Genomic DNA, 57671 nt, shown 5'->3' with positions numbered 1-57671 from the left:
AACTCACTCGCTTTAAACTCAATACCCCAGTTACGATAACCTTTTTTCGCAGTTATCGTTAAATCGTTCAAGGGCTGTTGATAGTAAGTCGTATTTGCTACCGCGACCTTAATTGAGGATAAAGGCTCTACCGCACTACTCACATCAAATTCACTGTCAGGTAAACCGCCATACCATAATAGCCACTCGGCGATATCAAGCTCATCAACATTAACAACAATAGCATTGGCCGAATCACTTATCAGCAGTTCATCAGCATTACCAATCTGCACTAATGACTGAATAAGTTCTAGCTGTTCCTTCGCATAATTAACCTGTCCAGAAAAATACATCACATCACTGGCGGTTAATTGAATATTCGCTTGTTTATCATTACCAACCACAGAAATATCAGTTGGCCAATCCTGAGTTGCTCTTTTTGTTAATGGCATAGGTAAATCGAGCGTTAGGTTTTTTAAGTCACTCTGCACATCAAATTCATAGTTAAACCCTTGTTCAGGAAATACCATGTTTAATGAGCCTTTCCAGTCAACACCACCAGAGACATATTGCTGATATTGTGGCATTAACTGAGTCATAATATGACGACTTTGCCACTGACCAGCAAGTTCAACATTTACCTGATAATGAGCATTGTTCTGCCCACTACGAAAGCGAACATCAAGTGGTTCGCCGAGTAATTTTGCCGTTAACGGTGTCGATAACAAACCATCATCATCAAATGTGAAACTGCCGTTAACATCAGTCAAGGTCAAATCAAGCGCAGGCAAATACATACGGTCATTAACTAAGTCTATGTCCCCTTTTACCACCACCTGATCATCGTCGGTAAATGGAATAACAATATCTATTTTCCCATTAATATCACCTGAAACTTGGAGACTGTTTAACGCATGAGTCACTTCAGGTAACGGACTGGAATCAATAAGGGATTTGGCTTGCGCGCCCGTCGTCTTAAATTGCGCTTGAATACCAAGAGCTTTCACATCCCCTAAACGAGGCAATTGCAAGTCCACACGAGAGATAGCGACGTGATCAAAATTACCTTTTCGGGATGACATAAATAAATCATCGTTTTTAAATAATAACTCAAGCTCTAAGTCGGTTACGCTTGGCCATTGCGGATCAAAAGCAAACACAGCATCAACGACATTCAGCTTAGCTTGAAATATCCCATCGCCATTGCGATAAGGATAATTAGCAAATTCACCAAACCACAATAATTGGCCACTATCGGCATAACCTTGTTTTAATGCACCACGAAGATAATCAATTAATGCTTCACCCATATATTCGTTTGGATAGTAATAAAATGCTTTACTGGCATCACGTAATTTAAGATCGCCAGCAAGGCTTAAAAAAGCATTAGCGTTAGTGGGGATATCTAATAGAAATTGACTGTCGAGGACAAGCTCTGGCGTATCAAGGGTAACTTTATCGGCGATGATCTCAATACCACTGCCATGCTTGTTATCAACAACCTCTGTATTACTGTAACGACGCCAGATAAAGTCTGTCGAAAATTGATTCACCCGAATAGGATGCTCTAGGTACTGATTAAGATCTAATACCGCATCATTCATATCAATGCTGACCTTGCCAGTCTCTAAACTACCCGTTAGTGCAACATCGAGATTCTCAATACTAGGAAACCCCTGCCAACTTTGTAGCTGTAGACCATCAACCTTCAATTGATAACTTAGTTGAGTCCAGTCTTGCAGTGGTACTTTAACCTTAATATCATGGACTAAACCATGTGGATATAGTGTTTTAAGATCTTTAAACAAGGCTTCATCAACATGACGAGACAATGCCACAATCGGCGCTAACTTAGACAGTTCAAATTGATTTACAGCGGCAAATATCTCGCCCTGTTGTAGCCTCACTTGTATATCAAGTTGCGGCCACACAATACCATTGGTAACCAACGCCAGGTCATGACTATCTAATTGCCAACCAGAATCGGTTAATTCCCATTGTAAATAACCTCCCCAGATATTCAAACTTTGTTGTCGCGTTTCATTTTGCCAAGTGAAGGTTGAAGGCTGTAATTGTAATAACGCCGATGTCGGTTTGTTATTAACAATATCAATCCAACTTTCAAAGCTTAATACGCCTTGTTTTAAGCCCTCGCGTTTAAACAATACTTTTTCAAACCAATGTGACAAACTCATGTTATCAGCCTGAATATACACTTGACCACTAACATTGGTTAAATCGTTTTTGGCACTCGTCACATCGACCATAATGCGTAAATTATTATCGGCAACATCATCATTAATGTATGCCCAACCTTCACCACGGTGACGACGACCTTGATTTAACCAAGCAAATTCACGGATATGAATAACTTTTTCTTCACCCGCAGGCGTTAATATTCGTAAGTTACTGTTGGTTAATTCGAAGTTTTTGAGTTGACGAAAAAAAACATCCAGTAAGCGGGTTAATTCGGGGGTGCTAAGCTTAGTTTCTTGTTCCGCTGAGCGTTCGAAGGGAGAGACCGGAAGCTTGATCTGGACGCCATCTAAAATTAAATTATTGAGTAGTAATTTCCGCTCTAATAAGCTGTTCCAAAAATCAATGCTGATCTTGATACGCTCAACGTCAAAGTCATACGGCAATGACTCATCAAACTTGACGTCTAAGGTATTAATAATTAATACCGGGCCAAATTTATACCAGCCCGCATCAATACTTTCGACTTCAATATTTACCGATTGATCTGCCACCAACCAATCAATCACCCGATCATGATATTGATTCAGGTAGGGGAGACTCGCCCGTAACAGGCTAATTGAGACAGCAGAAAAAACAGCTAAGCAGGCGAAAGTATAGAGGCATGCTTTACCACACCTTCTTAGCCAATTGCGTTTCGCAGTCACGCTACATCATTACCACATCAAATTGTTCTTGCAAATATAGTGGTTCAGGTTTGATCTTGACCTGTTTACCCATAAACAATTCCAATTCAGCAATACTGTGTGACTCTTCTTTTTCAATGTACTCAGCAACGGCGACAGAGGCATAAACGCTAAACTGATCCGCATCATAAGCACGATTAACACGGGTTACTTCACGGAAGATCTCATAACATACCGTTTCAACTGTTTTCACCGAACCACGGCCATCACACGTTGGACAATCCGAACATAACACGTGTTCTAATGATTCGCGGGTACGTTTACGGGTCATTTCGACTAACCCTAACGCCGAGAAATCATGAGTATTAGTTTTGGCGCGATCATGACTTAATGCGGCCTCTAAACATTCCATCACCCGACGGCGATGCTCAGAACTTTGCATATCAATAAAATCGATAATGATAATGCCACCCAGATTACGTAATCTCAGTTGTCGGGCAATCGCTTGGGTTGATTCCACATTGGTATTAAAAATAGTATCTTCAAGATTACGATGTCCGACAAAAGCACCGGTATTAATATCAATCGTCGTCATCGCTTCCGTCTGATCAATAATTAAATAACCACCTGACTTTAAAGTTACTTTTCGCTCTAAAGCACGTTGCGATTCATTTTCAACATCGTACATTTCAAAAATAGGGCGTTCACCCGTATAGAGCTCTAACGCGCTGACTAACTCAGGTACATAGGATTCCGTGAATTCACATAACTCAGTATAAGCAAGACGAGAATCGACACGAATCTTATCCAATGGCGAACCAACAAAATCACGTATAATACGGAATGCTAATGACGGATCTTGATACAACATACTCGCAGTTGGATTACTTCTCTGACGCTGTAGCACTTTGGTCCATAAACGTTTTAAGTAAGCAATGTCTTGTTCGATTTCTTTATCACGTACGCCATCTGCTGCCGTACGAATGATATAACCACCCAATTCATCAACCTGGGCTTCGGTAACACGTTTTAAGCGACCGCGCTCTTCTTCACAATCAATACGTTGTGAGACTCCCACATGAGAACTGCCCGGCATAAAAACTAAATAGCGAGAGGGTAACGTAATATCGGTGGTGAGACGCGCACCTTTAGTACCCATCGGATCTTTCACCACTTGTACTGTGATATCCTGGCCTTGACGCACAAGCTGAGAAATATCTGCGACTTTAAAATGCTTTTTTTCACCCGCAGCAACACACTCTGTATGCGGGACAATATCTGACGCATGTAAAAATGCCGCCTTATCAAGACCAATATCAACAAATGCTGCTTGCATGCCCGGTAATACCCGACTCACTTTACCTTTATAGATATTTCCCACGATGCCACGTTTCGCTTCACGTTCTACATGTATTTCTTGTAATATGCCATTTTCAATCAAGGCAACACGCGTTTCGCTCGGGGTAACATTTACTAATAACTCTGTCGTTAGACCCATATTATTTAGCCCTTCATTACTTATTCTGTTCTGCCTTAAAGGCTTGAATTAACTGCTCTGTCTGCATTAATGGTAAGCCGACAACAGCACTATAGCTGCCGCTCATATGGCTAACAAATTTACCAGCAATACCTTGGATCGCATAACTACCCGCTTTATCAGTGGGTTCACCGGTGCACCAGTAATCATGCATTTCAGTGGCTGATATTTCTCGAAACTGTACCTGAGTAGTCACAACTTCAACCCAGAAACGGCTGGTATCGGCAAGTGCAACGGCGGTCATCACTTCATGTTCATGACCTGATAATAAACTCAACATACGTTTCGAATCTGCTTCATCAACTGGTTTTTCTAACACTTGTCCGGCATATACCACGATGGTATCGGCACCTAACACTACATATTCAGCAGTTGCGTGAGAGTATCCCTGCTCGGCGTTAGCATTTTCTAGAACCACAGTACCGGCTTGGGCTTTATCGCGTGCTAATCGAGCAACATAATCAGCAGCAAGTTCACCCGATTGTTGCTGCTCCTCAACCTCAACGGCTAACACCGAAAATTCGACACCAATTTGCGTCAGTAATTCGCGGCGACGCGGCGACTGTGATGCTAAGTACATATTTATCTGTTTCATCTTATTATCTTCTGCACGATTAAGCTATCTTATGCCCATTAACTAATAGCAAACTGACGGCGAATTTTACGTAAAATCAAGAATATCCATGGCCATATTAACATTGTGGTTAGGATTGACCATAAGTACATCGGTGTTATTGTTATATCAAAAAGTAATTTTTCAGCCCAAAATACGACCAGCTTGTTTAAGCCTGCTAAAAAACCCACAACTAATGCTTGTTGCCACAATGATAAATTACGGATCAAACGATGATTCATCACAATAATATAGATGACAATCGACAGCGCTAAAGAATGAATGCCGAGCGGCGCACCTAATAACAGGTCGAGCACTAATCCCGTGATCCAAGCATAACCAATATTGACGCGATACGGCAGAGCCATACACCAATAACCCAATACCAAAAACAGCCAATCAGGACGGAAGTTATTTAAAGGCTCAGGTACAGGTAATACCGTGAGTAATAACGCGATGATTAAGGTTAGAATTATTTTAAAACGACCGTTAGCATATGTCATAATGTCCCTTCCTTGTCAGCGTTTGTCGTCGATTCAACATTATTATTTTCAGTGCTATTGTCAGCCGTATTTTCTTCATCATCCCAAATAAGTAATACATAGCGGATCCGCTCTAATGCCACAATCGGTTTTGCTTCAACTTGCGCATAAGGTTGGCCCATTTGATAAGTAAAATCGGTAATTGTAGCAACGGGATAACCTTCAGGGAATACGCCACCAAGGCCAGAGGTGACTAGCACATCACCAACTTGAATATCGGTACTATGCGGAACATAAGGTAACGTAAGACTGTTTAATTCACCACTGCCATTGGCAATCGCACGAATGTCATTACGCTGTACTCGAACCGGAATGCCATGAGTAATATCAGTAATCAACAATACACGGCTGTATGTCGCAGATACATCGACAATTTGGCCAACAACACCTTGTTCGTTTAATATCGGTTGACCAATATAAATACCGTCTATCGCTCCCTTGTTAATCACCACTTGCAAGGAAAAAGGATCGGAATTAACGGTGATAATTTCAGCCACTAATTTACGCTGATCGGCATGAACAGGGGAGTTAAGTAAAGCACGCAGGCGTTTATTTTCTTCTTTCAAATGTTTAAATTCAAGCAACTGAACTTGTTGAATAAATAGTTTTTCTCGCTGCTCTTGAACTTGTTTCTTTAAATCTCGGCGAGTAACAACGGTATTGGATACACCTTTCAGCATTTCACTGGGTATATCGGCCGCATAGATGAGTGGTGATACCGCGGTATTTAAATAGACACGAACATTTGAAAATGAATCAAATTTAGAATCAAAAATAATTAATGAGAAAGAAGCGATAACCGCAAAGAATAAACGCAGTTGTAACGATGTTGAGGTAGCAAAAATAGGTTTCATTAAGTGGAGTTCTCAAAGGATGGCGCGCCCGCCACCCTATAGGATTATTGAATCAGGAGCTTAATCGTAATTGAAAAGATCACCACCGTGCATATCAATCATTTCTAATGCTGTACCGCCGCCACGAGCCACACAGGTTAGTGGATCTTCAGCGATAACAACAGGAATACCAGTTTCTTCAAGTAATAAACGGTCAAGGCCACGGATTAACGCGCCGCCACCCGTTAGCACCATGCCACGTTCGGCAATATCCGAAGCTAACTCTGGTGGAGACTGTTCTAACGCTGTCATTACAGCACTCACAACACCCGATAATGGTTCTTGTAATGCTTCTAGAATTTCAGTGCTGTTTAGGATGAAACTACGTGGTACACCTTCTGCAAGGTTACGACCACGCACTTCAATTTCAACAACTTCGTCGAGTGGGTATGCAGAACCAATTTCTTTCTTAATACGTTCAGCAGTAGCTTCACCAATTAAGCTACCATAGTTGCGACGCACATAACTGATGATTGCTTCATCCAGTTTGTCACCACCAATACGTACTGATGAAGAATAAACAACACCATTTAGTGAAATGATTGCCACTTCGGTAGTACCGCCACCTATATCAACAACCATAGAACCAGTTGCTTCAGAAACAGGTAAACCAGCACCAATCGCCGCCGCCATTGGCTCGTCGATTAAAAATACTTCACGTGCGCCGGCACCTTGTGCAGATTCACGGATAGCACGACGTTCTACTTGCGTTGAACCACAAGGTACACACACAAGAACACGCGGGCTAGGACGGAAAAAGTTATTATCATGCACTTGTTTAATAAAGTGTTGTAGCATTTTTTCTGTCACGAAAAAGTCTGCTATTACTCCGTCTTTCATTGGACGAATAGCGGCAATATTACCAGGTGTACGACCTAGCATCTGCTTTGCAGCTGTACCAACTGCGGCAACACTCTTATTTGCACCGCGCTCTTGGCGGATCGCAACAACTGAAGGCTCGTCAAGGACAATACCTTGACCTTTAACATAAATAAGGGTGTTTGCTGTTCCCAAGTCGATTGATAAATCGCTAGAGAATACGCCTCTTAACTTCTTAAACATGGCTATGGGCATTCCTAAAAGTAAAATGTTGCAGGATCGGTTAACTTTACCAATGCGCAATGAATGAGGCAAGTTTATCAGACTTTATGACCGACAAACCATTAATTTAACCTTCTTCGGTAAATAACTCGATCATTACCATAGAAAAAGCCAAATACGATGTTCGCAGAGGGTGATTGATCAAAACCAACATGACCATCTTCCCAGTTATATTTAAACCAATCATCAACGGTATAATCAAGTTTAACCTCACCATTTAGATTCGGCGCTGCAATGATTAGCCCTTGCGTTATACCGTTGATAAAATTTCCTTTTCCTGAAAGCGCTGGTAAATGTTCAGCTGCAGGTGGCACTCCGCCTAAAGAAATATTCGTTAGCATCGCATCTACGAAATCGAAGTCCGTTATAGAATCATCATTATTCTTAATGAAGTTTGCGCCATCGAAATATTCAAGTTGCATGGTTGTGGCAAAATCATTCGACATTGGTCCGTATCCATCAGCAACCGTCCAACGGCCATAGCGTAGTTCAGTCGCTTGTGGAGATAACTGGCGTGCCGTTGCTTGCGCCGCTGGAATATCTAAATCATTGAGAACAACACCATCTTTATCAGTAATGCTGATACCAAAAAGAGTATTCATCATAGGTCCATCAGGTCCAGCTGAATCTCGAGAAAAATAACCATAATCCGGCATATCACCAGGTATATAAGCACCATTGACCCAAGCCCCGCCATAATCCTTTAGACGATGAGATAAATCTAAGCCATCCGAGTTTGCAATAAAAATAACCTTCGCTTTATCATCGCCATTGTAGTTTTTTGTCACTGCACCCAGACTATTTTGTGCTTCGAGTTGATAATCAAATAATAGCTCAGGTTGATCCATGTAAGTTATACCAACACTCATAGACGCGAAGAAAACCCAAGCATCAGTCCAATCACTGCCGATACCCGGCTCGTATAGAGGGTTGATTACCTGACACCATTGTGAATGGTCCCATTCCGGTCTACATTGATAAATATTGCCATCTTTGGATAGCACTTTCGTTCCAGCTAAATAAGCTGTACTACTTTTAGGATAAACATAATCATAACGGCTTGAGTTATAACTCACTATATCTATATAGTTTTCAACACTTGATGATACCAAGGTAAAATGCGATGGAATAAAACGGCCTATCTCAGTACCATTAGAATTTACCGAAAGATTATCATCAACAGAAAACCTCATGCCATAGTAATCTGAGTCTTTCACATTTATCTGAATTGCACCTACTTCACTATAAGTCGAGTCAGCAAAGCGATAGACCCCTTTATCAAAGATTGGTAAGCCAGGCATTCCAACCCACGTTGCCGAGGTCGAAGTTAATAGCGTCTTATTTTTTGCATAACTAAATTTTCCTTCAAACAAGTCTGCTTTAGGCATAGAACGGGTTAACTTTATACGTAAGTTATCATTTGAATTAGGGACATAATTAGACGTAATGTTACCGTCTGCATTCAGCGATTGGATCTTAAATGTAAAAATTTCACCTGCTTTATGTACATGCTTTAATACATTGTTATCCTGCTCCGTCAGTTCTGTTCTTATATCACCATTATGACGCGTGGCTTTAATTTTAAATTTATAGGGTCTCACTGCAAACTGATTGCTTTGCCCTTTGATTGTTAAACCATCCAAATCATTACGATTATCATTGATCGTATAGCTGGCTATTAAATTTATTTTACCGGCATCTTGATACTGCGCACTATTAATCAGGGCGGCATTGTTACTAAATATTAAATTAACCGCGCTGTAATGGTTCTCTTCATTTCTGTTATTTTTACCGAGACTCACCGAATTAGTGACGAAGTTTAAAGGTGAGCAAGTATTTGGCTCTTGGCATTGAACACCCAGCTTAACCGGGATTATTTCATTATTTTTGAAAATGTTCTTACATTGGCCATTTTTATTATAAAAAGCATCCAGTTTAATTGGTTTAGAAAAGTTAACACCCGCCACTTGATTGGCAATATCGTCACTGCCATCAGCATTATCATAGCTAAAGAAAAAACCGGTATCAGCAAAGTTAATATCGCAGTTACTCGTACCATTACACTTATAAGATTTATTACCGATACCAGTCAATGACAGAGTTAAGTCACCAGAATCTAAGTAGCCTAAGTTAATATCTGTCGAGCCTATAAAAAGGCCGCTGGATTCCGATATAGAGCCAGATCCAAGCTTTGCATTACCGACCAAGGTGACACTTGTCGAACGCGTCGATTCAACACAGGCACTACCTGATTGGAAATTATTGGTACAGGCTTGAACGCTAACAACTGCAGGTTCACAGGTTAATGCGCGATCACTATAGGTTAATTTGTAGTGGTCAATAGTGGGAGGTGGTGTATCTGCTTCAAACTTAACGACAATATCATCCCAAGACATATCGTCATCATCACCGAATCGACTGACATCAATTTTAAGCTCATAAGTATTCTTACTTTTAACCTTTCGTCTGATACTCCAAATATAATCACCAGTTGTCGTCCCACTACGTAAATAACGTTGAGAAATAATCCCCCCAGTATTCTTATTTTTTAGCGTTAAGTGGACATTATTGTCGTAACGAACTAAATCACGGTAATTATAAATTATAATAGAATCTACCGAACCATCACGAAGCGGTTTGAATTCATATTTAACATTACCGCCTTCATCTTTATCTGGATACCAACGCCCCGCATATCCATCACGTGGATACTCATCGTTATCACCGATATGACGGCGTTGAATAAATGCAAAGCTTTCAGTTTTACTGTCTTTTGAGACTGTTTCTAACTTAATATCTTCAAATTCAAAATCATCATAATTATAGCCATAACTTCGACAGTCGTTATACCAGCCAATCGGAGTTTGCCCATTAAAACACTGACCTGCAATAGCAATTCGATAGTCACCTTTAGTTAAAGATACTGGCGACACAAAATGAGCGTGGCCATTATCAGCATGCTCCTTACCGTTTTTATCTACGTGAGAACGAGTGTTAACCACAACATTGCCACGACTATCCCAAATGACAAAATATAATCGACCTGACGTATTATCAATATCCTCAAGTTTAATTTTCTCTAAAAGGATATCTTCAGTTAAATTAAAATGAATCGGGTTAACAGGTGTTGGGTTGAACAGTGCGTCATTATAATAATCATTACCATCCGCTCTCAGCATATAAGTAGGCACTATACGACTAAAGTTATTATCACCAATGGCAATTTCACCCTGCAGTAAAATTTCTCCTTTATTCTGTTTAGCTTCAACCGAAAAAACAGTACCAGTAAATAATAAAAATACACACAGTAAAGACGTTAAATGTCTGCTAAGTAATTTAGTAATCTGAAACACATAATTTAAAATCATATCTTCACTTCCGCTTCAATATTATGCTCAGCAATAATTTTTCCACCATCACAAGTACCAGTGGAAATGAGATAAAACAAACTGCTGTTATTAACTGGAATTCTTTGGCACTTAATCGTAACACTGCAGTTTTCCAATCCAACTTCATTACTGATATCAAACTGTAAATTTGTCGCACCTGAAATAGATGTTAAAGCAGGAAAGTCCGCACATGATTGCTTATTTATCAATATTTGATAGATACCATAATCCATTGCACTTTCAGCCGCATAATAAGCTTTAGCGCTATACACTTCGTCCGCGACACTATCAGCGGTTGAGCTCAGGACACGACTTAAGGTTGCGGCTAATAAAGACATAACCACAATAATAAATAAGGCGATAACGAGCATACTACCTTGTTGTTGCTTGATACTTATCTGCATAGTGTTAACGTCACTGTTTTGTAGGGTATATCATTATGGAACATTGCTTATCACCAATTGATGATCGAATCGAAGTACACTGTCGTCGCGCAATTTAAAACCAAAATTAAGATTTAAAATTGCATGACTAAATTGACTGGCCGATGTTAAGTTCATCGAACTATCAACACTCAGATCATCAGCCATCAAGACTCGATTGTCTAAGGTGAAATTTTGTGCTGATAATGGCGCTTGATTTCGGAACAAACGCATTGAATCACCAATGGCGAGTAAGCAATATTGTACTTTGTTCTCGGCAATGAAATACCGTGAAACAGCAGAATCTCTGCTTAAATTACTGCCAAACGTTAAAGTTGCTTGGGTTGGGTTAGCACTAGGCACGGGGACATAATTTGTTATTTCCGCAACCGTACTCGAGGGCAATGAATAAAAATCATCAGCATTGGTGGTCAATACACTGACATATTGACCTCTAAAGTTATTTTCATTATTTTTACGTTCCCTCGTTCGACGGTCCATGATTAATGACATCTTAGACAGTCCGCTAACGTTACCAATATACAGCCCTGCGGCGGTAAAAGGCACAAAGTCGATGCAGGAATAATTACCTGTAGTATTAATTCTTAAACTAAACGCAACAGCAGAGTTAAGCTCTTTATCCAATCGGTTGAAGATAAATCGCGCATCGTTTAAACGTTCATTCTGATTAATCGATGTTTGATATAATACAACATTAGAACTGATAAAGCGGCTACTGAACATACCGATAATACCCAATAAAAGGATCACCATGGTTAATTCTATTAAGGTGAATCCTGCATGACTGCCTTGTGGTAATTTAAACCTAGCCATCAGTAGTTCCCTTTGAATGATGTTAATTCGATAGATTCATCATTAGGCATAAATATGGTCACTCGGATTCTTTTCGCTACGTAAATCCCCCCCGAAGTGAGATTCGGATCAAATTTATCTGCCGCGAACGACACGCAAATTTGCAAACCGTAACCAGGATACTCACTCGTAAAATAAGCCAATGCTGCACTTGGATCATAATTAGGACGATCGCCACAATAGATATTATAATCATCAACATCATTAAAATTGTTCGGTGTCGAGCGAACCTCACTGCCTTCAGTGCCTAGGTCAGTACTACAAAGCTTTACCTCATCACAACGAATAAAGCCAGCAGAGCTCACGATATTCTCATCATAATAACGGAGCAATACTTGATCCATGATGCGCTTGCCTAACGCCGTTGCTTTAATTTGATACATAGACGTGACGGTATTGTTGGCTTGCGGCAAGAAGATACCTGTGACAATCACTAACGAGATGGCTAACACCACCATACCGACCACAATTTCAATCAAGGTGAAACCGCGTTGATGTCGCGTTTTAGGTGGTCTTGGCATTGAATTAGTTTTCATGAATAAAACCTTGTGCTTCGATACGCAGTGATAACGTTTGCTCGCCAATAATCGAGATATTACAACCGCGATTACGGGTACTACAACCATTGGCAATACCGAATTCATCAAACTCAATAATGCCAGTATCTGCGGTATTCGTAACGCTGAAACCGACTTTAGTACTATTCGCCTCAGCTGTGTTCATGCCCAAATGTGGTGCTGAAAATGAAGTTGGTAATGCAGAACCACAATTCGTTGGAATACCAAAACGACTAGCGGTAATAACAACACGGTTACAAGCGTAAGGATTGGTTGTACGGTCACGTCGGCACTCCGCGCCACAGCTCATCGCTTGTTGTTGCACGGTTTTGAGTAATTGCTGTAGCTGGTCACGATACGTTTGTGTTTCAAAACCATCGTTACCGTTAAATTTAGGAACGGCAATAGCGGCTAGAATACCTGTAAGGATAATAATAATAACGAGTTCAATGAGGGTAAAGCCCGACTTCTTATACATATGCTATAGCACCTCATGGCTTAATGACTGTGGATGCTAAGTATTAGATCCCTTCCCATACTGAGTATTGATAGTATTATAAAATCAAGAGGTTTGCATTAATAACAGGTATTAATCAAGAGGTTGTTGGAAATAAAAAAGGCTTACTGAAGTAAGCCTTTTCCTTACTTTAAGACGTAGTTTATAATTTGATCGTGTTAGCACCACAAAGTTCACTAACAACTTTATAACGTGCTGTTGCTGTAGCTTCTACATAACTAACACAAGTATCTGTTGATGTTGATGCAGTACCATTCCAAAAAGTAATAGTATCACCTTGAGGATCTTGCGTCGTAGGTGTTTTTGATGAGAAACCGCTCACTTCAATAGATGCAGTGATACCGTCAGTTGATGCTTTAGGATAACCGTAAATAGTCTGAATAGTCGTACCAGCATCATTAATGCTCCCTGTGTCTTTACCTTCAACACCATCAATAGCCGCTTTAGAATAAACGATGTTAGCAGCGCTGTGTAGTGCAGACTCTACGCCTTTCATTGCAGATACTTTTGCATCATCTTGCAGGTTAAGAAATTTAGGCACAGCTGTCGCCGCTAAGATACCTAGTACAATAATTACGATCACTAATTCGATTAATGTAAAACCATTTTGTTTTTTCATATTTGAACTCCTGTTCATTTTGCTGATAAATTACATAGACATAAACATGACAACACGTCCATATAATTTACATTAATGTACGAAGCTGTATATTTTTTGATACTATGCCAAAAAAATAATATTTTCACTAGTTTTATTTAAGTTAATGTGGCGAAATCGTAATAGTTCGACTAAGCATGGTAATATTTAATGTCATCGTTGGGCATAAAAAAGCCTATAGAAACACCTCTGAATAAGAGCCGCAAGTTAACCTTGTACAACGCCCATCATGTCCCACATAGGAACAAAAATACCCAGAGCTAAAACCAATACCATGATGGCAACAATACCAATCAAGATTGGTTCAATCTTAGCGGTTAGCGATTGCAGTTCATAATCTACTTCACGTTCGTAAAACTGCGCGGCTTCTAATAACAAGTCATCCACTTGGCCTGTTTCATCACCAACCGAAATCATTTGTAAGATCAATGGGGTAAACATGCCGCTTTCAATCGCCGTGATAGTTAAACTCTTACCTTCTTCAATACCTGAGCGCATAGACAAGATACGTACTTCCATCCATGCGTTATCAACCGTTGATGCCACCAGTGAAAGACTATTGTTCAGTGGCACACCACCTTTAAGCATTAACGAAAAACTGCGCGCAAAACGTGATAGCAGGGTTTTTTCGATAACAGGCCCCACAATCGGGATGCGGATATAGAACAAGCCCCACTTCAATTTACCTTTGTCGGTTTTAATATAATATTTGAAGGCAAAAATACTGCCGATCACACCCACGATTAATAAGTGCCAATAATTCACAAAGAAAGCAGAAGATGCCAGTAAGGCACGTGTCGCCCACGGCAATTCGACGCCAAATTTACTAAACATATTGGCAAACGTGGGGATCACAAAAATATTTAAGACCACTAGCGCTGATACAATCGAAATTAATACAAACATCGGATAACGGATTGCACTACTAATACGACGTCGTGTATCCATTTCTAATTCAAGATAATTAGAAATTTGTAAAAATGAATCATCCAGGCGACCGGTATTTTCACCGACACGGACAATCGACACAAAAATAGACGCAAATACGTGTGGATGCGCATTCATCGCAGCCGACAATGTTGTCCCGTTATTTAAACGCGTCACGACATCATTGAGTACGTCTTTCAATTTAACGTGAGAACTCGATTCAGATAACCCTTTAATCGCACGGATCATAGGAATACCAGCGCGGGTTAAGGAATACATCTGACGCGCGAAAATAACCAGCTCTTCCAGCGGGACTTTCCGTGTAAACAGTTGGCTAAAATCAATATCTCGGCTGCCTGTCGATATATTAATTGACGTAGGCGTGATCCCTTTACGCATTAATGATTCAACAAGCACATCTTGATTTTGCGCTTCTTGATCTCCCGAAACGGCATTGCCTTGGATATCCCGGCCTTTATAACTAAAATTTGGCATTCGCTAACCTTAATAGTCCTATTTACTGACCACTACGGTCCTATTCACTGTCCACTACGGTTCTATTCACTGTCCACTACGGTCCAATGCCCGAACCACTTCAGCCAAGCGTAAAATCTTTTCAATATCACCGCGATCAACTTTATCTAACTCTCTAATATTTCCTGCAATATTGGCACCTAAGGTCTCAGACGTTAATACCTCACTGGTAATCATATGTTCAGTATTATATTCATCCTGACTGGCGTTATCGTCACTGCTTCTGTCATCGAGCGTAAGTTCATCTGCCAGTTTTAATACTTCCTCGATAGAGGTTAAACCTTGTTTCGCAAAATCCAGCGCCGACAGTACTAATGGTCGATAATATTTGGTTTTGCGTGCTTCGATAGCAAACTCATCAGGTGCGTCACGTCGCAGTGCATCGCACATTGCATCATTGAGTTCTAATAACTCAAATACACCGATTCGGCCACGATAACCCGTGTAGTTACAGCTTTGACAACCCATACTGCGATAAAAATGGGCGTTACCCAGTGGTTCTTTGGCTATTTTTTCTAAACAATATTGCTCACTACTAGCCAGTTCATGAGTACTTTTACATTGGCCACATAATTTACGTACTAACCTTTGTGCGACCACTGCGCGTAATGCAGCGCCAATTAAATAGCCTGGCGCGCCCATATCCATTAACCGTAATGCACAGGTAATCGCATCATTAGTATGTAATGTTGATAACACCATATGACCAGTTAATGCACCACGTAAACCAATTTCAGCCGTCTCTTTGTCACGCATTTCACCTACTAATAAAATATCAGGATCTTGACGTAAGCAAGTACGTAGAATATGGGCAAAATCCAAACCAATCTTAGGATTAACCTGTACTTGGCTGATCCGTGGTAAGCGGTATTCAACAGGATCTTCCACCGTAATAATCTTTTTACCAGGTTCGTTCAATTCACTTAAAGCGGCATATAACGTGGTTGTTTTACCGCTACCCGTAGGTCCAGTCACCAATACCATGCCATGAGGTCGACGGATCAAACTACGTAAACGTTTAATTAACTCTGTTGGCATCCCAGTATTTTCTAACTGGAAAACCCCCGCGTCTTGATTAAGTAAACGCATGACTACTGATTCACCATACTGCACAGGCATGGTTGACATCCGCACATCAATCGATTGATTACGAACGTTTAAATTAAAACGTCCATCTTGCGGTAAACGTTTTTCAGAAATATCCAAACTCGCCATTAATTTGAGACGTAATACCAATGCCGGTACGATCGCGACTTCATTAAGTATATTTTCTTGTAGCACACCATCAACACGTAAACGAATACGTAACGCTTTTTCATCCGGTTCAATGTGGATATCTGATGCCCCAATTTGCACCGCATCTTCAAATACTGAATTAAGAAACTTAACCACAGTAGCTTCGTTAGATGCATCATCTACATCACGAAATATATCGAATTCTTGTGTTGGTCTATGTTCATCTTCAAGTTGACCAGCAAACGCTTCAATATCTTTGGTTCGGCGATATAAACGGTCATAAGCGGGTAATAATTGGCTTTCTCTGACGATGGCAAAGTCTAACTGGTAAAGAAAAAGTAGATTTGATATCGCTTCAACGGCATAAAGGTCAGCTGGATCACTCAATGCTACCGTTAAATTATTATCTTCAGATTTAACGACTAAAGCACGATGACGACGCGCATGTACTTCCGGTAATTTCAATACCGTCTGCTGTGGGATATTTAATGCCGAAATATCTAAAAACGGAATATTTAACTGTTGGGATAAAAAGCTAAGCAGTTGCTCTTCAGTAATAAAATCTAAGTTGATCAGTGTCGAACCTAATTTTCCGCCACTACTACGTTGCTCTTTGAGTGCTAAACCAAGTTGCGCCTCACTGATAATGTTCTCACCAACAAGTAAATCACCCAATCGTTGTTTTAATTTCAATTGTGTCATTACTGTTTCTCCAACTGGGCAATACGCGCATTAATATAATTACGTGAAGAAGCAGATAGCTGCCCCATGTTTTGTGCGGAGTGATAAGCCGTTAATGCTAATCGGACTTGCTGCGCTTTGTCGGCAGAAATACCCAGTCCTAACCACCATTTAGCTCGGTTCGGTTCATAGTCGGTCAATTTCTTATACGCAATTAATGCTGTATCTAAATCATCTAGACTTTGTGCTAAACCAGCAAGCATGGCGTAATAATCGACATTACCGTCAACCTCGGGCATGTGAGGCTTAAGATAATAATAAGCTTGTTGTTTATTTTTATTCTTTAAATAAATACGCGCTAACATTAGGCGAAAGTTCGTGTATTCAGGCGACACACTTAAACCTTCTTGTAACAAAGTGACTGCCAATTGCGTACGTTCCTCACCGTATAAGATCGCGGCTAATTTTTCTCGAGACAAATCATGTTGCTTATCTAACATCAACACTTTGCTAAATAGCTGCTTGGCCCGTGCTTTATCACCAGCAAGTAATGCCGCTTCAGCTTGTTTTGCGTATAGCTGTGCTTGCTGCACTGGTGTGCGAGTAATCGCTTTAATTGAAATTGAACTCTCTTGCTCAGCCTTATCGTTAGATGAGGCCACAACACTTTTCATTTCAGAAATTAAAGGCTTTGCCTTTACGGGGATTAGCGCTTTAGGCTCAATGTAAACAGGCTTAGCAAGCGGTGTAACAGGCAAGGCCATTGGTTTCGCCGCACTCACTGTTACTGTCTTTACAACTGGGCTAGCGACGACCGACTTTTCAAGTAACTTACTCGCGACCACCTCTTTATTTACGTCGTAATGCTCTGCATTTACACGCACAACGGTCTTCACTGGTTCAGCTTGTATATGTACTTTTTCTGATATCACAGGTAATGCAGTCGCGTTTGCAACTGGAGCGACTAAAACTGTCATATTTTGTTTTTGGACAAATAGATAAGCAGCAAGTAACCCCATTATTACAATCGCGATAAGTAAGCAAATTATGACATTATTATTACGTGCTGGCGCAACAACAACGACAGCACCACGTTGGTCAGGTTGTATTTGTTGTTGCTGGGCACCTTTATCTAGCCCTTGTAGCATTTGATTAATAACACTCACAACATTGATTCTCCAAACCACCAAATAACTAATATCATCTCAATAACAAGAACACTGGCTAAGATCGGCAAACGTAAATTACGTTGCTGAATTGCACTTTCGGTGTCTTTAATGGCAAGTTTAACCAATTTTGCACTGACCTTACGAACGTTCAAACCATAACTTAACATTAAACACTTATGTGCTAACACATTGATTAATCTTGGTATACCACCACTTGCTTGGTGTAGCATGCGTAATGCGCGAGGTTCAAATAAAGGCGCACCACGATAGCCAGACACAGTAAGACGATGTTCAACATAACTCGCCGTTTCATTAATAAGTAACGGGCGAAGTTGGTACGAAAAGGTAATACGTTGGCGTAATTGACGTAAGTTATCTTGTTTTAATCGTGTATCTAACTCAGGTTGGCCAAACAACACAACTTGCATTAACTTCTTACTTTCAGTTTCTAAGTTACTGATTAAACGCAACGCTTCTAAGGTTTCATGAGGCAGCATTTGCGCTTCATCAATCAATAAGACGACTTGTTTTACTTCTGCCGAGAGTGCAATTAATTGATGGTTAAGCGCTTCTGTTAATTTGTGTTGATCTAAACTGGCATCAATACCGAGTTCACTCGCTACCGCGGTACGCATTTCATTGGGTGTTAAGTACGGATTAGGTAAATAGGCGATCACATAGTCGTCGCCTAGCTCATTGAGTAATTTACGACAGATAAGCGTCTTACCCGTGCCCACTTCACCAGTCACTTTGATAAAACCTTCGCCACTTGCAAGTGCCGTAGTCAGAACCTGTAATGCTTCAAAGTGTGGTACCAAGGGATGGTAAAACTGCGTATTTGGCGTCAGACCAAAAGGCACTTCCGTCAAACCAAAATGCGCGTTATACATTAACCTTTCTCATTTTTTTGTTCTGTTGGGTACCACTGTTCAAGTAATTCAGCTGAGCGTTCTAGCTCTAATCGCCATGTATTTTGGTCAATCACTACAGGCTTAATTAAAATAATTAATTCTGTTTTTTGTACTGATTGCGAACGGCGAGTAAACAATTCGCCTAACCAAGGAATATCACCTAAAAATGGTACTTTCGCTACTAAATCTTTATTAGCGGTTTTCATCAAACCACCGATAACAATAATTTCACCACTTTTCGCTTTTACAACGGTATCCGTTTCACGCACCTCACTTTTTGCCAATGGAAGTACAATTGGTTGACCGTCACCTGGCGAGATCGTTTTTGTCGAATCGCTTACTTCAATAATCGACGGGTGAACGTGTAATAACACACCGCCATCACTATCAATTTGCGGCGTTACATCTAGGGCGATACCAGAGAAAAAGGGGGTTATCTCAATATTTCTATCTATCCGATCATTGTCTGCTGATGTTGATGCCGTTGTGCTATAACCCGTCACAAAATATTCATCACTACCAACTTTAATCACAGCTTTCTGATTATTAAGCGCTGTAACACGTGGGCTAGATAAAACGTTCACATCACCTTGCGTCTTTAACAAACTAATTGCAGCACTAAAATCATTACCCGCCAACGTTAATACGCCAGCACCAGAAGCAATATCGGTAATATCGGAAGCATTAAAATCAAACGATGATTTAGTTTTAACACCCGCATTATTTATATTCCAATCAATGCCTTGTTCATAACCGTCATTTAATGTCACTTCCATCACCTTCACCTCAAGTAATACTTGACGCTGTAAATGTTCCTCGGCTTTATTTAAAAAATCTTTTATCTTACGAATATCTTTCGGGTAGCCATGTACGGTAACCAAGCCCGCTTGCGGACTAATCACAACTTGGGTATTTCGTTCATTTGCCGTTAGGCCCAGTAATGTATTTTCTAATTCAGTCCAGTAATCAGTGTCCGTTTGCGTCGATATATCGGTACCTTTACTCGTTGTTGACGACGATGAATTATCTGATGAATTATCATCGTTACCGTCTGACGAGCTACTGCCCGACGAGCCACCATCGGTTAGATAACCAGAACTGATAGAACTATTTGATGAACCATTACGTTTCATCAATAAGTAGTTCATTGGAATAATTTCAGTACGTATACCAGCCCCGTTTACGCGATAGGTATTACCTTGCCGTTGGATATCATAACCATACATATCCGAGACCTCATCCATCGTCTCAGCAATTGTCACATCATTTAGTACCACAGTGACACGGCCCGATACGTCTGGACTAACGATAAGATTATATTTAGTGTCCTTTAGCAGGGACCCAAAGAACTGACGTGCCGATACTGATTTAGCCGCAATGTCCATACGCGGTTCGATAACAGGTGTATTCAAACTGTCATTACCGTCGAATTCAGGTAACAGTTCAGCATTGACATCATCAGGTACCGTCCAAGCGTCTGATTGAGCGTCTGCACGATCAAGCTCTGCTTGGATTGATTCTTTAATGACTACAGGCTCAAGTGAACTACGAGTTGTTTGACAACCCGTTAAAAACACACCTAAAATAATAGCAAGATACAACTTGTTCATAATTAAATTTGAGCCCTAATGTTTAATTTCACTGCCAAATAATGACAATCTAAATTCTTTATCGTTACGTACAAAATACACAAAATCAGTGGTAACACGGCGTACTTTGAAGCCTGAAACCCAACTTCCCGCTTGTACTTCTTTGTCATTCATGATCGCAATATATGTCTGATCACGCATAAAAATGGCCTGTAAGGTTGGAATCGGTACTTTAGCCTTAGCTTGACGACGAATGACAGGCTCAACCGCCCCCCAAGGACCCGTTGGATCATCAAGTATATTACCGTTAATCACACCTTGTTCCGCTTGCGCGATACCAACACTCAATAGCATGAATATTGGCAGTAATAATTTAACCACGAATAAATTCCTTATTAACACTCAAGGTATAAATCTCCATCACGACCTGCGCGGTTGGGTAGTCTTGCATTTGATAATCAAAGACCTCCCAATAGAATTTCTTTGGTAGCTGTTCAATCTGCGTTAAATAGGCTTGAATATTAAAAAATGACCCCGTCATCGTTATACGTAAACCATGTCGATAAAGTAATACCTCCGACTCATCCGTGACGGTTATCGATGTTTGTGAATTAGCCAACGCCGCATCAATATTTTTAGATATTTCATCACTCTTAATGATGTTATCCACATTCAGATCTTGGCCGCTCGCACTCGAAAATGTAGGTTTGGTCTTCTCTTCGACCTTTTCAAGCGTGTTGTTATTACCGGTTAGCGTCGTCACAGGCAATGACTCAATCGATATCAATTTTACGTTATTAGCGCGGCTTAATACATCACCCAATACCAAAGCCATTTGATTTGAGTTAATTAAGTCGGCCGTTAAATCGGTTAATTTACCATTTGCCTTGTTAAATTCAGATTCAGCACGCGCAATACGTAACTGAACGACTTTATTTGGATCACTCGCTAATGCTTGCAATAATTCTGCTTTATCAAATTCATATTGTTGTTGCTGCTGCTGTAAAGAAGCCAGTTTTGACTGTGATTTTTGATTTTGTAAATAAACTGGTTCTAACCAAAAACTATAAATAAGATAAAAAATCGCGATCAACAGCGAGCCAACCAGCAATAAACGCTCACGCATTGATAATAAAGTAAACTTAGCTTTCATTGTCAGCCAATGTTGCTGCATCATTCACTAACCTCCACAACGAGTTGGTTAGTTAAAGTGAATGCGATCACATCATCACTATTTCGATTAATATTTAATAAGTTAAATTCTCGACCTTGTAATGATTTACCCTGTGAGAATTTACGGATCCAACGGGGTATCGCTTCATGCGTTCTTGCTATCCCCGTCAGCGTCATACGATCACCAGATAATCGTATTTGATTTAAACGAATATCTCTGTCGCGTTGTAGTGCTAAATCAGACATTAAAATAGCAAAACCACTAGATTGTACTAATGCTAAATTGGAGAGCTGCTCCAATAATTTATCACGGTATTGTAAACGTGTTTGTAACAGAGTTAATTGTTGGATTAACGCCGGATTTTGAACATGCAGTGATACTTGATTAGATAAATCAGCCACTTCAGCTTCTTGTTCGATCAATTGGTTTTTTGCCCATTTAACTTGCTGCTCTAATACAGCTTTGTCATTCTCAGCCATATAAGCAAGTGCTAACATCACCACTAGCGCACTAGTGATAGCGACCACCGCTTGCGTTAATGTTAAATATTCTTTTTTTGGCTTAAATGCCTGAGTATATAAATTTACGCGATTTTTCATCACAATATTTCCAAAGCGCCGCCAATGGCAGGTAAGAAACCAGTATCAATATTTTCACTAATATAGGCATGCTTTAATGAAATAACAGGAATAGTAAAATTAAGCTGTAAACGTGCAATTAGCGGCTCTAAACTAGTACTCGGCAATGCTAAATTAATGTCTTTCACTTCCGGTAATTTCAATTGGCTTACCGCAAAGTCAGCTGAGCGTTGAATCTCTAAGCTAAAGTTATCTAACAACGAAGTATCAAGCTGATCCTCTTTTAGATCGCGTAATCGAGAAAAACCACGTAAACGGCGCGAGAAATAAACCTGGTTATCGTGGATAATCGTCAAATTTACTTCTTGATAATCCTGTTGAGCAATTAACATTTGTGTACTTTTTCGATTCACATCAGCACTGGTATTAAATAGGTTCGCTGTCGCTAATTCCTCAATACCAATAGTAAGCAGCTCAAGTTTTGCTTGCTGTATTGCGGTAACAATCAATTCCACGAGACTTTTTGCACAATAGACGAGGTTAATCTTATTCTGATTGGGCACCGAAAAATAATCGAATACCACGGTACCAATAGACTCACTGATAAATTCTTTCGCAATGAAAGGCAATGTACTGGCAATTTCATCATCAGGGACACTTGGCTTATCAATTTGTAATAACTGATACAGTTGATTTGATAACACAACATGGCAAGTGGATGCCTGCAGGTTGTGTTTCGAAATCATGTTATTCAGTGTTTTAACAAGTTCAGAAACATCACTAAATGCACTTGAATCAAGTACTGATATCGCGTCATTACCTGTCGATAATGCACAGATATCGACACGCTGTTTAGCAATGAAAATACCCAGTTTTGTTGATATATTCTGTTTTTTTAACCAGGGTATACGCATAAAACTCTGTCGCACCTAAATAAATGAATAATGGCTTATAAATCAAACAATGACTATCATACTTTAATCGCCATTAAGTAGTAAGCAAAGTGTGATACTAGCACCATAATATCACACTTAAATAGCGAAAGTATCACACTGAAGTCCCTCGTCACTCATTCAATACACTGAGTTTATTACAAAAAAAACCTTGGGCACCATAAATGCCAAGTTTATTTAGTGCATCCCACTCACCTTTCGATTCCACACCAACCGCAATAACAATAGTAGCTAAATTAACAGTACCACCTAGGATACTGCGGATCGCCAGTTGATTAATTTGACGTTTATGTAAATCACGAACTAAACTGTGGTGAATTTTGATAACGTCGACATCTAATTTCTTAATATAGGACGAATCAACCACATCTTGACCAACCATATCCACAGCGATACAACAGCCCAGTGCTTTTAAATTTTTAACGGGCTCTAATAACATCTCTAAATTACGATTAATTTGATATTCATGTATTTCAAAATTCAGCATCGCGCGTAATCTCACCGGTAAGCGGATAATATCGAGGTAAACGGCGCGCATAAAACGTTTATCCAAATAACTCTGAATATCTAAGTTTATCCCACAAGAAATAGGCTCACCTTGCTCTAGATTCGAGATCGCTCGCTCTACGGTTAGCCGATCAATGCGTTTAAGTACACCACATTTTTCTGCCATTGGTAAAAAGACCCCCGCATGAACCCATTCATCATTCTCGTCTTTTAACCTTGGGTAAATTTCATAACCTAATACCTGCTTATTTTCCATGCCTAAAATGAGTTGTTGCTCATAATAGAATGCATTATTTTTGAAGGTTCGCTCAAACAGCCCACGCCATCTGACAGTGCCTTTCGCATGAACCGGTGTTTTCTCTTCTTGTTCATACAAGAACCAGCCAGAGCAACCTTGTAATATCGCAATCTTTAATGCCTGATCGACGCTTTCTAATACTTCTTCTGCGCGTTCAGCATAATTATAAATAGCGACACCAGTATAAAATAATTCATCACAATCCACAGGCGTGAATAAATTGACTCGTGTGAGTAATTTGTACAACTGCTTCATCACAATTTCAGATTCAGGGCCTGTGATCCGAGGCAATAAAATAATAAATTGATCGCCACGATAACGAGCAAGTACAGAGCCAGTAAAACGCTCCACAAACTGACTTAACAGTTCACTGACCGATTTAACCATTTCATCAACACTGGCCACACCATGGTTATAATTTAATTGCGATAACTCATAGAGTTCTATTTTTATAATCGTGCCAGCATTAACACCGGGATCGGATAACATTGCTTCTAATTGATTTAAAAAGAAATCACGGTTACCAATACCAGTTGAGGCATCAACAAACGCGTTAGTACGCATATAAGAATCAAAACGACTGCGCTCTTGCTTGGTATCTTCCAAGTCTGCAATTAGCTTATCAAACGCTCGGCTGGTTGCTTTTGGCCATTCAGATTCGGAGCCAACGGCCACTTTAATATGATCACCGTTGAGAATTTTATAACTGCGTGTAGAAAGTAATTCAGCACCATACATGCCTTTTTTAAGCAGTCGAATGGCAATGACTAAACCAAATAAAACAATGAGTAAACCCGTGCTCACTCCGGTAAATAATTCAGGCGGATATTCCATCGCATAATAGGGGGAAAGCATAATAACTTTCGCTTTAAAGTCACTATTCGCTTTTAATTCAAAATGATATTCTTTGAGAAAAGGAATAAAACCATCAGTCTCTGGCGATCGCCCATCAAAGTAGTAACTGACAATGCCATCTTTTTCGACGGTCAGCTTCAATACAGAATGCGCACGTAATAGCTCTGGTAGCCAGAATGCAAAACGAGGTTCACTGTCTTCCATCGCCAGTTGCTCGTCCATCACATCGATCAATTTTGAGATATTTTGCTTTTGGGTTTCAATCGCAAGACCACGTAAACTAACGCCACCACCCAACAATACCACACCAATAGATGACAGCACGCACACAATAATAAAACCAATCAGTTTGTTGGTAAATTTCATATATTCCTATACATCCCTATATCAGAATCTCATGATGAAACACAAATTATGTAACGACAATATAATGCCGATATAGTTAATTATTCTACTGCATTCTGCTTTTAATAACATATAAAAAACTAATCACGTGTTGCATTAACACAATAAAATGGCAAATAGGACAAAGTATATAAATAATTTTCGGGGGGGAAACATAACGACAAATAAAAAAAACCCCGAAAAATCGGGGCTTTATATATCTGTTTAAGCAATCAAGTAATGACTATGCTAGAACGGAATATCATCATCAAAGTCTGCAGACGGTTCGTTAAAACCTTGCTGCGGCGCTTGCTGTTGAGGCGCTGGAGCAGGAGCTTGCTGTTTAGGAGCATAGCTTTGCTGTTGCTGTTGCTGTGGTTGTTGTTGCTGTGGCTGTTGGTTATAACCGCCTTGTTGTTGTGGTGCCGCTGCTGGCTGTTGTGGCTGACCCCAACCAGCATTTTGGTTCTGCTGTTGCTGTGGCTGTTGGTTACTATTATTATAACCGCCGCCCTGCTGCTGCTGACCGCCTTGACGCGAACCAATCATTTGCATTACACCGTTAAAACCTTGTACTACAACTTCTGTTGTAAAACGATCTTGGCCATTTTGATCTTGCCATTTACGTGTTTGTAATGCGCCTTCAATATATACCTGAGATCCTTTACGTAAGTATTCACCCGCAATTTCAGCTAATTTACCGAATACCGCAACGCGGTGCCATTCAGTTTTTTCGCGCTGTTCACCAGTTTGCTTATCACGCCATGATTCACTTGTCGCAATCGTTAGATTGGCAACCGCGCCACCATTTGGAAATGAGCGGATTTCAGGATCATTACCTAAATTACCAAGAATAATTACTTTATTTACGCCACGACTGGCCATGCTAGCTCCTGTGCTGTTCACGAACCAGGTTCAAAGCCTGGTCTATTTCAAAATCTTTAGTCGCTTTTAAATAAGCAACCTGCTCTTCTAATACTACTACAGCTTCATTAATACCGGAAAGCGATATTAGCTTTTCGGCGATTAATTCAGCTTCTCTTTGGTTGGCAATTCTCACAGAAATGGTGTGAGCTTTCACCTGACCAACATTTTCTAAGCCTAAAGAGATAACAAACCACACTATCATTACCGCGGCAATGACAAAAAATAGACCTTGTGATCCCAATTGAGAATACAAACTACCAGCCATAATACCGCCACAAAATGCACCCGCAAATTGTGATGTCGAGTAGACGCCCATTGCCGAGCCTTTTGCGCCAGCCGGTGCCGACATCGAGATCATGGCAGGTAAAGAGGCTTCCAAAAAGTTAAATGCGGTAAAATACAACACGATAGCGAGTGCAAAGAGCCACAAATTTCCATTTGCAAATCCCATCACACAAAGCGCAAGGCCCATCAATGCAATCGCGAATAAGAAAAATTGCTTATTCATTTTCTTCTTCGCAGCAATAATGAGCATTGGCACCATTAATACAAATGATAGCAGTAATGCAGGGAAATATATCCACCAGTGGTGCTCACCAACGAGCCCAGCTGATTCTAATTCAAATGGCAATGATACAAACACAGCGGTCAAGGTTAAATGCAGCAAAAAGATACCGGCATCTAAACGTAATAGCTGCGGATCACGTAACATTGCTCTTAATTTATGACGATTGGTACTCGCATCCCCTCTGGGTGCTTTGGCTGTTGCATTCGGCACAATATAATGCACAACAAGCATACCGATAATGGCAAGTACTGCGGTCACAAAGAAGATGCCTTTAAGACCAATCCACTGCGCTAATACAGGCCCTGCCACCAGCGAAAAGGCAAACGAAAGTCCGATACACATGCCAATCACAGCCATGACCTTTGGTCGCTGTTGTTCACGAGTAATATCTGCAGCTAACGCAAGAATCGCACTGGCGACAGCACCAGTGCCTTGTAATACGCGTCCAAAAGCAACGCCATAAACCGAATCTGCGAGACCAGCTACAATACTACCTAAACAAAATAAGCCTAAACCCGCAATAATAACCGGTTTGCGGCCAATCCGATCGGATAACTGTCCCATCGGTATTTGTAATATGGCTTGGGTTAATCCATAAGCACCGATCACGATACCCACCCACAATGGCGAATAGCCAATCAAATCACGTCCATAAATGGCAAAAACGGGCATGATCATAAATAAGCCCAGCATTCTTAAACCAAATACCAATGCTAATGACACTGCTGTTTTTTGCTCTAATTTAGATAAAGCTACATTATCCATAATTAATCCATCAACCTCTCAATATTTACGGCGCCATATTAACACATCATCTAAGCTGAAAATAAAAATCATTTAAAACAGCCACAATAAACGTCACCATGCTTTAGCATTAACAAAAAATGAAAATAACCGTAAAATACCGAATTAACTAAATAGGTTGAAATAAAACACCAAAATTAATACTTAACACAATGATAATTAAAACAAAACGCAACATTAAACCATTGATATAGCTAAATAATAAAGTATGAGTCGAGATAAAACTAAATGCGAACTTGACTCATTTATAGCACACCGATATGTTAAGTGTGAATTAACAACTGGTTAATATGTCATTTTCCAGAGAGATTAGCTCGCGACTTCCACTGTAAGTTAATACTTTAGTATCAAGCCGTATCGAACTTAGGTATTACAATTAACACTTTAATTAAGTCATTAGCTAAGTTTAACCGTTTTATAATGCTATTTAGCATGGATATGGATATCACCACACAAACTAAAGGATTTAGTCATATGTCGGATTACCCAAATGTAGTATTGCTGTCTCAACCGAGTCTACAAGTTGCCACTTTGGTTTCTTGTTTAAGAGCTAAACTCGATATACCCGTACAACAGTTACGTGAAGTAGCCGAAGTTGAGCGCATCTCAATCGATGACAATTTATTATTACTCGTTGATACAGACAATCTCAGTGCAATCTCACAAGAGCAGCTAAAAAACAAATTAAAGCAATACCATGGTATGTTTCGCTTAGCCCTGATTAATTTGAGTGATGACACCACAATGGAGAACATTTCCACTTGGCCATCGATATTCGGCGTATTTAATAAGCGTGATGAACTCGATATCGTTTGCAAAGGCATACAAAAGATCACCGAAGGTGAATTCTGGATGCCACGACGTACACTCAGTTCATTGATCTCCATTTACCGCTCTACTAAAGCCGTTGATCTAGACCGAAAACCAGAACTCACAACACGTGAACAAGAGATCTTGCGTCAGCTAATGACGGGCTCATCAAATTTAGAGATCGCCGATGCGCTTTATGTCAGTGAGCACACGATCAAGTCACATTTATATAATGTATTTAAAAAGATCAAAGTAAAAAATCGCCTACAAGCAGTATCATGGGCAAAAGAAAATCTTATCTAATTAAAGCTAATTTTAAAAACAAAAAACAGTTAAGCTCGAAACCTTAGACCAATGTAACTTAAAAGTCATATCTAATATGACTTTTTTTATACTTAAAATTAGATAAATTTATAACAACCTTAACCTGTTATGTTTCATTTATGTTACAACCATGGTACTTCTAATACTAATTAATGAAAACGTATGGATACGTAACCCTATCGCTCACCATTCAAAGGATCTGAAGTGGAGCAAAAATACGACACACATAATAGGTACCCACAGGGAGGACAAGACGAAATTGATCTTACGCATCTCTTTAATATAATTAGGCGTTCGTTTTTACGAATCTGTGTTATCACCACAATTATTAGCATTATTGCGGCCATTTTTATTTCTGACCTTCCCCCTATTTATAAAGCCAACACAGTTTTACAATTACAAATACAGCAAGCGAAGCCAATCGCCATCCAAGGTCTATTACAAAGCGATATAAACAACAAAGATTACTTCCAAACTCAAATTGAAATTTTACGTTCAGACGTGATCACCGAAAAAGTCATCACCAAACTCAATTTATCTCAACACCCTTATTACACACAAGATAAACCGAACAGTAAATTAAGCTTGATACTCGACAACATCATTCATTTTATATCACCAACAAAAAAAAAAGCTAAGGCAATAAACCCACATGCTTTTATTGGCCAGATAAAATCAGCAGTAAATATATCACTCATTAAAAACACCCAATTACTAACCATCAGTTATGAGCATAACGTGCCAGCATTGGCCGCTTTAATCGCTAATGCCTATGCCGATGTGTACATCCAACACAACCGTGATTTTCGGGTCCAACAGACAGTTACCGCATCACTTTGGCTTAAAGAAGGGGTGCAAGCGCTCAAAGATAACTTGAATACTGCAGAAAGTAATCTCACTCATTTCCTCCAACAAGAAAACTTAATTAATGACAGTGGCATTGATAATTTCACTGCAATAGAATTACAGAACCTCACCACTAAATTAAACTCGATTAGAAGTGAATTAATTAGTGCGCAAACCTTATATCGACAAATAAGCCAAGCGCAAAATTTAGACTTGCTCACCTCAACCTCAATCAAGGCATTATCCAATCACGCAGTGATAGTTGAATTAAGAAATGATTACACCCGAGCAAGGCACAGTATCGCCGAATTATCCAAACGCTATGGTCCACAACACGACAAAATGATCCAGGCAAATGGACAGCTCAGTGCCACAGAAGAAAATGCCCAAAACGCCTTACAACAACTGGCACTCGGGTTTAAAAAAAATATCAGCTTACTTGAACAAAATGAATCCGCCGTCATAGCCGTATTAGAAAGTAAAAAATCAGAACACCGCACCCTGATAAAACAAAAAGCACGTTATAAAGAACTCAACCGAGAGTTAACCTCGAGCAACGAACTGTATAATATGTTTTTAATGCGTTTGAAAGAAACAAACCTCACCAACAATCTTAACCTATCAACAGCTACGATCACCAATATCGCTAAAACGCCTTTATCCCCTTTTAAACCCAAACGCGCATTGATCTTAGTGCTCGTGATCTTATTAACATTGATGCTGTTAGTCACGCATGCTCTACTACATGCGCTATTTTTTGTGAATCAAGACAATGTCACTAATCTACCAGCGCCATTACTTGGCTCACTACCCAACTTTAAAGCGATTGATAAAAAATTCCATCAACAATCGCCACAGCAATTATTTCTTAGCAATAAAATAATTTTTGAAGCCGCGCAAAATTTACGTACATCATTGCAGTTATCCGCCAAAACCAAGCAACCACAAGTCATCATGATCAGCTCCAACACTGTTGGCGAAGGGAAAAGTACATCCGCTATTTATCTCGCAATGGCGTTAGCACAATCCCACAGAACCCTTATTTTAGAGGCTGATTTACGTAGACCGTCAATAAGAAGAAAAATGGGGATCCCCCATAGCCAACGTGGATTAGCTGATATTCTCAGTAAAAGTGGCAGTTTGAATAGCTATATATGGCGTGATCAACAAACCAATTTAGCCGTATTATCGGCAGGAGAGTTAATCGAAAGCCCATCCAATTTACTGAGCTCTACACGTTTTTCCAGTTGCCTGACCATTTTAAGATCGCAATATGATTATATTATTATTGATTCGCCACCAAGTCAGTTAGTCAGTGACGCATTAATTATTGGGCAACAGTCTGATTTTAATATACTCGTGACCCGTGTAAACAACTCCAAGATTGGAGAGCTCAACAGCACCATCGAATTACTGGCTAAGCATGGCGTCAGTACCGATGGCATTATACTAAACCAAGAATCATTAAAAAATGACAAACGCTATCAGTACCAATACCAGTATCACAATAAAAGTCAAAAGGACGTTTCACTGGCCTCATAGCCGTGCTTCATAACCAATGAAAATATTAAAAAATTTACTGCTAACAGTATCCTCTATATTAATCTTATTCATTACGCGGGTGACCGCGTCAGAGCTAAGTCTAGAGACAAGTGCCGGACTTGGACTTAACGTAATACCCAGTCTTTCAATCAATTATAAACACGACGATAATATTACCAACACCAAAAATAATCAGCAGGCCTCTAACTTAATAGAGATAATGCCAGCATTACGTATTGAAGGACAAAAGTATAACAATAAATTCATTTTAGACTACACGGGACAGCAAGCTTTATATAGTGAAAACGCTGAGAACAATTATACTGACCACCAGATTAAAGCAGAACTTAATAGAGCCTCGGATAGCCGTCATCAGCTTGCTATTTCATACCAATTTAACCTTGCCCATGATGCTGTCAATACAGGAATATCAGAAGGTAATAAGCAAGTAACAGCGCCCTCCAGATTTTACACCCAGCAAGTTGCATTAAGTTATATTTATGGCAGCCAATATTCACAAGCCAGACTCAAACCTCGGTTTAGTTTTAACAATAAACGTTACGACAAGGACAACTCGAGTTACACACCCATGGCTGATTTCAACGAATATGACTACGGCATCGTTTTTGACTATCACATCGGGGCTAGCTTAAATTTATTGTTTGATATCAGTAACCGCGTAACCAATTACCAAGGCTCCGCGAATCGAAAAGACAGTAATAATAGTCTGTTATATACCGGTATACACTGGGACATAAGTGGTAAAACGCAAGGTATTGTAAAAATAGGTTATGAGAAAATTAATTTCTCCGACAGGCATCGAGAATCTCAAGCTAACCCAAGCTGGGATGTTGGTATTAATTGGCATCCAAAAACATATTCCATCTTCAACATCAATGCCAGTCAAAAGATCATCAATGCCGTCACAGGAACAGACAGTATAGAAGCAAATCGAAAGTCAATAAGCTGGAAACACACCTGGCGTTATAATTTATCGAGTTCATTAGCTTATCAGCATCTCAATGAAACATACCAACACAGTGCTCGTGAAGATAAAAGCAATGTCATCAACATCATGCTGTCTTATCAATTAAGGTATTGGCTTGCATTCGGTCTTAGCTATGAACATCAAAGTAAATCATCTTCGGAAGCTCACTTAGGCTACGACAAAAATAGTTATGGATTAACCAGTTCCCTCGTATTTTAAATGAAAGGAGTATTTAAAATGAAAGGCTGCATACATTTACACCGCGCTATTGTCATCTTTATAGTCTTGTTAGTGAATTCCGCTAAAGCCCACGAACAACACCACAATTATAAACTTGGTGCTGGCGATAAACTGTCTATTAAGATCTACGGCGAAGCAGATCTAAGCATGTCTATATTAGTTGATACATCAGGTAGTATCGATTACCCCTACCTCGGTGAAATTAAAGTTGCTGGCTTGACCCCAGCAGAGGTCAAACAAAAAATTTATCTTGGCTTAAAAGGGCCCTATTTAATCTCACCTAAAGTTATGGTCAGTATCGCGACTTTCCGCCAGTTTTACATTAAAGGCGAGGTAAGACGCCCAGGTGGATACCCGTTTAGGCCCGGGTTAACAGTTGATCAAGCGATCGCACTGGCAGGTGGGTTCACTGAGCGGGCAGCAAAACAATCTATTATGCTGTCGAATAACAACGATCTTAACCAGACTCTTAAGGTGACCCCTGACGACCACGTTGCGCCTGACGACATTCTTAATATTGAAGAGAGTTTCTTCTAAAGTAATGCCTAACAAGCCCTAATATGCGATACTGATTGATTATTTTATGTAGTGTGAGTTATGTATGGATCAAATCATTGTTCGGGGCGCACGCACCCATAACCTTAAAGATATCAATGTTGAACTACCTCGCGATAAGCTGATTGTAATCACAGGGTTATCGGGTTCGGGTAAATCGTCATTAGCATTTGATACGCTTTATGCAGAAGGTCAACGCCGTTATGTAGAATCGCTTTCTGCCTACGCCAGACAGTTTTTATCTTTGATGGAAAAGCCCGATGTCGATCATATTGAAGGTTTGTCACCGGCAATCTCTATCGAGCAAAAATCCACGTCACATAACCCACGCTCAACAGTCGGTACTATCACCGAGATCTATGATTACCTGCGCTTATTATTTGCTCGAGTTGGTGAACCACGCTGTCCAACTCATAATGCACCTTTAGCGGCACAAACCATTACCCAAATGGTAGATCATGTGCTGGAGTTAGAAACAGGGCGTAAGCTTATGCTGCTCGCGCCAATCGTGAAAGAACGTAAAGGTGAACATGTTAAAACACTGGCGGGCTTAGCCAGTCAAGGTTATATACGGGCGCGCATCGATGGTGAAGTCTGTGATCTATCTGATCCGCCAACCTTAGATCTACATAAAAAACACACCATTGAAGTTGTCATCGATCGCTTTAAAGTACGTGATGATCTACAGCTGCGCCTCTCCGAGTCTTTTGAAACCGCACTAAATCTATCAGGTGGCACCGCTTACATTGCCGATATGGATGAGAGTGATGCAGAGCCGATCGTCTTTTCAGCTAACTTTGCTTGCCCACATTGTGGTTACAGCATGGCAGAGCTTGAACCAAGGATCTTCTCATTCAACAATCCAGCGGGTGCTTGTCATACCTGTGACGGTCTTGGTGTCCAACAATACTTTGATCACGATCGTGTTATCATTAATGCTGATCTGAGCCTCTCTGGTGGCGCGATCCGCGGTTGGGATAAACGTAATTTTTATTACTTCCAAATGCTCAGCTCACTGGCGAAACACTACAAGTTTGATTTGACCCAACCATTTAATTCATTAGCCAGTGAAGTACAAGGTTATATTCTGCAAGGCAGTGGTGAACAAGAAATTGAATTTAACTATGTGAATGATCGCGGTGATATCGTCGTTCGCCGCCACGCTTTCGAAGGCATCATTCCGAATATGCAACGCCGCTACAAAGAAACCGAATCGAATGCGGTACGTGAAGAGCTTGGTAAATACTTAACGACCAAGTCTTGTGAAACCTGCTCAGGTTCTCGTCTACGCCAAGAAGCTCGTCATGTTTATATTCAAGAAACGACCTTACCTGAAGTGTCTCATATGGCCATAGGCGAAGCATTCGAATTCTTTTCCAAAATGGCGCTACCTGGTCAAAAAGGCCAGATAGCCGAAAAGATCCTTAAGGAAATTGGTGATCGTCTTGGTTTCTTAGTCAATGTAGGTCTGAATTATTTAAGTCTAGAACGCAGCGCCGAAACGCTATCTGGCGGTGAAGCACAGCGCATTCGTCTTGCTAGCCAAATTGGCGCCGGTCTGGTTGGCGTGATGTACGTGCTCGATGAACCTTCGATCGGTTTGCACCAACGCGATAACGAACGCTTATTACAAACCCTGATTCATCTACGTGATCTTGGTAATACCGTTATAGTGGTTGAACACGATGAAGATGCGATCCGCGCGGCTGACTATGTCCTCGATATTGGTCCTGGCGCTGGTGTCCATGGTGGTGAGATCGTTGCCCGAGGCAGCATTGATGATATCTTACAAAGTAAAAATTCACTGACCGCCGATTACCTCAGCGGTCGTAAAGCCATTGAGATCCCTGCGCAACGAACACCATTAACCGACAAATGGGTTCATTTAAAAGGTGCAAGCGGTAACAACCTTAAAAATGTGGATTTATCTGTTCCCATTGGCGTGATGACGTGTGTCACTGGTGTGTCAGGTTCAGGTAAATCAACCCTCATTAATGATACCTTCTTTAAGATCGCGCATATTGAATTGAACGGCGCAACGGTGACAGTCCCTTCACCTTACACCTCGATTGAAGGTTTAGATCAGCTTGATAAAGTAGTCGATATTGATCAAAGTCCAATCGGCCGAACCCCGCGTTCTAATCCAGCAACCTATACGGGTATTTTCACCGCTATTCGCGAGATATTTGCAGGAACACAAGAAGCACGTTCACGTGGTTATAAACCAGGTCGCTTTAGCTTTAACGTGAAAGGCGGACGATGTGAAGCTTGCCAAGGTGATGGTCTAATCAAAGTCGAGATGCACTTCTTACCAGATGTTTACGTTCCTTGTGACGACTGTAAGAGCCAGCGTTATAACCGTGAAACATTAGAAGTACGCTACAAAGGCAAAAATATTCACGAAGTATTGGATATGACCGTCGAAGAAGCTAATACCTTCTTTGCACCAATTCCCCCTATAGCCCGTAAATTACAAACCTTAGTGGATGTAGGGCTGTCTTACATACGCCTCGGTCAGTCTGCGACCACCTTATCCGGTGGTGAAGCACAGCGCGTGAAACTAGCGAAAGAGTTATCAAAACGCGATACCGGCCAAACCTTGTATATCTTAGATGAACCAACCACAGGTTTACATTTTCATGATATTAAATTACTCATGAAAGTATTACATCGCTTACGTGATCACGGTAATACCATCGTGATTATTGAGCATAACCTAGATGTAGTAAAAACAGCAGATTGGGTTATCGATCTCGGTCCTGAAGGTGGCAGCGGCGGCGGTGAGATTCTTGTCGCAGGAACACCAGAAACCGTATCTGAACATCCAAACAGTCATACTGCACGTTTTCTAAAACCTATGTTAGAACGCGCAAAAACTTAGTATTATCAAGCAACTGAATATTATAAACCAAGAGTCATAGTATGAATCTAACAACATTGAAAAAAGGATTTTTCATTACGTTCGCCGTATATATGCTGATCGGTATGCATTATTTCCAGCATAACGGCGGCGGTTCAGGACTACACCTGCCTTTTAATGTGATTGGTTGGATCTTTATTTCAACCTTAATCGGCATTGGTTTGTGGCAAGCGACATTACAAGCGAAATTGGTTTACTCCCAGATGAGCTTAATGTTTATCGCTGCCACGCTAGTCATGCTACTACCGGTATTATATGCCGACCCTATCGTTGCTGGTATCAGTTATACCCGCTTATTTGGTTTAGTCGGTGGGCTACTATTTTTTCTTGCCCTGCAGCAATTACAGCTTACTCAGCAACAACGACTAACCCTATTATATTTAATTTTAGGCGCCGTATTTATCGAGGCACTGTTTAGTCTCGTCCAATACTATTTACTACCGGTTAATAATATTGTTGGTTATCAGAAAATCGCCAATCGTCCCTACGGTATTTTTCAACAACCCAATGTCTCAGCTTCATTTTTAACAACGGGTATTGCCCTCGCTTTATACCTGCTGACACAAACTAAATTGGATGAACAAAAAAAACGTCTATTTTGTTATGTCACCACTTTCATGGCCATTATTCCCGTAATATTACTGCAATCTCGTACTGGTTACCTGTCATTATCAATTGCACCAGCGCTCATGTTACCTTGGGTGTGGCAACAGTTACGGGAGTCAGAACAAACAAAAAGTCTGTTAATTTGGTTAGCTTGCAGTGTTATCGCTGTTGCCATTGGTGCTTACTCGTTAGAAACAGCAGACAAAGTAGCGCGTTCCGCAGCCGCGCTAACAGATCCAGGCGCACGCGTGCCTATCTATCAACATGGGTTAGCTATGTGGTTAGAGAAACCTTTCCTCGGTTGGGGTTATGGTAGCTTTGAAGTCTCATATCTCAATTCGTACAGCCAAGCACTGAGTCAAGGGCTCGCATTACCTGGATCACCAGAAAATCTTGACCATCCACATAATGAATTATTATATTGGAGTATCGAAGGTGGCCTTGTTGCATTAGCTGGGATCGCGTTATTAATGATTGGTTTCTTACGTATTATCGTCAAGCAGCCATTATGGCAAGCGATGGCGTTATTAGGACTGGTATTTCCGTTGGTTTTACATAGCCAGACAGAATATCCGTTTTATCATGCCGTCGTGCATTGGGTGGTATTCTTAACCTTGGTTTGGTATATCAGCAGTCGTTATAGCAATACCAAAACAATCAAATTTAGTTACACCTTTTTATTGCGTACCTTAGCATTATTTATCCCCTTAGTTACGGGGTTATTTATGCTAACGACATTGCATACGAATAAATTGTTAACCCAATATGAGCGCAGTGATCGCAGTGATCTAACGCCACTGACAAAAGTCGTCAATCCAGTCGCTTGGATCACACGATTAGAGTTCAACGCTATGATGTATCGCTTGCAAATCGCGATATACAATAACGATATAGCAGAGCTGAATAACTATATGGATTGGGCTGCTGAGATCTCACAGAAAACACCAAGAGCAAATATTTATATTAATTGGGTTCGCGCATTAGCAAAACTAGGCAAAAAAGAAGAATCAGCAACTCTATTAAAACGGACTGTACGACTGTACCCAACGAATAAATTAGTGCAGAAATTTGCAGCGAGTCAGGCTAACACCACTTATTCTCAATAGCTTAAAGTGTGAGATCATTAAGCCAATACCTAAAAAAGCCACGTTCCATTATTCATGAAGCGTGGCTTTTCATATTAAATAAGTTTCACTAGCCCTTAGCTGCTACAGCATAAGCTATGCCGTATTTAGCGTATTTTTAGTTCAAGGTTTCTTCTAAGGCACGTAAACACAATGCAACATTTTCAGCGCGCGCCGCATAACCCATTAAACCAATACGCCATGCTTTACCTGCGAATGCCCCCAAACCGGCACCTATTTCAAGGTTATAGGTTTGTAATAATTGGTTACGCACAGCAGCATCATCAACCCCGTCAGGAATAACGACCGTATTTAGCTGTGGTAAACGACACGCTTCATCAACAATAAACTCGATACCCATTTTTTCTAAACCAGCACGCAATGCTAAATGTTGCAGTGCATGACGTTCCCATGCACTCTCTAAGCCTTCAGTTTGTAATTGCACTAATGATTCATGTAATGCATATAGGGTATTTACCGGCGCAGTATGGTGATAAGTACGTTTACCTTCACCTGACCAATAGCTCATCACAAGCGTTTGATCTAAGAACCAACTTTGCACAGGTACAGACCGGTTTTGAATTCTTTCAACGGCTGCAGGACTGAAGCTCACCGGAGAGATACCCGGAACACAAGACAAGCACTTTTGAGTACCAGAATAAATGGCATCAATGCCCCAATCATCCACATACAAAGGCACGCCACCGAGTGACGTCACCGCATCAACAATCGATAAGCAATCATATTCCCTTGCTAGTGCACAAAGAGTCTTGGCATCAGAAAGTACACCTGTTGATGTTTCTGCGTGTACAAATGCGACAATTTTCGCATCAGGATGAGCTTTTAACGCTGCTTCAAGTTTTTCTGGATCAACGGGTTTGCCCCATTCATCTTCTACTTTAACCAGTACGCCACCAGAGCGTGTTACGTTTTCAGCCATACGATTACCAAACACACCGTTGATACATACAATGACTTTGTCACCAGGCTCAATCAAATTCACAAAGCAAGTTTCCATGCCTGCAGAACCAGGAGCTGAAACCGCCATAGTACAAGGATTCTTGGTTTGAAATGCATACTGCAGCAATTCTTTTACTTCATCCATCATTTTTACAAATGTCGGGTCAAGATGACCAACGGTCGGACGACTTAATGCTTGTAATACGTTCGGATAAACATCTGAAGGACCAGGTCCCATCAAAGTACGTTGTGGTGGATAAAAAGAGGTAATGCTCATTCAATTTCCTTGTCATATTGTGAGAACCAGTAATCAGAAGCAGTGTACCTAAGTGACGCTGCTTTTGCCCTACGTTCTAAACTATCTGTTAAGCTTACTTAGGTATTAAGATAGATTAATTTACCATTGCGACGGCGTATTGCAAACAACAATGCAAACTTTTGTTTACAATGACCCAACAACAATAGTGTTCGATTAGCTTACTGTGGCAAGATAATCAGCAATACCATCCAGTAACATCTGTACCGATATCATCACCAATAACATTCCCATCAATCGCTCTACAGCGGCTAACCCTTTCTCGCCGAGAATACGATTAAACCCTTCATAGAACATTAAAATAAAGGCACTTAGCCCCCATGCAATAAGTAACGCTGCAGACCATTCAAACATTTTGTCAGGGTCTTGATGGGCTAATAATAATAACGCAGCAAGGATTGAGGGCCCCGCTAATAACGGGATCGCCATTGGCACAATAAACGGTTCTTCACCTGCGGCTAGGCCCGTTAACCCACCTTCAGTCGGGAAGATCATCTTAATTGCGATCAAGAACAGAATAATACCACCGGCGATACTCACCGCTTCTTGTTTTAGACTTAAAAAACCAAGGATTCTTTCACCTAAGAATAAGAATAACAGCATCACAAACAGTGCAATTAATAATTCTCGTACCATGACAGCACGTCGACGTTTTTTATCTATGTGTTTTAAAATAGACAAAAATATTGGTAAATTACCTAACGGATCCATGATCAAAAATAGCATCACCGCGGCCGAGATTATTTCCATTTGCATTAACTTTAACTCCCTAAATCATCCAATTAACCGAATGTAATTGCTAAGCTCAATATACCAGAGAGATTATAGATATAAAGTATTTAATTAGCAGATAATAACAAATAAGAACACGATTAAAACAGTGATTAAAGCTAAAACTAAACAGGTATGTTTACGGGATTTAGCATGTTAAATGGGCAGCATTAAAGAAGAAGAGTAAAACGAACTGGGCAGTCAGAATTATTATTCACTGCAACTCAAGTAACTGCAGTGAATTCGCAGTATTAAATCTAGCTGAAAAATATTAACCGAGCGCTTTAGCCAACAAAGCTTGTTGATCAGGTGTAAACGTTAATTTCAGTGCCGCTTCATGGCCTTTTTCAGACATTTTAGCCCAAGTCTTTTGCACAATAACAATCAGTTTTTCGGGTGTATGCTTTTCTGAAAACGCGGTAAAGTAATATTTTAAAAATACTAAACAAATAACATCTTCTAGCGCTTGTACTTGTGAGTCACGTTTTAATTTTTCTTTACGCAACATACGACCAATTGCTTGTACTTCATCTTGAGCACAACCTACCTTTTCTGCAATTCTCATTGCTTCTTCGGCGTGTAAACGGCCTAATGATTGACGCCATTTATTGTAGCCTTCGCGCCCGAGTGGATGCTCACTACGAGGAATACTCCAACGTTTAATATGTTGTGCACGCGCGGCTATTTGTAATGCAGTCGATGCTCCAGGCATAAATTCAGCCAAGCACTCGCTCATGCGCACACCGTATAACCATTCTTTTGGTTGTGCTATTCCATCTACAATTTCACTGACTGGATCACACTGATTTATTTCATCAATTAATTGTATTGCTTGCTGTATCCGTTGCTCTGACATGACATCCTCGTTATTAGTATGATTATAAAGCCCATACTAGCAAAGCACACAGAAAGTTACCGATAAACTCACAATAAATATAAGATTATTCTTGCTGATCGATCTGTGATGGTGGTTGAGGTTCTATATTTTCACCATAGAAATACCCCACAACAGCGCCAGCTAATTTGGATTTTGCCGATACAGACTCTGTTGTTACGTCCATATCATCATCAAAAGAAGAAGCGAAAAGATCATCCAGTGCGACAACGTGGGAATGCACATTTTCACCTTTTAATACGCCAGTTTCACCTGGTAGTTGTGCAGCTAACACTTTAACTTCATCAAGTTCCTTTAACCTTAGTAGATCAGCCAGCGCAGTTTTTATAATGTGATTTATTTCGGCAAGTTGTTGACGATCGCCAACCTTGAGGGTCGGTTTAGCTAAGATAGCCTGTCGTAGTAACAAAACTTCAGCAATAATCGTTTCAGGCGGATTCGTCATATCAATCGATAATACGATACTTGAAAAATCATCCACTCGCGTTTCACCTTCGTGAGAAACATGATCGAGTACGAGCACCTCATCATCATCTAGCATCAACACAGATGGATCTCGGGCTTGTTTTTTCTTGCTATCAGGATCATTTTTCTTCGAGTTATAATTAATAAGGTCTTTGTCTGTGGTGCTGTCACTTGTTGAAGCTGACGCACCATCGGGGGTGATCGCAGGCGTGATCTCGCGCTTTTCGGCATCCCGTTCCACTGCCGCTGTGGTTGGGTTTAACGCATTGGGAATGCCCGTAGGAGGAGGAATAACTAATGCCATATGCTAGCGACCCCCTTAGCAATATTCATACAGCGCAGAAAACTAATCGTAGCGTGTGACTGTATGAACATATCTTTCCCTCATTATCATAAATAACGGCTCAACAGTACATCCAAAATAATAAAATGAGTGGCTGCTATTTGAGTTTATAACGAATGATTGATAAATGCCTGCAGTTTATTCACAAAAAGAGTGGGTTCTGAAATAAAAGGCGCATGTGAAGACGCTTTAAATATTAGACTCGGTGATTGTGGTAGATAACGGTCCATCCACACCACTGTCGCTTGTGGCACCAGCGAATCTAAGCGCCCATAACAACGATAAAATGGCATTGTTAATGAAGCTAACTGCACGCGTAAGTCCACTGTCTCTAATAATCGTAAACCGTTACTTAATGCTTGTTCATGCGGCTGCGGACGTGCCGCTAATAAAGACTTTAACTGTTTAATGTCTTGTTTCGCCGTTTCACTGCCCATCGCTTGAATGGCTAAAAAACGATTAATAGTTTGTGATAGATTCTGTTTTAGCTGCTGTTGGAATTGCACTAATACATTTTCAGCAATACCTGCCCAAGCAGCTAATTCATTCACTTGTGATGTTGCCATAAATTTCGGTGAACTGGCGACTGTCACCAATGCAGAAACTCGTTGGGGATGCGCTAGCGCAAAATGAGTAGCACACAACCCACCCAACGACCAACCCAACCAAACGGCATTATCAGGTACAACTTTAACTAATGCATCAGTAATATCAGCCAGCGACTGACTCTCAAGATAACTATCATGACTAAAGCCAAAACCAGGTAGATCAACTAAATGTAATCGATAGTTCGCTGATAGTAACGGAACAATAGATTGCCAACACGCACTATTTAATCCCCAACCATGTAATAACACTAAGTCTGGGCCGTCACCGACAATATCGACATGTAACTCTGTGTTGCCGCTTACACTTTTAATTTTTGTGGCGAAGACTTCTGACATATTTCTCTACACTTGACGAATTATTTAGTCATGAGGATATACTAATCAAACGAGTAGATATAGCCATGATCCGCAAACTAAGCATGATACTATTACAACCTCGTTGTTACTTATGTGATATGCCCATCGATAATCTACAACCTTTTCTGTGTTTATTATGCCAACAGGAATTACCCTATTTACCGGTATCAAGCTGTTATCGTTGCGCGCTTCCACTAACTATAAATCAACAAGGTCAATGTCATGAGTGCATAAACCTAGAGCCACCTTGGCAAAGATTAATTGCTTCGATGAACTACAGCTTGGAATGCCAATACTTAATTAAACAATATAAATTTTCGCAACAGCCACAACTACACTTACTGTTTTCCCAGCTAATAAGTCGTAGCGTCAGTAACAACGTCATCCAGCATAATTACAGTTTACCAGAGGCATTACTACCTATCCCTTTACATAAAAAACGCCTCGCAAAACGAGGCTATAACCAAGCCCATTTACTTGCCCAAGATCTTTCAAAACAGCTGCAAATACCGCTAATCGCAGAGAAAAAATTTATTCGCACTAAAAATACCAAAGCACAAGCCAAGCAAACAGCGGCTGAGCGTAGCAACAATATGCACAATGCATTTCAAGTCACACAACCTATTACAGTTAAACATATTGCCATTATTGATGATGTAGTGACAACAGGTGAAACAATGAAAACAGCTTGCCAGGTTTTATTTACAGCAGGGGTAGAACGTATCGATATATGGTGTATTGCCAGAACATTAGCGGATTAGTGGTTTCTAATCAGGAATAGCGTTACAATTAAAGACATAGTAAATTAGTCGGGTATGACAAAGAGGACATCATGATAACAATTACTGAAGCGGCACAAACTCATTTTGTAAAATTACTTAGCAACCAAAAAGACGGCACTAACATTCGTGTATTCGTCGTTAATCCAGGCACAGCAAATGCAGAGTGTGGCGTATCATATTGTCCACCTGAAGCAATTGAAAGTACTGATATTGTATTACCATTCAGTGGTTTTGATGCATTAATTGATGACATGAGCAAACCATTCTTAACCGATGCTTATATCGATTTTGTTACGGACAAAATGGGTTCTCAATTAACACTTAAAGCGCCTAACGCAAAAATAAGAGCTGTTGCAGATGATGCACCACTAACAGAACGCGTTGACTATGTGATCCAAACTGAAGTTAACCCACAATTAGCAGGACATGGCGGTAACGTTGTATTAACTGAAATCACGGATGATGGCATTGCTATCTTACAGTTCGGTGGTGGTTGTAATGGTTGTAGCCAAGTAGACTTTACGTTGAAAGAAGGGATAGAAAAACAGTTACTAGAATTGTTCCCTGAAGAACTAACAGCTGTTAAAGATGCAACAGAACACCAAGCTGGTGAGCATTCTTACTACTAAGCTTTAATCAATCAAGCACAGTTAACATTAAACGATAGAATAAATAAAAAGTGACGGTCTTGACCGTCACTTTTTTAATTAAAACTGATTATTCGCCTTTTTTATCACGTGCTAATAATGCTAAAGCCGCTTCTTTTGGAAGCTTATTCTCATATAACACTTGATATATTTGCTCCGTAATTGGCATTTCCACGCCAAGACGCGCAGATAACAAATAAACTTCTTTGGTATTGCGATAGCCTTCAACAACTTGACCAATCTCAACTTGTGCTTCATCAACGCCTTTACCTGCACCCAGTGCAAGACCAAAACGACGATTTCGACTTTGATTATCAGTACAGGTTAGTACCAAATCACCCAAGCAAGACATACCCATGAAGGTATTTTTTTCTGCACCTAATGCTTCACCAAGACGACATAACTCAGTCAAACCGCGAGTAATTAATGCAGTACGAGCATTCGCACCAAAACCAAGTCCATCAGATAAACCAGCGCCAATAGCAATCACGTTTTTAACCGCTCCGCCAAGTTGCACGCCAATAAAATCATTATTAGTATAAGTACGTAAACTACGGCCACAATGCAATAAGTGTGAGATATCATCAGCAAATTTAGGATCCGTTGACGAGATACTTATTGCAGTTGGTAAACCAGCAGCTAGCTCTTTCGCAAATGTAGGTCCAGAAAGTACAGCTAATGGATAACCACTTCCAAGAATATCTGTTGCAACATCTTGCAATAAACGTCCGGTTTCAGCTTCTAGGCCTTTTGTAGCCCAAGATATACGCGAGTCTTCACGCAAAAATGGTTTAATCTGCTTTAATACATCACCAAAAACATGGCTCGGTACCACAATCAGAATATCTCGACTTGCGGCCACAGCTTGTTCAAGGTCCGCCTCCAATACCAAAGCATCAGGAAAAGCGATACCCGGTAAGTAAGTTTCATTACTGCGCGCTTTAGCAAGTTCGGCAACATGCTGTGGATTATGACCCCACAACACGGTTTTGTTACCATTACGTGCTAAGGACATCGCTAATGAAGTGCCGTAAGAACCAGCACCCAGAACGGTAATCAAAGCTGTATCAGTCGCCATCACTTAAGAGTCCAGTTTTTGCTCTGCAAGAGCAGGTGCTTCTGCTGCTTGTGCTTGTTGAACATAAGATGCAAATAATGCATCAAAGTTAACTGGCGCAAGATTAAGCTGCGGGAAAGAACCACGACTCACTAAGCTAGCAATTGTTTCACGTGCATATGGGAATAAGATATTTGGACAGAAAGCACCTAGACAATGTGCTAATTGACCTTCGCTTAATTCGCCAACAGTAAAGATACCTGCTTGTTGAACTTCACATAAGAAAGCCACTGTGTCGCCATCTTTAGCTGTCACAGTAAGTGATAATACAACTTCAAATACACCTTCACCAAGCTTAGAGCTACGAGTATCTAGATCTAACTTAACTTCAGGTTTCCATTCTTGTTGAAAAATCGCAGGAGAGTTAGGGCATTCAAAAGATACGTCTTTGATGTAAACGCGTTGGATATTAAATTCTTGTTGGCTTGCTGATTCTGACATAAGTAAATTCCAATATTTTATAGATTCAAACTGAGTAATTAATTTTTTAGCGAGCTGATTGGTAACTGTTATTTCTTAACAGTCGGTAAGTTTGCGTCTTGCCAACTTGCCATACCACCAGATAAATTATAAACAGTCGTAAAGTCCATTTTCGCTAGGCGATTCGCAGCGCGACCTGAACTCATTCCTGTATCACACATAACGATGATTGGGGTGTTTTTGTATTTTTCAATCATTGATAGCTTATTTGCTTCAATATCAGCAACTGGAACGTTAATTGCGTTTAAAATATGTGACTTACGATAGTTTTCTGCAGTACGTACATCAACAACAATGGCATTTTCTTTATTCATTAAAGCGGTCGCTTCATGATTGTTTACCGACTTAACTTTAGACATGGCACTTGAGCCAAATGAATAAATAAGGAAACCAGCGATAGCGACCCAAGCGAGAGATAAGGCTGGATTATTCGAAGCAAATTCAATATATTCTTGCATGTGATTATGACTCTAAAATTTAATAATAAAGGATTATTCTCAACGGAGTATACATGTGACAAGGAATAAAAGCAGCTCAATAATAAATTCCTCACCACCGTTATGAAAAGCTCAAAGATAAAGTTAATCACCAAATTTGTATAACTAAGCTAATAACTCGAAATATGAAACAGATGAATATGTAGTTATATTACCGATATTTACAATTAAATATCTTCAATATTCTACCTGGATCATAAATAAGAGCCAATTTAGCCCCGTAAAGTGTAGTAATATTCCTATATTTAAACTTAATAACCGAGAGGTAAACTCATGTCTAAGGCTAAAAAAACAATTGCGCTTATCATCATGGATGGCTGGGGCCACCGTCTTGATCAAAAAGATAATGCAATTGCCAATGCAAAAACACCTATTTTAGATAAACTTTGGCAAGATTGCCCAAGCATGCTGATTTCAAGTTCAGGCTTAGATGTGGGGCTACCTGATGGCCAAATGGGTAATTCAGAAGTTGGTCATGTAAATATTGGTGCTGGTCGTATCGTTTATCAAAATTTAACTAAAATCGATAAAGCAATCGGCGATGGCGAATTCTACCAAAATCCAGCACTTGTAAAAGCAGTTGATGCGGCGGTTGCGAATAATAAAGCCGTGCATATCCTAGGCCTAGCGTCACCAGGTGGCGTACATAGTCACGACGATCAGATCTTAGCCATGATCGAACTTGCAGCAAAGCAAGGAGCAACAAAGGTTTATCTACACGCATTCTTAGATGGCCGTGATACACCACCACGTAGCGCACAAGGTACACTAGAAAAATGTGATGCTAAATTTGCTGAAGTTGGCGTAGGTAGAACAGCCACATTAATAGGCCGCTATTTTGCGATGGACCGAGATAATCGTTGGGATCGCGTTGAAGAAGCCTATGAGCTATTTACGCAAGCTAAAAGCCAATATAAAGCAGATACAGCACTCGCTGGCCTTGAAGCCGCTTATGCACGTGATGAAAATGATGAGTTCGTGAAAGCGACAGTCATTGGCGAAGCTGCACCAATTTCCGATGGTGATGCAGTCATCTTTATGAATTTCCGTGCTGATCGTGCGCGCGAAATTACCCGTGCATTTGTCGATACAGACTTCACTGGCTTCAAACGCAGTGTAACGCCGAAACTTGCTGATTTTGTTATGCTAACGGAATATGCAGCGAGCATTGATACGAGCATAGCTTTCCCTTCTGATAAATTAGTTAATACCTTAGGTTCAATGCTTGAGCAGCAAAATAAAACGCAATTACGTATTTCTGAAACAGAAAAATATGCCCACGTGACCTTCTTTTTTAATGGTGGCGTTGAAGACTCTTTCACAGGTGAAGATCGTGAATTAATCCCATCACCACAAGTAGCAACTTACGACTTACAACCTGAAATGAATTCAGAAATGCTCACTGACAAGTTAGTTGCGGCAATTGAGAGTGAAAAGTACGATGTGATCATTTGTAACTATCCGAATGGAGATATGGTTGGCCATACTGGTGTATTTGATGCGGCAGTTAAAGCGTGTGAAGCCGTTGACCAATCAATTGGTCGTGTAGTAGAGGCATTAGAAAAAGTCGGTGGTGAATGCTTGATCACAGCCGATCACGGTAATGCTGAAATGATGATCAATCCAGAAACGGGTGGCGTTCATACAGCACATACTAACTTACCTGTACCACTGATTTATTTTGGTCGTGATGCAGAGCCAGCAGAGACAGGTCGCCTATGTGATTTAGCCCCGACCATGTTGACTTTACTTGGTCAAGAAATACCAGCGGAAATGACTGGTAAGAACCTAATGAATCTGAAATAATCGTTTTCCTACGGGGAAAGGATTACGTTATGACATTTTTAAAAAACAGTATGGTCTATCGCGTTATAGGCCTGCTGATATTACTATCATCAAACGCTTATGCAGCCAATAATCAATCTGATCTGAATCAACTTCGTAGCCAGATCAAAGCCCAAGACGCATCAATTAAAAAACAAAACCGTTATTTAAACGATTTATCTACACAAACACAAAGTACCGACCGTGCCATTAGTAAAGTCGCCGGACAACTCAGTAATACCGAATCTTTAATCCGAGATATTGAAAAAGCTCTCAGCGACCTAATCGCACAAGAAAAAGTACTATTAAAAAGTAAAAAGAAACAACAAAATATCCTTTCTGCACAAATTGAAACGGCCTATTTAAGTGGTAATAATGATTATTTGAAACTACTCCTTAACCAACAGAACAGTAAAGAGATAGAACGGTCATTAGTTTATTATCAACACCTTCACGCCGCTCGCGCTGCATCTATTGCTGAATTTAATGATACCTTAGCTAAAATTGAAAAAAATGAAATAGAACAAGAAGAAATAAAACAGCAATTACTTGTCATCCAAACTTCACAGCAACAAAAATCCAAGCAATTAGCACAACAAAAATCACAGCAGAAGAAAAGTAATAGAAATATAGCTTACAGTATTAACAAGCAGAAAAAAACACGAACAGAGCTAGGAATTGCAGCACAAAAGTTAGAACAACAAATTGCGTTATTACGAAAACAGCAACAAATTGCGTTATTAAAAAAACAGCAAAGTGCGCAAATATCACTATCAGGATTGAAACAATATAAAGGCAAATTAGACTGGCCGATAAAAGGTAAAGTACTGCACAACTTTAACAGTAAGCGATTTAATAATGTCAGTTGGCGTGGATTGGTCATCAGCGCAAATGAAGGTAGTAAAGTAAAAGCAGTTAGCGCAGGTAAGGTAGTCTTTGCAGATTGGCTACGTGGATTTGGTATGGTAACGATTATTGATCACGGCCAGGGATATATGAGCCTGTATGGTCATAACCAAACATTACTCAAAGTGACCGGAGAGAAGGTACGTAAAGGCGATGTCATCTCATTGGCTGGCCGTAGTGGAGGTCAGTTAGAGTCAGGGGTTTACTTCGAGATCCGTCACAAGGGTAAAGCCGTTAATCCACGCTCATGGCTAAAACGTTAAAATTTTAGCTTGCAGTTTGTATTTCCAAATCAGTAATTAAGAACAAAGCCTCATCACGGTTTTCACCACATACATCATTACAGGCTTTAAATGTATCACATAACGCAGGGCGTTTAGGGTCTGTAAAGATGAGACATAAATGATCAGCCGACAGATTAACACATCGTACACCAGCAGGCTTACCATCGGGCATACCAGGAATATAGCTAGTGATACTTGGCGCTTCACAGCACGCCCCACAATTCATTCTGCATTGCATAAAACAAACCTTAAATAACGAATGATAATAGCGTAATATCAGCATGTATCTAAAAAAGGGAACAGCATGAGATTATCAGCATTTACAGTAACAGACTCAACTCCACAGTTACTTATTGATATAACAAAATTGTATCGACCATTTCAGCATGACGAAGCTGAGATTCAAAAAACTTTCGATAAACTGCTTCAAGATGACAGCCAAACTCTGTTTGTTGCTAAATTTAATGATCGCCACATTGGTGGTTTAATCATGCAACATGATACTACCACGTTATTCTTAAGCTGCATGGCAGTAAGAGATATAACTCAACAACGTGGTGTGGGTAAATACCTAGTACAACAAGCAATCAAGCATGCAAAGTCTCTGCAATTAGAAAGCGTAACGGTAATTAAAACAACACAAGTTACAGCTGAATTATCTGCTTTTTTAATTCATCAAGGTTTCACAGAGCAAGACGCTGCACTTAGCTTTAGCTGTTAATAATTTACAGATATAAAAAAAGCCGATATCAATGATATCGGCTTTTTTCGTTCAAGACAGTGTCTTAAATCTAATTTAGCGTTTGGCGATGCCCTACTCTCACATGGGGAAGCCCCACACTACCATCGGCGTTATTACGTTTCACTACTGAGTTCGGAATGGGATCAGGTGGTACCGCAACACTATGGTCACCAAACAAATTTTTCGAGTCTTACGAATCATCTGCTCTTGTTTAAGACTAAGTCTTAAACAATATCTACTCAGACTAAGTCTAAATAAATTGTAATTGGCGCTTGGCGATGCCCTACTCTCACATGGGGAAGCCCCACACTACCATCGGCGTTATTACGTTTCACTACTGAGTTCGGAATGGGATCAGGTGGTACCGCAACACTATGGTCACCAAGCAAATTTGGTTTGCTTTCTATATAGAAACTTACGTTTCATTTTAAATCTGAAAAGCTATAAATAAAGAAGTCTTTAAAACATAAAGTGTTCTGTTTATTCTTAAGTCGTATTTCAATTAATCATACTTTAATTTGTATGGTTAAGCCTCACGGGTAATTAGTACAAGTTAGCTCAATGCCTCACAGCACTTACACACCTTGCCTATCAACGTTGTAGTCTCCAACGGCCCTTCAGGGAGCTTAAAGCTCCAGTGAGAACTCATCTCGAGGCCTGCTTCCCGCTTAGATGCTTTCAGCGGTTATCAGTTCCGAACTTAGCTACCGGGCAATGCTATTGGCATAACAACCCGAACACCAGTGGTTCGTCCACTCCGGTCCTCTCGTACTAGGAGCAGCTCCTCTCAATTCTCAAACGCCCACGGCAGATAGGGACCGAACTGTCTCACGACGTTCTAAACCCAGCTCGCGTACCACTTTAAATGGCGAACAGCCATACCCTTGGGACCAACTTCAGCCCCAGGATGTGATGAGCCGACATCGAGGTGCCAAACACCGCCGTCGATATGAACTCTTGGGCGGTATCAGCCTGTTATCCCCGGAGTACCTTTTATCCGTTGAGCGATGGCCCTTCCATTCAGAACCACCGGATCACTAAGACCTACTTTCGTACCTGCTCGACGTGTCTGTCTCGCAGTTAAGCTGGCTTATGCCTTTGCACTAACCACATGATGTCCAACCATGTTTAGCCAACCTTCGTGCTCCTCCGTTACTCTTTGGGAGGAGACCGCCCCAGTCAAACTACCCACCAGACACTGTCCGCAACCCCGATAAGGGGCCTACGTTAGAACATCAAACGTACAAGGGTGGTATTTCAAGGTTGACTCCACATCATCTAGCGACAATGCTTCAACGTCTCCCACCTATCCTACACATGTAGGTTCAATGTTCAGTGCCAAGCTATAGTAAAGGTTCACGGGGTCTTTCCGTCTAGCCGCGGGTACACTGCATCTTAACAGCGATTTCAATTTCACTGAGTCTCGGGTGGAGACAGCGTGGCCATCATTACGCCATTCGTGCAGGTCGGAACTTACCCGACAAGGAATTTCGCTACCTTAGGACCGTTATAGTTACGGCCGCCGTTTACCGGGGCTTCGATCATGAGCTTCGACCTAAGTCTAACCCAATCAATTAACCTTCCGGCACCGGGCAGGCGTCACACCGTATACGTCATCTTTCGATTTTGCACAGTGCTGTGTTTTTAATAAACAGTTGCAGCCACCATTTCTCTGCGACCAACAATAGCTTACGGAGCAAGTCCTTCACCATCATTGGCGTACCTTCTCCCGAAGTTACGGTACCATTTTGCCTAGTTCCTTCACCCGAGTTCTCTCAAGCGCCTTAGTATTCTCTACCTAACCACCTGTGTCGGTTTGGGGTACGATTCTCTTATATCTGAAGCTTAGAGGTTTTTCCTGGAAGCCGGGTATCAACTACTTCATCTCCGTAGAGACTCGTCATCAGTTCTCAGCCTTAATGTACGCCCGGATTTACCTAAGCACACAGCCTACAACCTTAAACATGGACAACCATCGCCATGCTAGCCTAACCTTCTCCGTCACCCCATCGCAATATAAGTGAGTACAGGAATATTAACCTGTTTCCCATCGACTACGCCTTTCGGCCTCGCCTTAGGGGTCGACTCACCCTGCCCCGATTAACGTTGGACAGGAACCCTTGGTCTTTCGGCGTGGAGGTTTTTCACCCCCATTATCGTTACTCATGTCAACATTCGCACTTCTGATACCTCCAGCAAGCTTCTCAACTCACCTTCGACGGCTTACAGAACGCTCCTCTACCATGCAAAGAACAAGTCTTTGCATCCGTAGCTTCGGTGGTATGTTTAGCCCCGTTAAATCTTCCGCGCAGACCGACTCGACCAGTGAGCTATTACGCTTTCTTTAAAAGATGGCTGCTTCTAAGCCAACTTCCTGGCTGTCTGAGCCTTTCCACATCGTTTCCCACTTAACATACACTTTGGGACCTTAGCTGACGGTCTGGGTTGTTTCCCTTTCCACGACGGACGTTAGCACCCGCCGTGTGTCTCCCGCGATTGAACTTATTGGTATTCGGAGTTTGCAAAGGGTTGGTAAGTCGGGATGACCCCCTAGCCTTAACAGTGCTCTACCCCCAATAGTTAGACGCGAGGCGCTACCTAAATAGCTTTCGAGGAGAACCAGCTATCTCCCGGTTTGATTGGCCTTTCACCCCCAGCCACAAGTCATCCGCTAATTTTTCAACATTAGTCGGTTCGGTCCTCCAGTTGATGTTACTCAACCTTCAACCTGCCCATGGCTAGATCACCGGGTTTCGGGTCTAATCCCAGCAACTATTCGCGCAGTTAACACTCGGTTTCCCTACGGCTCCGCTATTCGCTTAACCTTGCTACTGAAATTAAGTCGTTGACCCATTATACAAAAGGTACGCAGTCACAGAACAAGTCTGCTCCCACTGCTTGTACGTATACGGTTTCAGGTTCTATTTCACTCCCCTCACAGGGGTTCTTTTCGCCTTTCCCTCACGGTACTGGTTCACTATCGGTCAGTCAGTAGTATTTAGCCTTGGAAGATGGTCCTCCCATATTCAAACAGCATATCACGTGTGCCGTCCTACTCGATTTCACAGTAAGGTCGTTTTCATGTACGGGACTATCACCCTGTATCGTGAAACTTTCCAGAATCTTCCACTAACTTCCAAACTGCTTAAGGGCTAGACCCCGTTCGCTCGCCGCTACTAAGGGTATCTCTATTGATTTCTTTTCCTCGGGGTACTTAGATGTTTCAGTTCTCCCGGTTCGCTTCGTAACGCTATGTATTCACGTTACGATACTCTACAAAGTAGAGTGGGTTCCCCCATTCGGAAATCTGTGGATTAACGCTTTTTATCAACTCCCCACAGCTTAACGCAGATTAACACGTCCTTCATCGCCTCTGACTGCCTAGGCATCCACCGTATACGCTTAGTCACTTAACCATACAATCTAAAGTCGACCGTACAATTGAAATAACTAGGTATTATCTAGTTTTTTTCGCCTCAAGAATACTCAAGAACACTATATTGTTATTACACTATTCACTCGAAAGTAAACAATCCAATAACGTGTTTTAAGAACTTCTTTATTTATTCAGCTTTCCAAATTTTTAAAGAGCAATTTGCTAAAAAGCAAAGATAAGCATTAACTGCTTAGCTTTGATTTTTAATCAGAAAGAAAAGTGGTATCCCGTACGAGATTTGAACTCGTGTTACCGCCGTGAAAGGGCGGTGTCCTAGGCCTCTAGACGAACGGGACACTATTTACTTTCTACGTTTGGATTTCATCCCAAACGTTGTCTTATTTTCATAAGACTGTCTTTAACGTTTCTATTCAAGCAATTTGTGTGGGCACTTACAAAAACTAACAACTTTACGTAAGGAGGTGATCCAGCCCCAGGTTCCCCTAGGGCTACCTTGTTACGACTTCACCCCAGTCATGAACCACACCGTGGTCATCGCCCTCCCGAAGGTTAAGCTAATGACTTCTGGTGCAGCCCACTCCCATGGTGTGACGGGCGGTGTGTACAAGGCCCGGGAACGTATTCACCGTGACATTCTGATTCACGATTACTAGCGATTCCGACTTCATGGGGTCGAGTTGCAGACCCCAATCCGGACTACGACGCACTTTATGGGATTCGCTTACCATTGCTGGTTTGCAGCCCTTTGTATGCGCCATTGTAGCACGTGTGTAGCCCTACTCGTAAGGGCCATGATGACTTGACGTCGTCCCCACCTTCCTCCGGTTTATCACCGGCAGTCTCCTTAGAGTTCCCACCATTACGTGCTGGCAAATAAGGATAAGGGTTGCGCTCGTTGCGGGACTTAACCCAACATTTCACAACACGAGCTGACGACAGCCATGCAGCACCTGTCTCATAGTTCCCGAAGGCACCAATTCATCTCTGAAAAGTTCTATGGATGTCAAGAGTAGGTAAGGTTCTTCGCGTTGCATCGAATTAAACCACATGCTCCACCGCTTGTGCGGGCCCCCGTCAATTCATTTGAGTTTTAACCTTGCGGCCGTACTCCCCAGGCGGTCTACTTAATGCGTTAGCTTAAGAGCCCAGTTCTCAAGGAACCAAACTCCGAGTAGACATCGTTTACGGCGTGGACTACCGGGGTATCTAATCCCGTTTGCTACCCACGCTTTCGCATCTGAGCGTCAGTTACTTGCCAGGTGGCCGCCTTCGCCACTGGTATTCCTTCAGATCTCTACGCATTTCACCGCTACACCTGAAATTCTACCACCCTCTCAAGAACTCTAGTTTGCCAGTTCGAAATGCAGTTCCCAGGTTGAGCCCGGGGCTTTCACATCTCGCTTAACAAACCGCCTGCATGCGCTTTACGCCCAGTAATTCCGATTAACGCTTGCACCCTCCGTATTACCGCGGCTGCTGGCACGGAGTTAGCCGGTGCTTCTTCTGCGAGTAACGTCACAGTAGCAGAGTATTAATCTACTACCTTTCCTCCTCGCTGAAAGTACTTTACAACCCTAAGGCCTTCTTCATACACGCGGTATGGCTGCATCAGGGTTTCCCCCATTGTGCAATATTCCCCACTGCTGCCTCCCGTAGGAGTCTGGACCGTGTCTCAGTTCCAGTGTGGCTGATCATCCTCTCAGACCAGCTAGGGATCGTCGCCTTGGTGAGCTCTTACCTCACCAACAAGCTAATCCCACTTGGGCTCATCTAGTCGCGAGAGCTTTCAAGAAGAGGCCCCCTTTCACCCGTAGGTCGTATGCGGTATTAGCAGTCGTTTCCAACTGTTGTCCCCCTCGACTAGGCAGATTCCCAAGCATTACTCACCCGTCCGCCGCTCGACGCCAGAATAGCAAGCTATTCTTCGTTTCCGCTCGACTTGCATGTGTTAAGCCTACCGCCAGCGTTCAATCTGAGCCATGATCAAACTCTTCAATTAAAAGTTTTTGACTAATCGCCTAAGCGATTAAGTCGGCTCAATGAATTCTGTACTTCAACAACAAACCGAAGTTTGTTGTTTATAAAACCAAATCTTTCGATTTAATTTAATGTTCACAATTACATTGATATAATTTTTGGTCATTATATCTCTGCAAGTGCTCACACAGATTGCTTGAATAAATTGTTAAAGAGCATACTGAGCGGCTGCTGCCGTATCAGTGAGGTCGCATTATAGAGATATGGATCACATTGGCAAGCGTTAATTACAATAAATATTAAAAAAACAGAATGAGATTAAAAAGCGAACAATCTAGGTATATACCAGACAAAAACAAATGAAACTCGTTAATAAGCAGTTTAAATTCTGTCTATTACTACAAAAGAGTATTCAGTAGACATAAATAAGAGACATTTTTAAATTATCGGTATTAACGAATAAGAAGAAAGCTATTTTCAACATCAGAAAAAAATCTAGGAGGAATTAGGAATTAGGAATTAGGAATTAGGAATTAGGAATTAGGAATTAGGAATTAGGAATTATTCAGAGGATAATTAAGAGGATAATTAAGAGCAATAAAAAAGCCAGAGCGTGAGCTCTGGCTTCTAATACTATTCTTCGTCAGCAGCTTCAACAGCTGGACGATCTACTAGTTCGATGTAAGCCATAGGAGCTTTATCGCCAGTACGTAGACCACATTTTAAGATTCGAGTATAACCGCCTGAACGGTTTTCGAAACGTGGGCCTAATTCTTTAAATAGTTTACCTACAACTTCATCGCTGCGGGTACGAGCAAATGCTAGACGACGGTTAGCTACGCTATCCGTTTTAGCAAGTGTAATTAGAGGCTCAACTACACGACGTAATTCTTTAGCTTTAGGCAGAGTCGTTTTAATGATCTCGTGGCTAACTAAAGAACATGCCATATTACGGAACATAGCCTGACGGTGGCTACTGTTACGATTTAGTTGACGACCACTCTTACGATGGCGCATGAACTTATCCTTCTTACAAAAATCTTTTGACTAGTGTTTACTATTCGTCCGCAATACTTGCAGGCGGCCAGTTTTCTAGGCGCATACCTAGAGAAAGACCACGTGAAGCTAGAACATCTTTAATTTCAGTTAAAGATTTCTTACCAAGGTTAGGCGTTTTAAGTAACTCAACCTCAGTACGCTGAACAAGATCACCAATATAGTGAATTGCTTCTGCTTTTAGGCAGTTAGCTGAACGAACAGTAAGTTCTAAATCATCAACAGGACGTAGCAGTATCGGATCGAACTCTGGTTTCTCTTCTTTCTGCTCTGGTTCCGTTACATCACGAAGATCAACGAAAGCATCAAGCTGTTCAGCCAGAATTGTAGCAGAACGACGAATAGCTTCTTCAGGATCTAATGTTCCATCAGTTTCCATATCGATTACTAACTTATCAAGGTTAGTACGTTGCTCAACACGAGCAGATTCAACATTGTAAGCAATACGGCTTACAGGGCTGAATGCAGCATCAACAAGCAAACGACCGATAGGACGCTCTTCATCATCAGCGTGTACACGTGTAGAAGCAGGTACGTAACCACGACCTTTTGCAACACGAATACGCATGCTGATATCTGCTTGACCGGTTAAATTACAAATCACGTGTTCTGGATTAATAATCTCAACATCACCATCATGTGTGATGTCACCTGCCAATACAGGACCTGTACCTGACTTAGTTAAAGTTAGTAACGCTTCGTCTTTGCCTTCAAGTTTGATTGCAAGACCTTTCAAGTTAAGAAGAATTTCAAGAACATCTTCTTGAACGCCTTCTTTACTGCTGTACTCGTGGAGTACGCCGTCGATCTCAACTTCTGTTACAGCACAACCTGGCATAGAAGAAAGTAGAATACGACGTAAAGCATTACCTAGAGTGTGACCAAAGCCACGCTCTAACGGTTCAAGTGTTACCTTGGCACGTGTTGAGCTAATTTGCTCAATATCAACAAGTCTTGGTCTTAGAAATTCTGTTACAGAACCCTGCATGTATGTCCTCTCTTATGAAGTTAACCTTACTTAGAGTAAAGTTCAACAATAAGCTGTTCGTTGATGTCTGCAGACAGATCAGAACGCTCAGGAACACGTTTGAAAACGCCTTCAAGTGTCTTACTGTCAACTTCAACCCAAGATGCTTTCTCACGCTGCTCTGAAATTTCAAGAGCTGAAGCGATACGAGCTTGCTTCTTAGCCTTCTCGCGAATGCTAACTGTATCGTTAACTTTCACTTTGTAA

47 protein-coding genes, 1 tRNA gene and 4 rRNA genes (2 of these 52 running past the window's edge) are annotated in these 57671 nt (G+C 40.9%); 11 read left to right on the top strand and 41 right to left on the bottom strand.

Annotated features, from left to right (window positions below):
- The 24 genes from HWV01_RS01085 to HWV01_RS00970 form a co-directional block, all read right to left on the bottom strand.
- Window positions 1–2882, bottom strand: partial view of a YhdP family protein gene (locus HWV01_RS01085; protein ID WP_211673690.1) — the 5' portion only. The gene continues 1021 nt to the left of window position 1, outside the view; only the first 2882 of its 3903 coding nucleotides appear in the window; its start codon is at window positions 2880–2882; its stop codon lies beyond the left edge, outside the window.
- A gap of 1 nt (window position 2883) precedes the next feature.
- Window positions 2884–4359 carry a ribonuclease G gene (rng, locus tag HWV01_RS01080; protein WP_211673689.1) on the bottom strand — a complete coding sequence of 492 codons (1476 nt, stop codon included), beginning with the start codon at window positions 4357–4359 and terminating at the stop codon, window positions 2884–2886.
- 16 nt (window positions 4360–4375) lie between these two features.
- Complete coding sequence (locus HWV01_RS01075) at window positions 4376–4993, bottom strand: nucleoside triphosphate pyrophosphatase (protein ID WP_211673688.1); 618 nt, start codon at window positions 4991–4993, stop codon at window positions 4376–4378.
- A gap of 38 nt (window positions 4994–5031) precedes the next feature.
- Entirely contained in the window at window positions 5032–5514 is a 483-nt protein-coding gene (gene mreD, locus HWV01_RS01070) for a rod shape-determining protein MreD (protein WP_211673687.1), read from the bottom strand.
- Entirely contained in the window at window positions 5511–6407 is an 897-nt protein-coding gene (gene mreC, locus HWV01_RS01065; RefSeq protein WP_211673686.1) for a rod shape-determining protein MreC, read from the bottom strand. The genes mreD and mreC overlap by 4 nt, the downstream gene beginning before the upstream one ends.
- 60 nt (window positions 6408–6467) lie before the next feature.
- Complete coding sequence (locus tag HWV01_RS01060) at window positions 6468–7508, bottom strand: rod shape-determining protein (RefSeq protein WP_211673685.1); 1041 nt, start codon at window positions 7506–7508, stop codon at window positions 6468–6470.
- Window positions 7509–7609: 101 nt separating this feature from the next.
- Window positions 7610–10915, bottom strand: coding sequence for a DUF6701 domain-containing protein (locus tag HWV01_RS01055; RefSeq protein WP_211673684.1), 3306 nt, complete (start codon window positions 10913–10915; stop codon window positions 7610–7612).
- Entirely contained in the window at window positions 10912–11340 is a 429-nt protein-coding gene (locus HWV01_RS01050; protein WP_249185409.1) for a PilX N-terminal domain-containing pilus assembly protein, read from the bottom strand. Before HWV01_RS01050 ends, HWV01_RS01055 begins: the two co-directional genes overlap by 4 nt.
- A 33-nt stretch (window positions 11341–11373) precedes the next feature.
- Complete coding sequence (locus HWV01_RS01045) at window positions 11374–12192, bottom strand: type II secretion system protein J (RefSeq protein ID WP_211673683.1); 819 nt, start codon at window positions 12190–12192, stop codon at window positions 11374–11376.
- A complete protein-coding gene (locus HWV01_RS01040; RefSeq protein WP_249185408.1) occupies window positions 12192–12767 on the bottom strand; it encodes a type II secretion system protein in 576 nt (191 codons plus the stop codon). The genes HWV01_RS01045 and HWV01_RS01040 overlap by 1 nt, the downstream gene beginning before the upstream one ends.
- Entirely contained in the window at window positions 12757–13266 is a 510-nt protein-coding gene (locus tag HWV01_RS01035; protein WP_211673682.1) for a prepilin-type N-terminal cleavage/methylation domain-containing protein, read from the bottom strand. Before HWV01_RS01035 ends, HWV01_RS01040 begins: the two co-directional genes overlap by 11 nt.
- Window positions 13267–13447: 181 nt before the next feature.
- On the bottom strand, window positions 13448–13924 hold the full coding sequence (locus HWV01_RS22440) for a type II secretion system protein (RefSeq protein ID WP_211673681.1): 477 nt from the start codon (window positions 13922–13924) through the stop codon (window positions 13448–13450).
- A 246-nt stretch (window positions 13925–14170) separates the two neighbouring features.
- Window positions 14171–15385: a type II secretion system F family protein gene (locus HWV01_RS01025; protein WP_211673680.1), complete on the bottom strand. Its 1215-nt coding sequence runs from the start codon at window positions 15383–15385 to the stop codon at window positions 14171–14173.
- Window positions 15386–15451: 66 nt separating this feature from the next.
- Window positions 15452–17362, bottom strand: a complete 1911-nt coding sequence (locus HWV01_RS01020; protein ID WP_211673679.1) for a GspE/PulE family protein — start codon at window positions 17360–17362, stop codon at window positions 15452–15454.
- Window positions 17362–18507: a lipopolysaccharide assembly protein LapB gene (locus HWV01_RS01015; RefSeq protein WP_211673678.1), complete on the bottom strand. Its 1146-nt coding sequence runs from the start codon at window positions 18505–18507 to the stop codon at window positions 17362–17364. Before HWV01_RS01015 ends, HWV01_RS01020 begins: the two co-directional genes overlap by 1 nt.
- Entirely contained in the window at window positions 18504–19400 is an 897-nt protein-coding gene (locus HWV01_RS01010) for an ExeA family protein (protein WP_211673677.1), read from the bottom strand. The genes HWV01_RS01015 and HWV01_RS01010 overlap by 4 nt, the downstream gene beginning before the upstream one ends.
- On the bottom strand, window positions 19400–21031 hold the full coding sequence (mshL, locus tag HWV01_RS01005) for a pilus (MSHA type) biogenesis protein MshL (RefSeq protein WP_211673676.1): 1632 nt from the start codon (window positions 21029–21031) through the stop codon (window positions 19400–19402). The genes HWV01_RS01010 and mshL overlap by 1 nt, the downstream gene beginning before the upstream one ends.
- A gap of 15 nt (window positions 21032–21046) precedes the next feature.
- A complete protein-coding gene (locus HWV01_RS01000) occupies window positions 21047–21391 on the bottom strand; it encodes an MSHA biogenesis protein MshK (protein ID WP_211673675.1) in 345 nt (114 codons plus the stop codon).
- A complete protein-coding gene (locus HWV01_RS00995) occupies window positions 21384–22187 on the bottom strand; it encodes a glucose-6-phosphate isomerase (protein ID WP_211673674.1) in 804 nt (267 codons plus the stop codon). The genes HWV01_RS01000 and HWV01_RS00995 overlap by 8 nt, the downstream gene beginning before the upstream one ends.
- Window positions 22184–22783 carry a PilN domain-containing protein gene (locus tag HWV01_RS00990; RefSeq protein ID WP_211673673.1) on the bottom strand — a complete coding sequence of 200 codons (600 nt, stop codon included), beginning with the start codon at window positions 22781–22783 and terminating at the stop codon, window positions 22184–22186. The genes HWV01_RS00995 and HWV01_RS00990 overlap by 4 nt, the downstream gene beginning before the upstream one ends.
- Window positions 22783–23676, bottom strand: coding sequence for a type IV pilus biogenesis protein PilM (gene pilM, locus HWV01_RS00985; protein ID WP_211673672.1), 894 nt, complete (start codon window positions 23674–23676; stop codon window positions 22783–22785). Before pilM ends, HWV01_RS00990 begins: the two co-directional genes overlap by 1 nt.
- Before the next feature lie 151 nt (window positions 23677–23827).
- Window positions 23828–25741 (bottom strand): EAL domain-containing protein, encoded by a 1914-nt coding sequence (locus HWV01_RS00980; RefSeq protein WP_211673671.1) that lies wholly within the window; start codon window positions 25739–25741, stop codon window positions 23828–23830.
- A gap of 267 nt (window positions 25742–26008) precedes the next feature.
- Window positions 26009–26644: a single-stranded DNA-binding protein gene (gene ssb / locus HWV01_RS00975; RefSeq protein ID WP_211673670.1), complete on the bottom strand. Its 636-nt coding sequence runs from the start codon at window positions 26642–26644 to the stop codon at window positions 26009–26011.
- 1 nt (window position 26645) lies between these two features.
- A complete protein-coding gene (locus HWV01_RS00970; protein WP_211673669.1) occupies window positions 26646–28019 on the bottom strand; it encodes an MFS transporter in 1374 nt (457 codons plus the stop codon).
- A gap of 513 nt (window positions 28020–28532) precedes the next feature.
- Between HWV01_RS00970 and HWV01_RS00965 the strand changes: the two genes are divergently transcribed.
- From HWV01_RS00965 to HWV01_RS00940, 6 genes are all read left to right on the top strand, one after another.
- Window positions 28533–29171, top strand: coding sequence for a LuxR C-terminal-related transcriptional regulator (locus HWV01_RS00965; protein WP_211673668.1), 639 nt, complete (start codon window positions 28533–28535; stop codon window positions 29169–29171).
- Between the two features lie 225 nt (window positions 29172–29396).
- Window positions 29397–31580 carry a polysaccharide biosynthesis tyrosine autokinase gene (locus HWV01_RS00960; protein WP_211673667.1) on the top strand — a complete coding sequence of 728 codons (2184 nt, stop codon included), beginning with the start codon at window positions 29397–29399 and terminating at the stop codon, window positions 31578–31580.
- 16 nt (window positions 31581–31596) lie between these two features.
- On the top strand, window positions 31597–32787 hold the full coding sequence (locus HWV01_RS00955; protein ID WP_211673666.1) for an outer membrane beta-barrel protein: 1191 nt from the start codon (window positions 31597–31599) through the stop codon (window positions 32785–32787).
- 18 nt (window positions 32788–32805) lie between these two features.
- The gene (locus tag HWV01_RS00950) at window positions 32806–33345 is read left to right on the top strand and encodes a polysaccharide biosynthesis/export family protein (RefSeq protein ID WP_211673665.1); all 540 of its coding nucleotides are present in this window, start codon (window positions 32806–32808) and stop codon (window positions 33343–33345) included.
- A 64-nt stretch (window positions 33346–33409) separates the two neighbouring features.
- Entirely contained in the window at window positions 33410–36244 is a 2835-nt protein-coding gene (uvrA, locus tag HWV01_RS00945) for an excinuclease ABC subunit UvrA (RefSeq protein ID WP_211673664.1), read from the top strand.
- A 41-nt stretch (window positions 36245–36285) separates the two neighbouring features.
- A complete protein-coding gene (locus tag HWV01_RS00940) occupies window positions 36286–37995 on the top strand; it encodes a PglL family O-oligosaccharyltransferase (RefSeq protein WP_211673663.1) in 1710 nt (569 codons plus the stop codon).
- Between the two features lie 136 nt (window positions 37996–38131).
- Here HWV01_RS00940 and HWV01_RS00935 read toward each other — a convergent pair whose 3' ends face one another.
- The 5 genes from HWV01_RS00935 to bioH form a co-directional block, all read right to left on the bottom strand.
- Complete coding sequence (locus HWV01_RS00935) at window positions 38132–39250, bottom strand: alanine--glyoxylate aminotransferase family protein (protein ID WP_211673662.1); 1119 nt, start codon at window positions 39248–39250, stop codon at window positions 38132–38134.
- A gap of 195 nt (window positions 39251–39445) precedes the next feature.
- A complete protein-coding gene (locus HWV01_RS00930; RefSeq protein WP_211675592.1) occupies window positions 39446–40039 on the bottom strand; it encodes a YhgN family NAAT transporter in 594 nt (197 codons plus the stop codon).
- Window positions 40040–40331: 292 nt separating this feature from the next.
- A complete protein-coding gene (locus HWV01_RS00925) occupies window positions 40332–40916 on the bottom strand; it encodes a DUF4202 domain-containing protein (RefSeq protein ID WP_211673661.1) in 585 nt (194 codons plus the stop codon).
- A gap of 85 nt (window positions 40917–41001) precedes the next feature.
- Entirely contained in the window at window positions 41002–41724 is a 723-nt protein-coding gene (locus HWV01_RS00920) for a hypothetical protein (protein WP_211673660.1), read from the bottom strand.
- 146 nt (window positions 41725–41870) lie between these two features.
- A complete protein-coding gene (bioH, locus tag HWV01_RS00915; protein ID WP_211673659.1) occupies window positions 41871–42707 on the bottom strand; it encodes a pimeloyl-ACP methyl ester esterase BioH in 837 nt (278 codons plus the stop codon).
- A 65-nt stretch (window positions 42708–42772) separates the two neighbouring features.
- Here bioH and HWV01_RS00910 point away from each other — a divergent pair, with 65 nt between their 5' ends.
- On the top strand, window positions 42773–43489 hold the full coding sequence (locus HWV01_RS00910; RefSeq protein ID WP_211673658.1) for a ComF family protein: 717 nt from the start codon (window positions 42773–42775) through the stop codon (window positions 43487–43489).
- 71 nt (window positions 43490–43560) lie between these two features.
- The gene (gene nfuA / locus HWV01_RS00905; RefSeq protein ID WP_211673657.1) at window positions 43561–44139 is read left to right on the top strand and encodes a Fe-S biogenesis protein NfuA; all 579 of its coding nucleotides are present in this window, start codon (window positions 43561–43563) and stop codon (window positions 44137–44139) included.
- Between the two features lie 88 nt (window positions 44140–44227).
- Here the strand turns inward: nfuA and gpsA are convergent, their stop codons facing one another.
- The 3 genes from gpsA to HWV01_RS00890 all read right to left on the bottom strand — a co-directional run bounded on the left by gpsA (window position 44228) and on the right by HWV01_RS00890 (window position 46212).
- The gene (gpsA, locus tag HWV01_RS00900; protein WP_211673656.1) at window positions 44228–45235 is read right to left on the bottom strand and encodes an NAD(P)H-dependent glycerol-3-phosphate dehydrogenase; all 1008 of its coding nucleotides are present in this window, start codon (window positions 45233–45235) and stop codon (window positions 44228–44230) included.
- A 3-nt stretch (window positions 45236–45238) separates the two neighbouring features.
- Window positions 45239–45715, bottom strand: a complete 477-nt coding sequence (gene secB / locus HWV01_RS00895; protein ID WP_211673655.1) for a protein-export chaperone SecB — start codon at window positions 45713–45715, stop codon at window positions 45239–45241.
- A gap of 68 nt (window positions 45716–45783) precedes the next feature.
- A complete protein-coding gene (locus HWV01_RS00890) occupies window positions 45784–46212 on the bottom strand; it encodes a rhodanese-like domain-containing protein (RefSeq protein WP_211673654.1) in 429 nt (142 codons plus the stop codon).
- 312 nt (window positions 46213–46524) lie between these two features.
- Between HWV01_RS00890 and gpmM the strand changes: the two genes are divergently transcribed.
- Both gpmM and HWV01_RS00880 read left to right on the top strand, forming a co-directional pair.
- Window positions 46525–48057 (top strand): 2,3-bisphosphoglycerate-independent phosphoglycerate mutase, encoded by a 1533-nt coding sequence (gpmM, locus tag HWV01_RS00885; protein WP_211673653.1) that lies wholly within the window; start codon window positions 46525–46527, stop codon window positions 48055–48057.
- Window positions 48058–48086: 29 nt separating this feature from the next.
- Window positions 48087–49244 carry a murein hydrolase activator EnvC gene (locus HWV01_RS00880; protein WP_211673652.1) on the top strand — a complete coding sequence of 386 codons (1158 nt, stop codon included), beginning with the start codon at window positions 48087–48089 and terminating at the stop codon, window positions 49242–49244.
- A 4-nt stretch (window positions 49245–49248) separates the two neighbouring features.
- On the opposite strand, the gene HWV01_RS00875 is transcribed toward HWV01_RS00880, so the two are convergent.
- Window positions 49249–49503, bottom strand: coding sequence for a YkgJ family cysteine cluster protein (locus HWV01_RS00875; RefSeq protein ID WP_211673651.1), 255 nt, complete (start codon window positions 49501–49503; stop codon window positions 49249–49251).
- A gap of 66 nt (window positions 49504–49569) precedes the next feature.
- Between HWV01_RS00875 and HWV01_RS00870 the strand changes: the two genes are divergently transcribed.
- Entirely contained in the window at window positions 49570–49986 is a 417-nt protein-coding gene (locus HWV01_RS00870; protein WP_211673650.1) for an acetyl-CoA sensor PanZ family protein, read from the top strand.
- An 80-nt stretch (window positions 49987–50066) separates the two neighbouring features.
- On the opposite strand, the gene rrf (HWV01_RS00865) is transcribed toward HWV01_RS00870, so the two are convergent.
- The 8 genes from rrf (HWV01_RS00865) to rpsD all read right to left on the bottom strand — a co-directional run.
- Window positions 50067–50182, bottom strand: a 5S ribosomal RNA gene (gene rrf / locus HWV01_RS00865).
- Between the two features lie 95 nt (window positions 50183–50277).
- Window positions 50278–50393, bottom strand: a 5S ribosomal RNA gene (gene rrf, locus HWV01_RS00860).
- A gap of 136 nt (window positions 50394–50529) precedes the next feature.
- A 23S ribosomal RNA gene (locus tag HWV01_RS00855) occupies window positions 50530–53423 on the bottom strand.
- Window positions 53424–53663: 240 nt separating this feature from the next.
- A tRNA-Glu gene (locus HWV01_RS00850) sits at window positions 53664–53739 on the bottom strand.
- A 119-nt stretch (window positions 53740–53858) separates the two neighbouring features.
- Window positions 53859–55403 (bottom strand): 16S ribosomal RNA (locus HWV01_RS00845).
- Together the 16S, 23S and 5S rRNA genes with 1 tRNA gene alongside form the textbook arrangement of a ribosomal RNA operon.
- Window positions 55404–56014: 611 nt before the next feature.
- A complete protein-coding gene (rplQ, locus tag HWV01_RS00840; RefSeq protein ID WP_019442281.1) occupies window positions 56015–56398 on the bottom strand; it encodes a 50S ribosomal protein L17 in 384 nt (127 codons plus the stop codon).
- Between the two features lie 40 nt (window positions 56399–56438).
- Window positions 56439–57425: a DNA-directed RNA polymerase subunit alpha gene (gene rpoA, locus HWV01_RS00835; RefSeq protein WP_211673649.1), complete on the bottom strand. Its 987-nt coding sequence runs from the start codon at window positions 57423–57425 to the stop codon at window positions 56439–56441.
- Window positions 57426–57451: 26 nt separating this feature from the next.
- Window positions 57452–57671: the final stretch of a 30S ribosomal protein S4 gene (rpsD, locus tag HWV01_RS00830; RefSeq protein ID WP_045112203.1), read on the bottom strand. Its footprint extends 401 nt past the window's final position; the window shows 220 of its 621 coding nt (coding positions 402–621); its start codon lies beyond the right edge, outside the window — the gene reads right to left on this strand; it ends in the stop codon at window positions 57452–57454.

Source organism: Moritella sp. 5, assembly GCF_018219455.1.
In the GTDB taxonomy this organism is placed as follows: domain Bacteria; phylum Pseudomonadota; class Gammaproteobacteria; order Enterobacterales; family Moritellaceae; genus Moritella.
The sequence above is the reverse complement of the archived record's forward strand: the minus strand, read 5'-3'. Positions and strand labels throughout refer to the sequence as shown.

Coding starts and splice junctions, on each gene's coding strand:
- rng (WP_211673689.1), bottom strand. CDS start 4,359: ATGGGTCTAACGACAGAGTTATTAGTAAATGTTACCCCGAGCGAAACG.
- HWV01_RS01075 (WP_211673688.1), bottom strand. CDS start 4,993: ATGAAACAGATAAATATGTACTTAGCATCACAGTCGCCGCGTCGCCGC.
- mreD (WP_211673687.1), bottom strand. CDS start 5,514: ATGACATATGCTAACGGTCGTTTTAAAATAATTCTAACCTTAATCATC.
- mreC (WP_211673686.1), bottom strand. CDS start 6,407: ATGAAACCTATTTTTGCTACCTCAACATCGTTACAACTGCGTTTATTC.
- HWV01_RS01060 (WP_211673685.1), bottom strand. CDS start 7,508: ATGTTTAAGAAGTTAAGAGGCGTATTCTCTAGCGATTTATCAATCGAC.
- HWV01_RS01055 (WP_211673684.1), bottom strand. CDS start 10,915: ATGATTTTAAATTATGTGTTTCAGATTACTAAATTACTTAGCAGACAT.
- HWV01_RS01050 (WP_249185409.1), bottom strand. CDS start 11,340: ATGCAGATAAGTATCAAGCAACAACAAGGTAGTATGCTCGTTATCGCC.
- HWV01_RS01045 (WP_211673683.1), bottom strand. CDS start 12,192: ATGGCTAGGTTTAAATTACCACAAGGCAGTCATGCAGGATTCACCTTA.
- HWV01_RS01040 (WP_249185408.1), bottom strand. CDS start 12,767: ATGAAAACTAATTCAATGCCAAGACCACCTAAAACGCGACATCAACGC.
- HWV01_RS01035 (WP_211673682.1), bottom strand. CDS start 13,266: ATGTATAAGAAGTCGGGCTTTACCCTCATTGAACTCGTTATTATTATT.
- HWV01_RS22440 (WP_211673681.1), bottom strand. CDS start 13,924: ATGAAAAAACAAAATGGTTTTACATTAATCGAATTAGTGATCGTAATT.
- HWV01_RS01025 (WP_211673680.1), bottom strand. CDS start 15,385: ATGCCAAATTTTAGTTATAAAGGCCGGGATATCCAAGGCAATGCCGTT.
- HWV01_RS01020 (WP_211673679.1), bottom strand. CDS start 17,362: ATGACACAATTGAAATTAAAACAACGATTGGGTGATTTACTTGTTGGT.
- HWV01_RS01010 (WP_211673677.1), bottom strand. CDS start 19,400: ATGTATAACGCGCATTTTGGTTTGACGGAAGTGCCTTTTGGTCTGACG.
- mshL (WP_211673676.1), bottom strand. CDS start 21,031: ATGAACAAGTTGTATCTTGCTATTATTTTAGGTGTGTTTTTAACGGGT.
- HWV01_RS00995 (WP_211673674.1), bottom strand. CDS start 22,187: ATGATGCAGCAACATTGGCTGACAATGAAAGCTAAGTTTACTTTATTA.
- HWV01_RS00990 (WP_211673673.1), bottom strand. CDS start 22,783: ATGAAAAATCGCGTAAATTTATATACTCAGGCATTTAAGCCAAAAAAA.
- pilM (WP_211673672.1), bottom strand. CDS start 23,676: ATGCGTATACCCTGGTTAAAAAAACAGAATATATCAACAAAACTGGGT.
- HWV01_RS00980 (WP_211673671.1), bottom strand. CDS start 25,741: ATGAAATTTACCAACAAACTGATTGGTTTTATTATTGTGTGCGTGCTG.
- ssb (WP_211673670.1), bottom strand. CDS start 26,644: ATGGCCAGTCGTGGCGTAAATAAAGTAATTATTCTTGGTAATTTAGGT.
- HWV01_RS00970 (WP_211673669.1), bottom strand. CDS start 28,019: ATGGATAATGTAGCTTTATCTAAATTAGAGCAAAAAACAGCAGTGTCA.
- HWV01_RS00965 (WP_211673668.1), top strand. CDS start 28,533: ATGTCGGATTACCCAAATGTAGTATTGCTGTCTCAACCGAGTCTACAA.
- HWV01_RS00955 (WP_211673666.1), top strand. CDS start 31,597: ATGAAAATATTAAAAAATTTACTGCTAACAGTATCCTCTATATTAATC.
- HWV01_RS00950 (WP_211673665.1), top strand. CDS start 32,806: ATGAAAGGCTGCATACATTTACACCGCGCTATTGTCATCTTTATAGTC.
- uvrA (WP_211673664.1), top strand. CDS start 33,410: ATGGATCAAATCATTGTTCGGGGCGCACGCACCCATAACCTTAAAGAT.
- HWV01_RS00940 (WP_211673663.1), top strand. CDS start 36,286: ATGAATCTAACAACATTGAAAAAAGGATTTTTCATTACGTTCGCCGTA.
- HWV01_RS00935 (WP_211673662.1), bottom strand. CDS start 39,250: ATGAGCATTACCTCTTTTTATCCACCACAACGTACTTTGATGGGACCT.
- HWV01_RS00930 (WP_211675592.1), bottom strand. CDS start 40,039: ATGGAAATAATCTCGGCCGCGGTGATGCTATTTTTGATCATGGATCCG.
- HWV01_RS00925 (WP_211673661.1), bottom strand. CDS start 40,916: ATGTCAGAGCAACGGATACAGCAAGCAATACAATTAATTGATGAAATA.
- HWV01_RS00920 (WP_211673660.1), bottom strand. CDS start 41,724: ATGGCATTAGTTATTCCTCCTCCTACGGGCATTCCCAATGCGTTAAAC.
- bioH (WP_211673659.1), bottom strand. CDS start 42,707: ATGTCAGAAGTCTTCGCCACAAAAATTAAAAGTGTAAGCGGCAACACA.
- HWV01_RS00910 (WP_211673658.1), top strand. CDS start 42,773: ATGATCCGCAAACTAAGCATGATACTATTACAACCTCGTTGTTACTTA.
- nfuA (WP_211673657.1), top strand. CDS start 43,561: ATGATAACAATTACTGAAGCGGCACAAACTCATTTTGTAAAATTACTT.
- gpsA (WP_211673656.1), bottom strand. CDS start 45,235: ATGGCGACTGATACAGCTTTGATTACCGTTCTGGGTGCTGGTTCTTAC.
- secB (WP_211673655.1), bottom strand. CDS start 45,715: ATGTCAGAATCAGCAAGCCAACAAGAATTTAATATCCAACGCGTTTAC.
- HWV01_RS00890 (WP_211673654.1), bottom strand. CDS start 46,212: ATGCAAGAATATATTGAATTTGCTTCGAATAATCCAGCCTTATCTCTC.
- gpmM (WP_211673653.1), top strand. CDS start 46,525: ATGTCTAAGGCTAAAAAAACAATTGCGCTTATCATCATGGATGGCTGG.
- HWV01_RS00880 (WP_211673652.1), top strand. CDS start 48,087: ATGACATTTTTAAAAAACAGTATGGTCTATCGCGTTATAGGCCTGCTG.
- HWV01_RS00875 (WP_211673651.1), bottom strand. CDS start 49,503: ATGCAATGCAGAATGAATTGTGGGGCGTGCTGTGAAGCGCCAAGTATC.
- HWV01_RS00870 (WP_211673650.1), top strand. CDS start 49,570: ATGAGATTATCAGCATTTACAGTAACAGACTCAACTCCACAGTTACTT.
- rplQ (WP_019442281.1), bottom strand. CDS start 56,398: ATGCGCCATCGTAAGAGTGGTCGTCAACTAAATCGTAACAGTAGCCAC.
- rpoA (WP_211673649.1), bottom strand. CDS start 57,425: ATGCAGGGTTCTGTAACAGAATTTCTAAGACCAAGACTTGTTGATATT.